Below are 57096 nucleotides of genomic sequence, written 5' to 3'. Positions count from 1 at the left end.
AGTCTGTGGATCGAAGCCGTCGCCGATTTTCAGGGCTTTGGTGGCCGCGACAAAGTGATCGACAAACGCTTGATAGGCGCCACGCTGAACGATGAACCGGGTCGACGAGATGCACACCTGGCCGGTACCGCGAAAGCGGTTTGCGACCCCCTCTACTGCGGCTTTCTCGACATCAGCGTCGGCGAATACCAACACCGGGCCATGACCTCCCAGCTCAAGGGTAATGGGCTTCACGCCCTCGGCGGCGCGGGCCGAGAGCAACCTTCCAATGGGCACGGAGCCTGTGAATGTCACTTTTCGAATGATCGGAGAAGCAATGAGCTGGCTGGACACCTGATCCGGTACGCCGAAGACCACTTGCAGCACGCCTTTGGGCAGGCCTGCGTCGTCCAGCGCCCGTGCCAGGGCCAGCGCGGTGGAGGGACTTTCTTCTCCGGGTTTGAGAATCACGCTGCAACCCGCCGCCAGGGCCGCCGACAGTTTGCGGGCAGGCGTGATGGCCGGAAAATTCCACGGCGTGAAAGCTGCGACCGGGCCAATGGCCTGGCGTTTGACCAGTTGCAGTACACCGGGGCGGTTGGCAGGTACAACACGGCCGTCGATGCGCCGAGCGCTTTCGGCGAACCATTCGAAATACTCTGCGGCTCGCACCACTTCATCCATGCTTTCGCTCAGTGGCTTGCCTTCTTCCAGGGTCATCTGCGCTGCAATGTGCGGGGCTCGTTCCAGGATCAGATCGGCGGCGCGCTTGAGGATTTTCGCGCGCTGGTCCGGCACCGTCTGCCGCCATTGTTCGAAGCCCACTCGGGACACTTCCAGGGCGCGGTCAAGGTCGCCGGCAGTGGCGAGGGGAACACGTCCGATTTCACGCCCGGTCGCAGGGTTGACGACGGCTGCCGTAGAGCGACCTTGCGCATCGATCCATTCACCACCGATGAAAAGATAAAGCTGATCGTAGGAGTTGTTCATGGTGTGGCCTTTGGTTGGTTGTCAGGGACGGGCAAGCGCTCCGTGAAACCAAGTCTATGGAAGGTGAGTCGCTTGATTTAGCCGGCCACGAGGGAATCATTGTTGTCCCCAGAGGTAATATCGGTTGCCGGGGGGGAGGGTGTAGCATCCGCACTTGTCTCGAGCGGATTGCAGGTCTGAAGGACGATCAGGATGGATAAACTTTCAAATATGTCGGTGTACATAAAAGTGGTCGAGATGGGCAGTTTCACGGCCGTTGCGAACCATCTGGACTCCACTGTCGGCAATGTCTCGCGCGCCGTCTCGGCACTTGAAAATGTGCTCGATGCGCGTCTGTTGCAACGATCTACCCGACGTCTTTCGGTGACCGACGCGGGTCGTCGGTTCTACGAGCGATGCATCAAAATCCTGGCTGACCTGGAAAGTGCAGAAGCCGAAGCGAGCAATGCAGCCTTGAAGCCAAGAGGAACCTTGCGCGTGCACTGCGTACCTGGACTCGCTCGGCACCTGGTGACCGGCGCAGTGCTGGCGTACCGCGATGAATTTCCGGACGTCACCGTGGATTTGATGCTCTCGCAACGCATGCCCAACCTGCTCGAGGACCAGCTGGATGTCTCGATCCTGATCGCTCGTACGCTGCCGGATTCCGCCTATGTCAGTCAGAAGATCGGCGTCAGTCATTGCGTTCTGGCAGCGTCGCCCGAATATCTGGAACGACACGGAACCCCGACCACGCCTGACGAACTCAGCGCTCATCAATGCTTGCTGCTCGGAACGGTGGACTATGTGCGGGATGAGTGGCAGCTCAAGAGCAAAGCAGGTGACGCGACCTTCGTTCCCACCGGACCGAGCTTCAGCGTGAATGACATGGACGCGATGGCGGTCGCCATTCGGCAAGGTGCCGGTATCGGCTTGCTGGCTGGATTTACCGCTATCGATGATTTTCGCTCTGGCCAACTGGTTCGGGTTCTGCCTGACTACCATACGTATGAGCGAAACGTGTATGCGGTCTACACGTCTCGACAGTTCGTCGATGCCAAGATCACACGCTTTATCGACAGTTTGAAGGACCGTGTGGGGAGTCAGCTGGCAGCAACGGCTCAGGCACTTATCGATTGAAAGCCCCAGGCCGCATCGGTGAGGCAGGGGACTGCAAGGGTTGAATGCCGCGCATCCTTGGTTGCGCGGCAAGATGTTGTTTCGAGACTCAGCAAACGATCAAGAGCACAACGGCGTGCTCACAATGCAAACGCAGTCCCGCGAGTATTCACAAAAAGCGAGTAGATCGAGTGACTGCTTGCCATGAACAGCCTGTTCCCTTCGCGCCCCCCGAAGCACAGGTTCGGGCAGCGCTCTGGCAGCGAAATATGGCCGATGGCCTTGCCCTGTGGATTGAAAACCCGCACGCCGTCGAGTTTTTCCAGGTCAGCCCTGGGATCTCCATTGCCGCCCCAGCCGCACCAGAGGTTGCCCGCTTCGTCGCACTTGATACCGTCGATTGCCGCGTAGTCCAGCCCCTCGATGTGCTTGCGGCGCTCGCCCAGTGTGCCGTCTTCCTTCACGGCAATGGCCCAGATCAGGCGATTGGGTTTGGCGCGACCTTCGACGACATACAGGGTTTTCTCGTCGGGAGAAAAGCACAGACCATTGGGGCCGTTAAGGTCGTCGATGACCCGGGTGACCTTTCTGCTCTCACCGTCGATGCGGTAAACGGCGTGGGGTTGGCTCGGGGTGATTTTGTGGCCTTCGTAATTGTTGCCGGTCTGGAATGGCGGGTCGGTGAACCAGATCGATCCGTCACTTTTGCAGACGATGTCGTTAGGCGAGTTGAAGGGCTTGCCCTCAAAGCTGTCGGCGAGCACGGTGGTCGTGCCGTTGTATTCGGTGCGCGTGATGCGGCGGCCTTCGCTGGTGGTGGTAGAGCCTTCGCAGACGATAAGCTGCCCTTGGCGATCCCGGCACATCCCGTTGGAAAAGTTCGAGTGTTCACGGTACACGGTGAAGGTCTCGGTGATTTCGTCCCAACGCATGATGCGATTATTAGGGATGTCGCTGACCAGCAAATAGCGGCCATCACCGACCCAGACCGGTCCTTCGGCCCAGCGCATGCCGGTGGCGAGTTTTTCCACACTGGCGTTGAAAATACGCAAGTCGAGGAAGCTGTCGTCGAGGATGTGAATCAGTGGATCCGGGTAGCGTTGACTCAACGGTTTGGTGGCTTCAGCGAGACTGGGCAGCAAGGCAGAGCCGGTAGCGAGCGTGGCGGAAACAGCGAGGGATTTTTTCAGGAAGCTGCGGCGGGTATTGCCCTTTACCTGTTCGAGGCTTTCAGGCTTGGCGGACAGGGATGAGTCCATGTAGCAATCTCCGTGGTTTTATTTTTGTAGGGAGGCGTACTAATAACCTGTGATATGACATCGTACAAGTTAATCGTTTGCTTGCCCCTACAGAGCTTGGAGTGGAGCGCGCTTTGCTTAAGGGTGAGGTCTGGAATCCATATAGCCCAAGCGCAGCTTTTTATTCCCAAAACGAAGTTCATATTAATTTTATAGTGCGTTTTAATCTAATCAGGTTTTTCCTGATTGGAGCATTCGCACTTGAAGATCCCGACACATTTGACACTTGGCCTGGCGCTCGCCGTCAGTTGCGCTGCAGCATTTGCGGGGCCAACCCTTGATCGCGTGACGCAAAAAGGTGAACTCACCGGTGTCCTGATGGAGAGTTACCCGCCGTTCTCTTTTCTCAATGACCAGAACCAGCTCGACGGCTTCGATGTGGATGTCGCTAAAGCTGTGGCCGAACGGCTTGGGGTCAAGCTGAAACTTGAAACGCCTTCCTGGGACGTGATTGCCGCCGGGCACTGGAACGGTCGATACGACATCTGCGTGTGCTCGATGACGCCGAGCAAGGCGCGGGCCGAAGTGTTCGACTTTCCCGTGGAGTATTACCAGTCACCGGCGGTGATCGTGGTCAATGCAAAGGACAAGGACATTGCCACTGGCAAGGACTTGTCCGGCAAAAAAGTCGGTGTGATCAGTGCGTCGACTTATGAGGCCTATCTGAACAAGGATCTGGTCATTGAAGGCGCCGAGGACAAACCGTTGAGCTATCCGTTCGACAATGTCCAGATCGCGCCTTACGACAATGAAACCGTCGCCTTCCAGGATCTCGCACTGGGTACCGGCGTGCGCCTGGACGCCATGGTCACCAACCTGATCACCGCGCGTGAACGCATTGCTCAGGATCCGCGCTTCAAGATTGCCGGAGATCCACTGTATGCCGAACCGAACGTCGTGGCGGTCGAAAAAGGCGATCCGCAATGGAATGCGAAAGTCACCGAGGTCATCGCACAACTCAAGACTGACGGCACGCTGAGCAAAATATCCCGCAAGTGGATCGGTTCTGATATCAGCCAATGACAGCCATTAACCCGCATCCGGCCAAAGCGGCTGTTACCCCGCAAAAGCAGCCGCCACTGACACGTCAGCTGTTCGGTTTTCGCACGCGTCTGTATCTGACGTGGGCGGCGCTGTCGGGTCTGGGCGTGTGGTTTTTCATGCGCTTCGATCTGAAGTTTTCGATCATTCTGGAAAAGTGGCCGAACCTGGTCGGCCTGCATCTGGGGCCGAACGGGTTCTTGCAGGGCGCCGCGCTGACGATATTCCTGTGTTTCTGCTCGATCTGGTTTTCGTTATTGCTGGGCTTTGTCACCGCGTTGGCCAGGCTGTCGAGCAGCGCCGTGGCGTTTGGTATCGCCAGCTTCTACGCCTCGTTCTTTCGCGGCACACCGCTGTTGATCCAGATCCTGTTGATCTATCTGGGGCTGCCGCAGTTGGGCGTGGTGCCGGGTGCAATCAGCGCCGGGATCATTGCGCTGTCGCTCAACTACGGGGCTTATCTGAGTGAGATTTTTCGTGCCGGCATCCTCGCAGTTGCCCCGGGTCAGCGCGAAGCAGCCGCCGCATTGGGCCTGAGGCCGGCCGCGACGTTCATCCATATCATCCTGCCGCAAGCCATGCGCACGATCATTCCGCCGACCACCAGCCAGTTTATTTCGATGCTCAAGGACTCGTCCCTGATTTCGGTCATGGGTGTTTGGGAAGTGATGTTTCTGGCGCAGTCGTACGGGCGTTCGTCCTACCGTTACATCGAAATGCTGACCACCGCAGCCGCCATCTATTGGCTGTTATCCATCGGTCTCGAACTGATCCAGCATCGCCTCGAACGCCATTACGGCAGAGGCTTCAAGCATCAGCGCTGAGCCATTCCGTTGAATGATTTCTTGCAGGAACCAAGATGTCCGATCCTAAACCTCTGCTGTTTGCACTCTATGAACAAGCCAGCGTCGGCTGCGGCGGTGCGCCGAGTCTGTGGACTCACCCGGCTGACGAACGCCTGGCGATCAACTCGCTGGGCTACTGGTCAAACCTGGCGCGGATTGCCGATCAGGCGCACCTCGATATGCTGTTCTTTGGTGATGTGCTGGGCTTTTACGATGTGCTGGGTGGCAACGCCGATGCGGCGGTGAAATGGGCGGTGGAAGCGCCGGCCAACGATCCGTTGATGATCATTCCGGCGTTGGCGGCCGTGACGGAAAACCTGGCATTTGGTGTCACGGTGACCACCAGTTATGAGCACCCGTTTACCCACGCCCGGCGCTTCAGCACGCTTGATCACCTCACCAATGGGCGAGTGGGCTGGAACATCGTCACCTCTTACCTGTCCAGCGCCGCCCGCAATTTCGGGCTGGAGCAAATGATCAAGCATGACGATCGCTATGAGCGCGCCGAAGAGTTTCTCGATGTGGTGTACAAACTCTGGGAAGGCAGTTGGGCCGACGACGCCGTGGTTGCCGACAAGTCCCGCCAGCTGTATGCCAGAGGCGAGCGGGTGCGACCGATCAATCACGAGGGTGCGCACTATCGTGTCGCCGGGCCGCACCTGACCGCTCCGTCGCCGCAGCGCACACCATTGCTGATTCAGGCGGGCTGGTCGGGACGCGGTCGAGAGTTCGCCGCCAAGCACGCGGAACTGATCTTCATCGCCAAATCCAACCCGCAGGAAATCCGGCAGGGCCTGGAAGACATCTGGGCCCAGGCGCAGGCGCTTGGGCGTCAACGTGAAGACGTGAAATCGTTGACGGTACTGCGCATCGTCACGGCCAAAACCGAAATCGAAGCCCAGCGCAAATACGACGAGTTGCAAAGCAACTATCACTTGCAGGCACAACTGGTCAGTTACGCCGGCGACACCGGCATCGACATCAGCCGCTACGCCGACAGCGATGCACTCTCGACGCACACCGAAGGCCTGACCTCTTATGTGATGCGCCCCGATGGCAGTGGCAAGCCGCTGACGGCGGGTGATGTGAAAAAGCGCTTCGCCAGCGTTACCCGTGGCAGCGACCTGATTCTCGTCGGTACACCGCAGCAAGTCGCCGAGCGCATCGAAGAGCACGCGCGAATTTCCGGCACCAGCGGCTACATGCTCAACCCGTTGATCAGCCCAGGCAGCCTTGAGGACTTTGTCGAACTGGTTATTCCCGAATTGCAAAAGCGTGGGCTGTACCGGACTCAACCGCAGAGTGGCACTTTCCGCTCGCGGTTGCGGGAAGACCGCTCCAGTCACCTGCCTGCGTCGGCCTATGGGGCTTCGTTCCGCTTCGACAAGGCGCTTCATGGCTGACGCTATTTGACCGCATACACTTTGCGTACATAGCGCGTGCTTTTCCACGCGCACGGTGCCCCGCGCGCAACAAACACGCTGTCGCCGGTATTGACGGTCACGCTCAAACCCTCAGGCGTCTGCAACGTTACGCTGCCTTCGATCAGGTACATCAACTCATTGAGCTTGTGCGGGCGACCGTGACGTTCATAGGGCGTCGAGTCCCACACGCCGACACGCAGATCGGTTGTGGCGTCTTCGAAGGCATTACGTGACCGGCATTGCGGTGTCGGACCGATCAGAATCTGTTGCTCCGGCGCGGCGGAGGGAGACAGGTGTGCCAGCGGGTCAAGCAACGTCAGGCCGGGTGTCGCGGCTCCGCTGGCCATGGCGCAAAACGCCCACCGGGTGCCGGTCTGTGCTTCGATCCGCACGTCCGTGCCACGGCCGATGACTGCGCTGGCGCCGACGGCCAGTTCCAGCGTCCGCTCGCGGGTTTTCAATGTCAGATGCCCCGCATGGACTACGATCACCTCGGTGTGCGGGAAGTCGTCGATATCAAGGCTTGCGCCTGCTTCGACGATGCCTGCAGATATGCCGTCGCTCCCTGACCAGGCGACCTGACGTCCGGTCGAGAAAGGGTCTGCGGCGTTCAAGGGTTGCTGTTTGAAAGCGGTGTCGACGCGACTGCCATCGGCACGAGCCAGCAGCATGATGCAAGGTTCGGACATACGGGTGACGCTCCAGGTCTTGAGGGGATTTCTTGGGGGGCGATCAGCGCCAGCCCGATAGTCAGCCGATGGCTTGAGTGACCAGGGCAAACTGCCGAACGCCATGGTGTGCTTGCGGTGCGGCGCCGCGGGACATTTGGGCCACGGTATCGACCTTCTTCAGGCCGGCTGCTTCCAGCCAGTCGGAAAGGCCACAATCCGCTGGAATATCAATGCGCACAAAGGCATCCGGTATCCCGGCCAGCAATGTGGCGATCAGGTGTTGGGCTTGCTCAAGGTTTTCGGCGATCAGCGGGCCGATGCAACGACCGCGACCGAATGGGCGCAGCAGGGCGAAGGCCTGCAACTGACCGTCACGCACAATGCCCACCGAATGCTCGACGACGGCGAACAGATCGGTAAGCACCGCTCGCCGATCCAGTCCGCTCCCGGCATTGGCCAGTTCCAGCACCCGCGCATGATCCGACTCGCGCAATGGGCGGCATTCTTCACCGTCTGCCAATGGCCCGGGCAAAGGGGCTTGCGCCTGGCCCTGGTGCTGCTGAATCCGGCCAAACTCGACAAAACCCTGACTGGCGTACAGCGGTGCGCCGGCCACGGTCGCATTCAATATCGCCGTGCTTGACTGGCAAGCCTGCAGCGCGTGTTCCATGAGCTTTCGCCCGATGCCCTGGCCCTGGTAATCGTCACTGACAATGACCAGGCCAATGGTCGTGAAATCACCTTGCGGGCAGGCAAACGCGGTGCCGATCAAACGCTCGCCATCAAGTACGACAAAACCCTTGCTGACCCGTTGCAGCATGGCCCAGTCGTCAAGTCGATGAGGCCACTTCAATTGCACGGACAGTGCATGAGCCTTGGGCACGTCGTCGGCAGTCATCGGCCGATAGACGTAGGAAGGGAGCGGGGTGGACATGGCGATTCTCCGATCAAGAGTGTGCGCTGGCGCCGGGTTTTGCGGCGAGGTGAAGCCTGTATCCCATCTGGATGAAAGCCTGACAAGGGGGCAGGGAATATTCGGCAGATTCCGCGAAGCACAGCCCCGAGCACCACACTTACTACTTAATCCGGGCCTTGTGTCGGCAGCAAATGCTTGGGCCTTTTTACCCTATAAAAGGCTTGTACCGAGTCTCGTCGCTCAGGCGCAGGATGTAGGTTCAATCGCCTCGATTCAGAACCGGGCTGACCTGCGCCGCAGCAACTGATGCCAAAGCTGCGATGGGGCGCAGTTTCTGCGGGCATAGTCGCTGTCGGAAATCAAAAGCGCCAGATAAAGGCCCATAAGTGCGCATAAACAGGGGCTTTGCCCAAGGCTGGAGCGCACCGCAAAGTCTGCTGAGTGGAATGACCAAAACGGTGATTTGTATCGAACGGAGGTCGCTTTTAACGCCATCTGCTGATTTCACGGTGTTGTAATGACGGTGTGCTGCAGCGTTGCATCGCTACTGCGCAAACCAGGCAAATGCTTGTAGCGCCATTGACCTCAACGAACTTCAGGAACGCACTCAATGAGCTTTCTTCGCCCCAAATTCATTACCTTCGACTGCTACGGAACGCTGACCAATTTCCACATGGGCACAATGACCCGCGAACTCTTCGCCGATCGCGTTCCCGCTGAGCAGATGGATCAGTTCGTCAAGGATTTCTCGGCCTATCGCCTGGACCAGGTCATGGGCGACTGGATGCCGTATGACGAGATTCTCAAGACCGCTCTGGCGCGTACCTGCAAGCGTTGGGGAATCGAATACCGCGACGAAGGCCAGCTGTATTACGACGCTGTTCCGACCTGGGGCCCGCACCCGGACGTACCGGCCGGCCTGTCGAAAATCGCCGACAAGATTCCTCTGGTGATTTTCTCCAACGCCAGCAACAGCCAGATCATGTCCAACGTCGAAAAACTCGGCGCACCTTTTCACAAAGTCTTCACGGCCGAACAGGCACAAGCCTACAAACCTCGTCTGGCGGCGTTCGAGTACATGCTCGACAACCTCAACTGCGGCCCGGAAGACATCTTGCATGTGTCCTCCAGCTTCCGTTACGACCTGATGCCGGCCCACGACATGAAGATCAAGAACAAGGCCTTCGTCGCCCGTGGTCACGAAGTACCGGGCAACGCCTTCTACAGCTACCACCAGATCCCGGACATCGGCGGTCTGGCCGCACTGGTCGGCCTGTAACGACATCCTCATTGGCAAAGGCGGGATTGAACATGGGCAGTGAATCCTACTGGCTCGACAGCGCACCGGCCTTCACCGGCGCACAGCTCGGCGGTTTGCCCGGGCAAGTCGATGTGGCCATCGTCGGTGGCGGTTTCACCGGGCTGGCGGCGGCCCGGGCCCTGGCGCTCAAGGGCGCCAGTGTGGTGGTGCTGGAAGCCGGGCGGGTGATCGGCGAGGCTTCGGGACGCAATGGCGGGCAGTGCAACACGGGGGTGGCGCAGGATTACGCCAGCCTCAGCGCCAGCCTCGGTTCCGACCGGGCCAAAGCCTATTACCAGGCTTACGAAAGTGCCGTGCAAAGCGTTGTGTCGCTGGTCGAGCAGGAGCAGATCGCCTGTGACCTGCTGCGCAACGGCAAGCTGAAACTGGCGGCAAAACCGCTGCACTACGAAGGCCTGGCCCGCACCTGCGAGCTGATTCGCAACGAAGTCGATGCCGATGTTGAATTGCTGTCTGCCGAACAGACCCGCACCGAAGTCAACTCTGCGCAGTTCCATGGCGGCCTGTTGCAGCGCAATGGCGTGCAGATGCACGTCGGGCGTTTCGGCATCGGTCTGGCAGAAGCGGCGGTGCGTCACGGTGCACTGATCCATGAGGGCACCTCGGTGCTCGACTGGAAAGCCCGGGCTGATGGTTATCAGGTCAACACCAGCAAGGGTTCGCTGCACGCCGGGCAGGTTCTGCTGGCGACCGGTGCCTGTCAGCACGGTGGTCTGGGCTGGTATCGGCGGCGAATCGTACCGGTGGGCAGTTTCGTGATTGCCACCGAGGTCCTGCCGCGGGCGTTGATCGATCAGTTGCTGCCGGGGCGCCGCGCTTATGTCACCAGTCGAATGATCGGTAACTACTTCCGCCTGACCCCGGATAACCGTTTGCTGTTTGGCGGGCGCGCGCGGTTTGCCATGTCCGACAGTGTCAACGATGCCAAGAGCGGCAAGGTGCTGCAGGCGGCGATGGTCCAGATGTTCCCGCAACTGGCCGGCGTCAGGATCGATTACTGCTGGGGCGGCCTGGTAGACATGACCTCCGACCGTTTGCCGCGAGCCGGCCAGCACGGCGGCGTGTTCCACTCGATGGGTTACAGCGGCCACGGCGTGCAGATGTCGGTGCACATGGGGCAGGTGATGGCCGATGTGATGGCCGGCAATGCCGAGGCCAACCCCTGGCGTGAACTCGACTGGCCGGCGATCCCCGGGCATTTCGGCAAGCCGTGGTTCCTGCCTTTCGTGGGCGCCTATTACCGCTTTCAGGACTATTTGCATTGAGCTGATGCTGTGGCTTTACCGTCGTTTGCGTTTCCAGGACGTTCCGGCCAACCGGAACACTTGAGCCTTCTTAATTTCGACAGGTAGCACTGAAATGACTGATCACAAGAACGACTCACCTCTGATCTCGGGCGAAGAAAGCCTGCGGGTGTTCGAAGGCCTCAATCGCGGCATGTCACGCCGTCACGCGTTGCAAATGCTCGGTGTGGCCGGCGTAGCGGCTGCCGGCGCCGGCAGCCTGTTCGGTGCCGCGGGCAAGCTGTTGGCCGATGACACGGCGACGCCGGGCAAAGGCAAGCAGGGTGGGCGGATACGTGTCGCTGGCATGTCCAGCTCCACCGCCGACACCCTCGACCCGGCCAAAGGTGCGCTGTCCACCGACTATGTGCGGCACTACATGTTCTACAACGGCCTGACCCGTTTCGACGCGCACCTGGTGCCGCAACTGGAGCTGGCCGAACGCATCGACAACACCGACGCGACCCTGTGGACGATCACCCTGCGCAAGGACGTGACGTTCCACAACGGCAAAACCCTCAGCGCGGCCGATGTGGTGTTCTCGCTGTCACGACACAAGGATCCGCTGACCGGCTCCAAAGTCATGCCACTGATGGAGCAATTCGCCGAAATCAAGGCCACGGGGGCCAACGAAGTACAGATTCGCCTGACTGCACCGAACGCCGAATTGCCGTCGATTCTGGCCGTCTCGCATCTGCTGATCGTTCCCGAAGGCACCACTGACTTCAACCAGGGCATTGGTACCGGACCGTTCAAGGTCAAGGAGTTCAAACCGGGCGTACGTTCGGTGGCCGCACGCAACACCGGCTACTGGAAGCCTGGCCTGCCGTACCTCGACGAAATCGAATTCATTGCCATCGGCGACGAGCCGTCGCGGGTCAACGCGCTGCTGTCCGGCGACGTGCACATGATCAATGAGGTCAACCCGCGCTCCACCGACCGGATCAAGGCCAGCGCCAGACACCGGGTCGTTGATGCGCCGTCGGGCAACTACACTGATTTGATCATCCGTCAGGATCAGTTGCCCGGTCAGAACGCCGATTTCACCCAGGCGATGAAGTACCTGCTCGATCGCGAACAGATCAAGTCGGCGGTGTTTCGCGGCTTTGCCGTGGTCGGCAACGATCATCCGATCGCGCCCGGCTCGCGCTACTACAACAGCGACCTGCCGCAAACGGTCTACGACCCGGAAAAAGCCAAATTCCTGCTGAAAAAAGCGGGCATGGAAAACATCAGCATGGAGCTGTTTGCGTCGCCTGCCGCAACGGGTTCCGTCGATATCGCAGTGCTGTTGCAGCAGTCGGCCAAACAGGCCGGGCTCAAACTCGACGTCAAGCGCCTGCCGAGCGACGGCTACTGGTCCAACCACTGGATGAAGCACCCGATCAGCTTCGGCAACATCAACCCACGTCCGAACGCCGACGTGATGTTCTCGCAGTTCTTCCAGTCGAAGGCGCCGTGGAACGAGTCCGGCTGGAAGAACGAGCAGTTCGACCAGTTGCTGATGCTCGCCCGCGGCGAAACCGACGATGCCAAGCGCGGCAAGATGTACGCGGACATGCAGACTCTGGTGCACGACCACTGTGGCATCGGCATACCGGTGTTCATCAGCAACATCGACGGCGTCGATCAACGGATCAAGGGCTACGGCAGCAACCCGCTCGGCGGCTTCATGGGTTACATGTTCGCCGAGCAGGTCTGGCTGGACGCTTGAACAGAGCCGTCGAAATGAACGGCAAGCCAGGTGCAGGAGGGTAGGCGATGAATAGCAACACACTGTGGTTGATCGGTCGACGGCTGGGCGCCGCGATCGTGACTTTGTTGATCGTATCGATGGTCGTGTTCGCGATCACGGCGGTACTGCCTGGAGACGCGGCACAACAATCCCTTGGCCAGTTTGCCACCCCGGAACAGGTGGCGGCGCTGCGCCTGAAACTGGGACTCGATCAACCCGGTGTGGTGCGTTACCTGCACTGGTTGATGAGCCTGCTCAGTGGCGATATGGGCGTGTCGGTATCGAACGCGATGCCGGTTGTCGAGCTGATGGCCGGGCGTGTGCCCAACACCCTGATGCTGGCGGCCGCCACGGCGCTGGTGTCGGTGCCGGTGGCGCTGGTTCTCGGCATCGGCTCGGCGATGGGCCGGGGCGGGCGGATCGACAGTGTCCTGAGTTTCACCACCCTGGCCATGGTCGCGGTGCCGGAGTTTCTGGTGGCGACCCTTGCGGTGCTGATCTTTGCGGTAAACCTGGGCTGGTTGTCGGCGCTGTCCTATGCCAGTGACATCACTTCACCGTGGCAATTCATGCGCACCTACGCCTTGCCGGTGATGACGCTGTGCTGCGTGATCGTTGCGCAAATGGCGCGGATGACACGCGCGGCAGTGATCGACCAGCTCGACAGCCCCTACGTGGAAATGGCCCGGCTCAAAGGCGTCAGTCCGATGCGCATCGTACTGCGCCACGCTTTGCCCAATGCCATCGGGCCGATTGCCAATGCGATTGCGCTGAGCCTGTCGTATCTGCTCGGCGGGGTGGTGATTGTTGAAACCATCTTCAACTATCCCGGCATCGCCAGCCTGATGGTCGATGCCGTGACCAACCGTGACATGGCACTGGTGCAGGCCTGCACCATGTTGTTCTGTACGGCTTATCTGGGTCTGGTGCTGATTGCCGACCTGTGCGCGATTCTGTCCAATCCGAGGCTGAGAAACCAATGAACAATCTCATTGTGAAATCGACGCCTGCGGCCCCCGATCTGTCAGCCGGCAAGGTGTCTCACGGTCCCGTGTGGCTGGGACTCATCGGCGCGGCCATCTGCGTTATCTGGTTGCTGGTTGCGTTATTCGGCCCGTGGCTGGCGCCGCATCCGGTCGGCGAGGTGGTCTCGGGCAACGTGTTCGACAACATCAGCGCGGTGTACCCGTTCGGCACTGATTATCTGGGCCGCGACATGCTCAGCCGGGTGCTCGTCGGCGCGCGCTTCACCGTGGGCCTGGCGTTGATTGCGGCGGTGCTGGCCAGTGCGCTGGGCACCGGTTGCGCGCTGCTGTCGGTGGTGTCGCCGAAATGGCTGGACGAAGTGATCAGCCGCTTGATGGACGCCTTTATCTCGATCCCGAGCAAGATGCTCGCGTTGATCATGGTTTCGGCGTTCGGCTCTTCAGTGACCCTGCTGATCAGCACGGCAGTGTTGAGCTTCGCCCCGGGCGCGTTCCGTATCGCGCGCAGCATGGCGGTGAACATCGAAGCGCTGGAGTACGTGCAGGTCGCCCGAACCCGTGGCGAGCGGCGTTTGTACATTGCTTGCGTGGAGATCCTGCCGAACATGCTCAACCCGGTGCTGACTGACTTGGGCTTGCGGTTCGGTTTCATCGTGCTGCTGCTCAGCGGCATGAGTTTTCTCGGGCTGGGCGTGCAACCGCCGGATGCCGACCTCGGCTCGCTGGTGCGGGAAAACATCGGCGGCCTCAATCAGGGCGCCCCGGCCATCGTCATCCCGGCGCTGGCCATCGGCACCCTGACCATCGGCGTGAATCTGTTTATCGACAGATTGTCGTCGCGACGTAGTCGCCGCACGGGAGGCCATTGAAATGACCCAATTGATTCGAGTTGAAGACCTGCGCGTGGTCGCTTGCGGCGAGCACGGGGAAACCGAAATCGTCAAAGGCGTGAGCTTTGCCCTGGAACAAGGTGAAGTGCTGGCGTTGATCGGCGAATCGGGCTCGGGCAAGACCACCATTGCCCTCGCTCTGTTGGGGTACGCCCGACGGGGCTGTCGGTTGTCCGGCGGCGTGGTACAGGTCGGCGAGCACGACATGCTCGCGCTCAGCGAGCAGCAATTGCAGGGCCTGCGCGGTAATCGGGTGTCGTATATCGCGCAGAGCGCTGCGGCGGCTTTCAACCCGGCGAAGAAGCTGATCGACCAAGTGGTGGAGGGCGCCTTGATTCACGGCCTCGGCACCCGCGCCACCCTTGAGGCCAAGGCCATTGAACTGTTCCGCGATCTGGCCCTGCCGGACCCGGATCACATCGGCCAGCGTTACCCGCACCAGGTGTCCGGGGGGCAACTGCAGCGGGTGATGGCGGCAATGGCGCTGATCAGTGATCCGTTGCTGGTTATCCTCGACGAACCGACCACGGCGCTCGATGTGACGACCCAGATCGACGTGTTGCGTGCGTTCAAGCGCGTGGTGCGTGACCGTGGCGCGACGGCGGTGTATGTGTCCCATGACCTGGCCGTGGTGGCGCAAATGGCCGATCAGATTGTCGTGCTCAATGGCGGCCAGATCTTCGAACAAAGCGCTACGGCGGCGCTCCTCAAAGGCCCGAGTCATGAATACACCCGCAGTCTGCTGGCGGCCGCGCGGCCGGACACGACGATCCGCCCACCTTGCGGAATTGCCGAAGAAACTCCGCTGCTGACCATTCGCGGCCTGACCGCTGGTTACGGCAACAAGAACACCCAGGGCATGCCGGCCATTCGTGTACTGGAAGACATTGATCTGACCGTGCGCCGGGGCCAGGCGATTGGCGTGATCGGCGAGTCGGGTTCGGGCAAGTCAACGCTGGCCCGCGTGGTCGCAGGCCTGCTCACGCCGGCATTGGGCGGGCTGACCTTTGACGGGCAACCGCTGGGCGGTTGTCTGTCCGAACGCACCGACGAGCAATTCCGGCGAATCCAGATGGTGTTCCAGAACGCCGACACGGCGCTCAATCCGATGCACAGCATCAGCACGATTCTGAGTCGGCCGCTGAAGATGTATTTCAACCTCAAAGGCGCGGCGTTGCGCGAGCGTATCGGCGAATTGCTGGATCTGGTGCGCCTGCCGCGAGCCTTGGCCGAGCGTCGTCCGAGCGAGTTGTCCGGCGGGCAGAAACAGCGGGTGAACCTGGCGCGGGCACTGGCGGCCAAACCCGATCTGATCCTTTGCGATGAAGTGACCTCGGCGCTGGACACCGTGGTCGGTGCCGCGATTCTTGAATTGCTCCGCGACTTGCGTGAGCAGCTCGGCGTGTCCTACCTGTTCATCAGTCATGACATCTCCACCGTGCGCGCGCTGTGCGATGACGTGGTGGTGATGTACAGCGGCCACAAGGTTCAGGCCGGCAGCCGCCAGTCGTTTGCGCAGGCGCCGTTCCATCCCTACACCGATCTGTTGATTCACTCGGTGCCGGAGCTGCGCCAGGGCTGGCTGGAAACCTGCGGGACGACTTGCGGCGAACTGCCGCCCATCGGGCCCAAAGCCAATGTCGCCGAGCTGTGCACCTTCCTCAATCGCTGCCCGGTGCGCGTCGATGGCCTGTGCAACCGTACGGCACCCAACCGCCGAATCATCGACGGTGGCAGTGAAATTCTTTGCCACCACGACAGCGTCGAACTGCTGAAAACCCAGCGGGACGTGACCACCTTCAATCAGGGAGCCTATGCATGAGCGCTCGTTTTGTGAGACTGGCCGAGCAGGGCCGGGTGACCGTCGGGTTGACCGTGGATGGCGTGCCCATCAAGGCGTTGCAGGACGACACACTGATGGTCGCATTGCTCACTCAGGGCGATGCGCTACGCCAGTCGGAATTCGATGCCGGTCGACGTGCCGGGTTCTGCCTGATGGGCGCCTGCCAGGATTGCTGGGTGTGGACGCGCAGCGGCGAACGTCTGCGTGCGTGCTCCAGTGAAGTCCGTGAAGGGCTGGATCTCGTCACCACACAACCGGAGGCGACATGGCCACTGCACGGGTAGTTATCGTCGGCGCCGGCCCTGCGGGGATTCGCTGCGCCGAGACGTTGGTGAAGGCCGGCATCAAACCGGTCCTGATCGATGAAAATCGCCGCGACGGCGGCCAGATCTATCGTCGCCAACCCGAAGGTTTCACCCGCGACTACCGCGCGCTGTACGGCACTGAAGCGGCCAAGGCGCGCAACCTGCACGAGAGTTTCGAGCGCTTGCGCCCACACATCGATTACCGGCCCGACACGCTGGTGTGGAATCTGGTGCCCAGGCAGTTGAGCTGCGTCAGTCAGGGTCACCATACGACGGTGGACTTCGACGCGTTGATCCTGTGCACCGGCGCCACGGACCGTTTGATGCCCATTGAAGGCTGGCAGCTGGCGGGCACCTACAGCCTCGGCGGGGCGCAGATCGCGCTCAAGTCGCAGGCGGTTTCCATCGGCCATCGCGTGGTGTTCATGGGCAGTGGTCCGCTGCTGTATCTGGTGGCCAGCCAGTACGTGAAGGCCGGCGCCAACGTCGCTGCGGTGCTTGATACATCGCCGATGAGCAAACGCATTGTCGCGCTGCCGAAGATGCTCGCGCGGCCTGGAGTGTTGCTCACCGGGATGAAACTGTTGGCGCAGTTGTATCAGGCGAAAATACCGGTGCATCTGGGGATCAAGCCGGAGCTCATATCGGGAGATGCCACTAGCGGCGTCAGTGGCGTGCGCGTGCGCTCAGCCAAAGGCGAAACCCTGGACATCGATTGCGATGCCGTGGCCCTGGGGTATCACTTGCGTCCGGAAACCCAGCTGGCCGATCTGGCCGGGTGTCGCATGCGTTTTGATGAAGCGTCCGGCCAGTGGTGGCTGGCGCTTGATGAAGAGGGCCGTACTTCGGTCAGCGGTGTGTACGCCGCCGGCGACGGCGCAAAGATTCGCGGTGCCGATGCAGCTGAACATGCCGGACGCCTGGTGGCGATGGCGCTGCTGGAGGATCAGCAACAACCGGTGGATGCCGGTTTTCGCGCAGAGCAACGGCGCGCACTGGCGGTAATGGATCAGTTCCGCCTCGGTCTGGCGCAGGCGTTTCCCTGGCCCGCCGAACAGGCCGGGGCGTTGCCGGATTCGGCGATCGTCTGTCGCTGCGAGATGATCAGCGCGGGCGAACTGCGCCGTACGGTCAGCGAAAAGGGTGCGTGCGAAGTCAATCGGGCCAAAGCTTTCAGTCGGGTCGGCATGGGCCGTTGCCAGGGCCGCTACTGCTCGCAGGCCGGCGCCGAAGTGATTGCCGCCGCGGCTGGCGTGAGTGTGCAACAGGTCGGTCGCCAACGCGGTCAGGCCCCCGTCAAACCGTTGCCGATGGTCATCATCGAGGAGCCGTCATGAACTCGCAGAAAAGTGATGTATTGATTATCGGCGGCGGCATCATGGGTGCGGCGTCAGCGTTTTTCCTGCGTCAGCGCGGGCACTCCGTGACCCTGCTCGAGCGCGACCTGATTGGCCAATACGCCAGCGGCGTCAACTTCGGCAACGTGCGGCGTCAGGGTCGTTATCTGGGGCAACTGGAGTTGGCCAACCGTTCCTTTGCGCTGTGGAAGCGCTTGCCGGAGCTGATTGACGACGATCTGGAATTCATCGCCAGCGGCCACATGCGTGTGTGTTACCGCGAAGACGAAATTGCCGAGCTCGAAGCGTATGCCGCTGCGCCGGAAGCAGCGCAACTGGATCTGCAGGTCTATCGCGGCGCTGAACTGCATCGGCGCTTTCCGTTTCTTGGGCCGGACGTGAAGGGGGGCTCCTACGCGCCGCACGACGGTCACGCCAACCCGCGTCTGGCGGCGCCGGCATTCGCTCGGGCGGCGCGGCGGATCGGTGCGCGTATCGAAGAACAGACCGAAGTGGCCGAAGTGCAGAAAATCGGAAGCGAGTTCAGCGTCACCACCACCGATGGCCGGCAATATCGCGCCGCACAACTGCTGATCACTGCCGGCGCCTGGGGCGAGAAACTGTCCGCGCAGTTCGGCGAACCGGTTCCGCTGGACACCCATGGCCCGCAGATGGCGGTGACGGAACCGGTGCCATACGCCTTGCCGACGGTGATTGGGGTGTTCACCAAAATACCTGAGGAAGTCATTTATTTCCGGCAGATTCCGCGCGGCAACATCATCATTGGCGGCGGCTATCGCAGCAAACCGGACATGGTCAATCGCCGCGCCTATGTCGAGCCACGCAGCATCCTCAACCAGATCCGGCAAATGCGCCGACTGCTGCCGGGTGTCGGCAATCTGAACATCATCCGGGTCTGGAGCGGCATCGAAAGCTATCTGCCGGACTCGCTGCCGATCATGGGGCCAAGCGGTACGGTCGATGGCCTGTATTACGCGTTCGGCTTCTGCGGTCATGGCTTCCAGTTGGGGCCGGGCGTCGGTGACGTCATGGCTGAATTGATCAGTACCGGCAGCACCTCCACGTTGATTGAACCCTTTTCCATACGCCGGTTCGCCCCCTTGGCCGAACAACGGAGCAAAGCCTCATGAAACCCCGTGTACTGGAGATTCTCAAACGATTGATTGCGTTCGATACCGTGTCGTCGGAATCGAACATGGCGTTGATCGAGTACGTTCGCGAGTTGCTGCTGAGCAAGGGCATCGAGTCGCTGATCGTCAAGGACGAAAGCGGCAAGAAGGCCAATCTGTTTGCCAGTACCGGTCCGAAAGACCAACCGGGCATTCTGCTGTCCGGACACACCGACGTGGTGCCAGCAGCGGGGCAGGCGTGGACGGTTCCACCGTTCCAGATGACGGAGCAGAACGGGCGGGTTTACGGGCGCGGCAGTTGCGACATGAAAGGCTTTATCGCGCTGGCCATCGACGCGATGCTTGACGCTGCTGAACATTCCCTCAGCCGTCCGCTGCAACTGGCGCTGTCACACGACGAGGAAATCGGCTGCGTTGGCGTGCGGCGTTTGCTCGATGTGCTGCATCTGGCGCCGGTGCGGCCGTTTCTGTGCCTGATCGGCGAACCGACCAATATGCAGTTTGTGCTGGGGCACAAGGGCAAGGGCTCATATCGCACCTATTGTCGGGGGCTGGAGGCGCATTCTTCGCTGGCGCCGCGGTCGGTCAACGCGATCCACGTGGCCTGCGATTTCATCGCAGCGTTGCGTGAATCCCAGCGCCAACTGCAGGAGCAAGGCGCCCGGGATGCCGATTACGACGTGCCTTACACCACCGTGCACGTCGGCCAGATCGGCGGTGGCCGGGCGCTGAATATCGTGCCGAATCTGTGCACGGTGGATTTTGAAGTGCGCAATTTGCCGGCCGATGATCTGGAACAGATTCTCGCGCAGATGCAGGAGCGTGCCGAGGTGATCGTGCGCGAGGCGAAGAAGCTCTCGAGCGTGGCGGCCATCGAGATTGAAACGGTCAACGTCTACCCCGGACTGGACACCCACCCGAGCGTCGAAGCGGTACGGTTCCTGAAAAATTTCGCGGCGCCGGATACCGCGACGTCCAAGGTTTCGTTCGGCACGGAAGGCGGGTTGTTCAAGCAGCGTCTGGATGTGCCAGTAGTTGTCTGCGGGCCAGGTTCGATCGAGCAGGCGCACAAGCCCGACGAGTTTATCGAGATCAGCCAGATGGAAGCGGGGGAGCGCTTTCTGGAGGGTTTGCTCGGTTCGCTGAAGCGATAGAAAACAGCAGTTCTGCTGTTCCACCGCCAATTTCAGCAGCCGACACTGTCCGCTACGCGCTTTCAGCATCCTTAGCCGTCGAGTCTCCCTAGACTGGAATCTGTCTCGGATCAGGACTCGACCATGCTCAAGAATCGTTTGAAAGACCCCGGTCTTCTCGCAGAACTCGCTTATGTGAACGGCCAGTGGATCGGCGCCGATGACCGCGCGACCCTGGATGTCGTCGACCCGGCCAGCGGCGAATTGATCGGCCGCGTGCCCGCCATGCAAGGCGTGGAAACCCGACGCGCCATCGATGCCGCCGAACAGGCGTGGCCCGCCTGGCGGGCACGACCGGCCGCCGAACGTGCGGCGCTGCTGGAGCGTTGGTATCAGGCGATGATCGACAACCTCGACGATCTGGCGCTGATCATGACCTGCGAACAAGGCAAGCCGCTGAACGAAGCCAAAGGTGAAATCCGCTACGGCGCGGGTTTCGTCAAATGGTTTGCCGAAGAGGCGTGGCGGATTTACGGCGAAACCATGCCGGCCCCCAGCGGCGACCGCCGACTGTTGACCCTCAAGCAACCGGTGGGGGTCTGCGCGGCGATCACACCGTGGAATTTCCCCAACGCAATGATTACCCGCAAGTGTGCACCGGCCCTGGCGGCGGGGTGCCCGATCATCGTCAAGCCGTCGGATCTGACGCCGCTGTCGGCGCTGGCGTTGGCCGTGTTGGCTGAGCGCGTCGGCATTCCGGCCGGGGTGTTCAATGTGCTGACCGGCATGCCCGCCGGGATTGGCGAAGAGCTGACCGGCAACCCGACGGTGCGCAAGATTTCCTTCACCGGTTCCACGGCGGTGGGTCGTTTGCTGATGCGCCAGAGTGCCGAGCACATCAAGCGATTGAGCCTGGAGCTCGGCGGCAACGCACCGTTCATTGTGTTTGACGACGCTGATCTCGAACAGGCGATTACCGGGATCATGCTGAGCAAGTTTCGCAACGCCGGGCAGACCTGCGTCTGCGCCAACCGGATTCTGGTACAGAACGGCATTTACCCGCGTTTTGCCCAGCGTCTGGTCGAGGAAGTCGGCAAGCTCAAGGTCGGCAATGGCCTGCAGGACAACGTGACCATCGGCCCGCTGATCAACAAGGCGGCCGTGAGCAAGGTGGCCCGCCACATCGATGATGCCTTGAGCCAGGGCGCGCAGCTGCTTTGCGGCGGCGTTCCGCAGGGCGACTGTCAATTTGTGCAACCGACGGTGCTTGGCGATGCCCACGCCGGCATGCTCCTGGCCAACGAAGAAACCTTCGGCCCGGTCGCGCCGCTGATGCGGTTCACCGACGAAGCCGAAGCCTTGGCGCTGGCCAACGCCACGCCGTTTGGCCTCGGCGCGTATTACTTCACTCAAGATTTGCGTCGCTCATGGCGTTTCGGCGAAGCGCTGGAATTCGGCATGGTTGGCCTCAACACCGGAATCATCTCCATGGAAGTCGCGCCGTTCGGCGGCATCAAGCAATCGGGGCTGGGCCGTGAAGGCAGCAAATACGGTCTTGATGAATACCTTGAAGTCAAAGCCTTCCACATCGGCGGCTTGTAACTTCACAACAACGGGGAGCCACAACTGATGAGCAAGGTCTTCAAGATCGCCGCGATTGCCGGCGACGGGATTGGCAAGGAAGTGCTGCCCGAGGGGCTGCGGGTGCTGGAGCAGGCCGCGAAAAAATGGCAGCTGGACTTGAGCATTGAAGTGCTCGACTGGGCGCATTGCGATTACTACCTGGAACACGGGCAGATGATGCCCGAGGACTGGTTCGAACAGCTCAAGGGCTTCGACGCGATTTACTTCGGCGCCGTGGGCTGGCCGGAGAAAGTGCCGGACCATATTTCCCTGTGGGGGTCGCTGCTGAAATTCCGTCGCGACTTCGACCAGTACGTGAATATCCGCCCGGTGCGCTTGTTCCCCGGGGTGCCATGCCCGTTGGCCGGGCGCGAACCGGGGGACATCGATTTCGTGGTGATTCGCGAGAACACCGAAGGTGAATATTCATCGGTCGGCGGCAAGATGTTCGAAGGCACCGAGCATGAGTTCGTGCTGCAGGAATCGGTGTTCACCCGCCGGGGTGTCGACCGGATTCTCAAGTTCGCCTTCGACCTGGCCCAGACCCGGCCACGCAAGCGCCTGACCGCAGCGACCAAGTCCAACGGCATTTCGATCAGCATGCCTTATTGGGACGAGCGCACCGTGCTGATGGCTGCGCAGTACCCGCAGGTGACGTGGGACAAGCAGCACATCGATATCTTGTGCGCGCGCTTCGTTCTGCAACCGGATCGGTTCGATGTGGTGGTGGCGTCGAACCTGTTCGGCGACATCCTCTCCGACCTCGGGCCGGCGTGTGCCGGAACCATCGGCATTGCGCCGTCGGCCAACCTTGATCCGCAGCGACGTTTTCCGTCGCTGTTCGAGCCGGTGCATGGTTCGGCGCCGGACATCTATGGGCAGAACATCGCCAACCCGATTGCGATGATTTGGTCCGGGGCGCTGATGCTCGATTTCCTGGGCAACGGTGACGAGCGTTATCGCGCAGCACACGACGGGATCCTGCAGGCGATCGAGCGGGTGATCGCCGAGGGCCCGATCACCCCGGACCTGGGCGGGAAGGGCTCGACCCAGGATGTCGGCAGGGCCATCGCCGAGTTCCTCTGAAGCATCGTCATCCTCTGCACGAGTGAGCCTGCTCGCTCGTGCAGAGGGTCTGAATCAGTAACCTTTGCTGCGGTCGATCTGACCGCTCATGGACTCGCCGCGCTCGAAGCGGCGGATGTTTTCCAGCAGGACAGCAAATGCGCTTTCCGGCTGGGTCATCGCCGCGATATGCGGCGTCAGCAGAATCTGCGGATGGCCCCAGAAGGGATGATCCGCCGGCGCCGGTTCGTTCTGCACCACATCCAGCACCGCGCCGCTCAGTTGCCCGCTGTCCAGCGCCTGGAGCAAGTCTTCTTCCACCAGATGCCCACCGCGCCCCATGTTGATCAGGGCCGCGCCACGCGGTAATTGCCGAAACAACTCACGATTGAGAATGCCACGGGTCTGCTCGGTCAGCGGCAATACGCAAATCAAAATGTCGCACTGGCTCAGAAACGCCGGCAGTTGCTCGCGACCGGCAAAGCACTCGACGCCGGCAATCCGATGCGCACTGCGCGCCCAGCCCTTGAGGGCAAAGCCCAGTGGCTGCAAGGTGGCGAGAATCTGCTGCGCCTGAGTACCGAGGCCCATCACCCCCACCCGACGTTGATGCGCCGGCTGCAACAGGTGCGCCTGCCAACACCGCGCCATCTGCTGCTGGCGATAGCGCAACATGTCCCGGTGCAAAGCGAGCACGGCAAAACTGGCGTACTCGCACATGCCTTGGGTGATCCCGGGATCGAGCAGGCGCACCACCGGAAGACTTGGCGGGATACGGCTCAGGTCCAGTTGATCGACGCCGGCCGACAACGCAAACAACACCTGCAGATTCGGCAGCACCGTCTGCAGATCTTCTGGCGCCTGCCACGCCGCCAGGTATTTGATGTCTGCGGGATCGCCGATGTCCGGCCAGGCGCGCCATTCGATGTCCGGGGCATGTTCGGCGAACAGTGCTTTCCACCGTTCGCCGCGCACGGGGTCAGCTTTGTAGAGCAGGGCCATGGTCAATTCCTGAGGAGGTTGAAGGTGCTCCCATCATCGCCCAACCCCAGAGCAGGATCTGTCGAAAGCAGCGCTGCGAACACTGCGCGTCACCTCATATACGCACGCGCCCGGCAGATTCGGCGGCCTGAAGGAATCTGCCGTTTGGCAGGGTGAAAACAGTCGATCCGGATTTCTCAGGGGCCAAGTTCGGCGTAGTTCGTTACGCACAAGTCTTAATCTTAAGACCCTGTGTAACCACCTCCTGCATTCACTCCGGGCTGCCGGACTCACGAAGGGAAATGCCATGAACAGCCAAGTCGACCAAACGCCTCATTTACTCCGTCAGCGTGATCAGTTCGTGCCACGCGGACTGGTCACCGCTCACCCACTGGTGATTGATCGCGCCCAAGGGGCTGAATTGTGGGACGTGGACGGCCAGCGTTATCTGGACTTCGTCGGCGGCATCGGCGTGCTGAACATCGGCCATAACCATCCCAAAGTGGTTGCAGCGGTGCAGGCCCAATTGCAAAAAGTCTCGCACGCCTGCTTTCAGGTGGTGGCCTACAAGCCGTATCTGGATCTGGCCCAGCGTTTGTGCGAAATGATAGGTGGCGAGGAACATTACAAAGCGGCGTTCTTCACCTCTGGCGCCGAAGCCGTGGAGAACGCGGTGAAAATCGCCCGCGCTCACACCAACCGCTCTGCGGTGATCTCCTTCCGCGGCGGTTTCCATGGACGCACCTTGCTCGGCACCACGCTGACCGGCATGAGCCAGCCCTACAAACAGAACTTCGGCCCATTCGCGCCGGAGGTGTTTCACACCCCATATCCCAATGCCTATCGCGGCGTCACCAGTGAGATGGCGCTCAAGGCGCTGGACGAGTTGCTCGCCACCCAGGTTGCGCCGGAGCGGGTTGCGGCGATCATCATTGAACCCGTGCAGGGCGACGGTGGTTTCCTTGCGGCGCCGGCACCATTCCTCCAGGCATTGCGCGAGTTGACCCACAAGCACGGCATCGTGCTGATCCTCGATGAAATCCAGACCGGATTCGGCCGCACCGGCAAGTGGTTCGGTTTCCAGCACGCCGGCATCCAGCCTGACCTGGTCACCGTCGCCAAGAGTCTGGCCGGCGGGCTGCCGTTGTCGGGCGTGGTCGGCAAAGCTGAAATCATGGATTCGCCGCTGCCCGGAGGCCTCGGCGGCACCTACGGCGGCAATGCACTGTCCTGCGCAGCGGCCCTGGCAGTGATCGACGCTTATGAAGAAGAGAAACTGCTCGAACGTGGCGATGTATTGGGCAAGCGCCTGCGTGAAGGTTTGCTGCAGTTGCAGCGCCGTCATCCGCAGATCGGTGACGTACGCGGCACCGGTTTCATGCTAGCCATCGAGCTGGTCAAGAACGATGAAGCGCGCTCCCCGGACGCTGATCTGAACCAGCGTGTGATCGATGAAGCGCGCAAAGGTGGCTTGCTGGTGATCAAGTGCGGCGTCTATCGCAACGTCTTGCGCTTCCTCGCGCCACTGGTGACGACCGAAGCGCAGATCGATGAAGCGTTGCAGATTCTGCAGGCAGCATTGGCACGGGTATTGAACTGATGTCCGCCGGGTTCAGCGGCGCGGTCGCTGGCCAGCGTCGCTGAACCTTTTTGGCGCACGGATTGATGAAACGCATCATCGGAGGCTGTGTACACCATGGGGCTGACTGATTATCGAGCACTGCTCATCGATTGCGACGAAGTCCTGGTTGACCGTGATTCGGGTGTCTGGACAGCGCTGCAGCCGTTGCTCGACAGCCGGGGCGGGCGCCCGGACAAGGAACAGGTGCTGGGCGAGTTTCGCGAGGTGGTGCAGGCGCTCTATCCGCGCTTTGCCGAACTGGGCTTCAGTGGATTGCTGTGTTTTGCCCATCGCCAATTGGCCGAGCGCTGGAGCCTGAAAGCCAGTTGGGAGGAGGGCATGAGTTTCGCGCGCTCTGCTGCCAACTGGTCATTGTTCGAAGACGCGCCGGGAGCGATGCTGTACTTGCGCAAGTTTTATCGCCTGTTGGTGGTGGGCGACCGGGATGCCGAGGACCGCGCCGTGTTGTGCGAGCATCTGGGGATTGTGGCCGATGACTTTATTTCGCTGGCCAGCGATCCGCTGCGGGACGAGGATTGGTTGAATGCCAACGAGCTGAAGCCGGAGCACATTCTGCGGGTGACCCGACCCGCCGCCCGTGGCTCGGCGCTGACCGATGTGTGTCTGATCGGGCGCGAACGGGGCCAACAGCCGACCCCGTGTGCTGCGGATTATTGCATCAACAGCATGGCTGATCTGGTCGCACAGCATCAGCAGTGTTTACGGCGCTGATTTTGCTAGTAGATTGTCCTACAAATGGCAGTCAAGAGGTTCGCAATGGAAGGTTTAGTCAAACTGGACCGCATCGACATCAGTATCCTGGTTGAGTTGCAGAAGGACGGGCGCATGACCAATGTGAGTCTGGCCGATGCCGTGGGATTGTCGGCCAGCCCCTGCCTGCAACGGGTCAAACGGCTGGAATCGGCCGGGTACATTTCCAGCTACAAGGCACACCTGAACCTGGCGAAGATCACCGAATCGGTAACGGTCTTCACCGAAATCACCCTGAGTGACCACAAGCGCGAAGACTTCGCCAAGTTCGAGTCGAACATTCGGTTGGTGGATGAGGTGCTCGAGTGCCATTTGATCAGTGGTGGCTACGATTATCTGGTGCGCTTCATGACGCGCAGTATTCAGCACTATCAGGAAGTGATTGAAAGCCTGCTGGATAAAAACATCGGCATTTCCAAGTACTTCAGCTACATCGTCATCAAATCCCCGGTGCTCAAGGACGGCGTGCCGTTGCGCAAGTTGTTGCGGCACTGAGGTTCCAAACGTCCATCAGGCGCAAACAGGGGGACAGCTGACTGTCCCCCATTATGTGCTAGCCATCAAAGCCCACGATGGCTTTGGTTTCCAGATATTCCTCAAAGCCGTAGACACCGAATTCACGACCATTGCCGGATCGTTTGTAGCCACCGAATGGTGCCATGGGATTCCAGGCCGGGTGGTTCAGCAGTACTTGTCCTGCGCGGATGCGCGAGGCAACGGCGCGTGCATGATCAAGGTCGCGGGATTGAACGTGGGCGCTCAGTCCATACACCGTGTCGTTGGCGATCGCGACAGCCTCATCGAGCGTTTCATAGGCAATGATGCACAGCACAGGCCCGAAGATTTCCTCCTGGGCAATGCGCATGCTTGATTCGACCTCGGAAAAGACAGTGGGTCGGGCATAGAAGCCTGTTTCATGACCAGGCACGCGGCCTGGTCCGCCGCAGACGAGTTTGGCCCCTTCACTCAGGCCCGATTCGATCATGGCTTGCACACGCTTGAACTGGGCCTCATTGGCTATCGGACCGAGTACCGTCTCTTCCGATTGCGGATCCCCCACAATGATCGCGTTGGCGGTTGCAGCGGCCAGCGCCTCGACTTCCGCGAGCCGGTCCCTGGGTACGATCATTCTGGTCGGGGCGCTGCAGGATTGCCCGACGTTGCGAAACGCCGTCATCACGCCCAGTGGCACGACGTTGGCGAAGTCGGCATCGGGCAGCAGCACGTTGGGTGACTTGCCGCCCAGTTCCTGGGTGACGCGTTTCACTGTAGGGGCGGCCGCCTGTGCGACCAGCGCGCCTGCGCGGTTTGATCCGGTGATCGAAATCATATCGATATCCGGGTGCGCAGCCATGGCGCCGCCGACCTCGGGGCCCGTGCCATTGACCAGATTGAAGACACCCGGTGGCAGGCCGGCGTCATGCACGAGTTGGGCGAAAAGAAGGGCGCTCAACGGTGACAGTTCGCTGGGTTTCAGCACCACAGTGCATCCGGCCGCAATCGCTGGAGCCACCTTGGCGGTGATTTGATACAGCGGCCAATTCCAAGGGGTGATGAGACCGCAAACACCGATGGGTTCGCGTTCAATCGCGGTGCCGCCTTCAACCGTCTGGAAGCGATAGGTGGACAGCAGGTCACGGGCAATCCGAACGTGTTCGGCCGCCAAGGGCACTTGCATCGCTCGGGCAAAACCGATGGCAGCACCCATTTCCAGAGAAAGGGCCTGCGCAAGCGGCTCTTTTCGCTCAAGGATCAGGTCGTAAATCTTGCCAAGAAAACCCGCACGCGCTTCGGCGGAAATCGCAGACCAGTGAGGAAACGCCGCACGCGCTGCAGCGACGGCCCGATCAACGTCTGCGGCCGACCCGCTGGCGACCTCTGCAACTACGCTTTCAGTCGCCGGATTGACCACGGGCAAACTGCCAGGCGTTGCCGGCGAACACCAGCCTCCATTGATATAAAACTGTTGAGACGTATGCGAATCCACGGCGTAGGTATTCGAAGATTGTGTTGTCATCCAACTAGCTCCTTAAAGGACTGATGGGGGCTGTTAACAGCAGGGGGAGGGAGGTAAGAGCGGCGCCAGGGCACCGGTACATGCGGTGCCCTGTGGTTTGAATAAGCTAACAAAAGGGCTCAGTCGAAATATGCCGTTCTTGAAGTCGACAAGGGATAATCTGCTGTATCTCAAGGGCGGACGTTGTCTCTGTTTTATCTTTCCAACCTGACAGGTCGCACGCATTCATGCTCACCAATCTCTGGTACGTCGTTCTTCCATCGTCGCAGTTGACTGACGGACTGATGCCGGTTCGTTTGCTCGGACAGCCTTTTGTTGCGTTCCGTGATGACGCTGGCGTCGCTCACGTGCTTTCGGATGTTTGCGTGCATCGCGGCGGATCGTTGTCGGGCGGCAGAAGGGTGGGCAACAGTGTGCAATGCCCCTATCACGGCTGGCGATTTGGTGCGGATGGAGTGTGCACACATATACCTGCGCAGCCGGACCTGCGAATTCCTGCCAAGGCCCGCGTCGACGCCTATCCGACGCTGGAGCGTTACGGCTGGATCTGGGCATTTCTAGGAGACCTGCCTGAGCCTGAGCGTCCGCCGCTACCCACACTCGACTGGATCGACGATCCTGCCGTGCGGGTGGTATCAGGCCATTTTGACTGGGAGGCCAGTTGGGACCGGATTATTGAAAACGGCCTCGATTTTGCGCATGCACCGTTTGTTCATGGCTCAACCTTCGGCGATCCGGATCATCCCGAGATTGAATCGTTTGAAGTCGAAAGCGATGCGTGGAGCGGCAGCGCACAGATGCTCATGCGCAGGCCCGCGCGCAAAGGGTTGTTACGGCGAAAATCATCCACCGAATTTGTCAGTGTGGTCACTGTGCCGGGGTTTCATTTTTCTGGCCCGTGCACGACGCTGGAGCTTGAATTACCCAATGGATGGCGGATCTACATCGTCTCGGCGCATGTCCCGATTGACGCCAATCGCACGCGAACCTGGTGGATGATGGGCAGAACATTCCTGCGTTCCCGACTGCTTGATCGCAGGTTCATTGCCAGCAATATCCGTATTTTCGAGCAAGATCACGCGGTGCTGAAAAACGTTCGGCCCGAGCGCGTGCCGGACTCGTTTCAGCAGGAGGTTTCATTGAAATCCGATGCACTGCAAATTGCCTTTCGCAGAGGCGTGCAGGCACTGGAACTGCGTCGCTGGCGAATCGATGAAGAACGTCTCGCGCGCACGTTTACGGGGCGTATGGCGTGCGCAGTTCCCAGCCCCGAACGTCGTCATGTTCGCGCTTGGGCGATTGAGCCCATTCCCTTGGTGGACGTTACCCACGAACGAGAATAGAGGGGTGTCGATCTGGCACTCAGACACATGCCAGATACAAATGCCTTGCAGAATGGGACGGCACATCTGCAACGCCAGTCCAGAAGGAAACGCGCAAATGAAGTTCAAGCTGAAGCTGTTCAACAACTGGGCACGCCAGATGGCACGATTGATGGTGGGCATGCCTGATTACGATAACTATGTGGCACTCCGAACCGCCAGTCATCCAGGCGAGCCGGTAATGACCTACAAAGAATTTTTCGAGGAGCGGCAAAAAGCCCGTTACGGCGGACGGCAATGCACGACGCGTTGCTGCTGATTTGGTCCTCAGCGCGCTCGTCGTCCATCGCCTTCAGATCTCCTCCTCTATGACTTTCTGGGCCGCGGCCTTGATTTGCTGCGGGTCATTGATGTCCAGCTGGACGGTGTCGATTCCCGGATTGGCCCGAGCAATCTCATCCAGCAGGGCCTGGCGACGGCCCGCGATGATGACCTGATTGCCGCGCTGGACATGGCGTTGGGCATGGTGGAAAAGGATCTGGGCACGGACATGGCCAGGTCGGTGGCGCACAAACTGGTCATGCATCAACGGCGTTCGGGTGGGCAATCCCAGCATTCGGAACTGCTTGCGCTTGCTCCAAAGTCGGACCGTATTCAAAGCGCGCTGGAGTATGCGCGCACGCACCTGGATCGCCCGCTCAGCGTGGAGGAACTTGCCGACGTCGTGCACTTGAGTCCCAGACAATTCACCCGGGTATTTACTGCCGAGACAGGCCAGTCACCGGCCAAGGCTGTTGAAAGCCTGCGTCTGGAGGCCGCTCGCGTGATGATCGAGCAAAGTCGTCACAGCCTGGATCGCGTGGCGAAGGAAACGGGGTTTCGAGACCGTCGCCACATGCGCGAAGTGTTCATGCGAGGGTTTGGCGTTCCGCCGCAGGCAGTTCGACGGGATGCCAGGCGGATCGGCCAGGAAAAGCCATCTGATCGGGCCGCTCATCCGTAAGCGCCCCGATCAGCAGCAGTCAAAGCCAGGACTTGATTTGCGCGCAGACGGCGTCGGTGGAAATGCCATAGCGATCATGCAGTGTCGGCAGTGCGCCGGCGTCGAGGAAGGCGTCGGGCAACGCGATCTGCCTGAACGTCGGCGTCACTCCGTTGCGCAGCAGTACCCCGGCAACCGCTTCACCCAGCCCGCCAATAATCGAGCTGTTTTCTGCGGTAACCACCAGCCGGCCAGACTTGCGGGCCTCGGCGAGAATGGTCTGTTCATCCAGCGGTTTGATCGTCGGCACATGTAGCACGGCGACATCGACGCCATCAGTCTGCAGCGCCTTGGCGGCCTCCAATGCGCGCATGGTCATCAATCCGGTCGAGATGATCAGGACATCGTTGCCGGTGCGCAGGGTCTTGGCCTTGCCGATCTCGAATTGATACCCGTACTCATCCAGCACCAGCGGCACGTTGCCGCGCAGCAGCCGCATGTAGACCGGCCCCTGATGCGCGGCGATGGCGGGCACGGCCTGTTCGATTTCCAATGCGTCACAAGGGTCGACGATCATCAGGTTGGGCATCGCCCGGAAGATCGCCAGGTCATCGGTGGCCTGGTGGCTGGGGCCGTAACCGGTAGTGAGGCCGGGCAATCCGCAAACGATTTTGACGTTGAGGTTTTCCTCGGCAATCGCCATGCAGATGAAGTCATAGGCGCGGCGCGAGGCGAACACCGCATACGTGGTGGCGAACGGTACGAAGCCTTCGCGGGCCATGCCTGCGGCCGCACTCATGAGCAACTGTTCGGCCATGCCCATCTGATAGAAGCGCTCGGGATGGGCCTTGGCGAAAATGTGCAGGTCGGTGTACTTGGACAGGTCAGCGGAAAGGCCGACGATGTCCGGACGCTGATCCGCCAGTGCAGCCAATGCATGGCCAAAAGGTGCTGAGCGGGTGGCTTGGCCTTCAGAGGCAATCGAGGCAATCATCGCCGAGGTGGTCAGACGCTTCTTGATCGGTTCGCCAGTCGAGGTCGGTGTGTTGGCGGCGTTGCTCATTGGTTTTTTCCTTCTTCAAGCGTGGTCAGTGCCAGATCCCATTCGTGTTCGTCCACACGGATGAAATGGGTCTTTTCGCGGTTTTCGAGGAAGGGCACACCTTTGCCCATGGTGGTGTCGCAGATGATCACCCGTGGCTGAGCGCCGGGGTGGTGGCGGGCGGCATCGAAGGCTTCGACCAGTGCGTCCAGATCGTTGCCGTCGACGCGCTGGGTGAACCATCCGAACGCTTTCCAGCGATCCACGATGGGTTCGAACGACAGGATCTCGCTGGAGTGGCCGTCTGCTTGCTGATTGTTGACGTCTACGATGGCGATCAGGTTGTCGAGCTTCCAGTGCGAGGCCGACATTACGGCTTCCCAGGTCGAGCCTTCGTTCAGCTCGCCGTCCGACAGCAGGTTGTAGACGAACGAGGTCGAGCCCTTGCGTTTGAGACCCAGGCAAGCCCCGACGGCGATGCCCAGCCCCTGACCCAGCGAACCACCGGTGATTTCCATGCCTGGCGTGTAGGCGGCCATGCCCGACATCGGCAATCGGCTGTCATCCGAGCCGTAGGTTTCAAGCTCATCGAGCGGAATGATCTCGGCTTCGATCAGCGCCGCGTACAGCGCAATCGCGTAGTGACCGATCGACAGATAGAAACGATCACGCGGCTCCCACGCCGGGTCTTCGGGGCGATAGCTCAGCGCATGGAAGTAGGCGACCGCGAGCAGGTCGGCGGCACCGAGGGCCTGACCGACGTAGCCCTGGCCTTGCACCTGGCCCATGCGCAAGGCATGGCGGCGAATGTTGTGGGCGCGCTCGGCCAGCGTCTGGGGTGTTGTGAATGAAAGGTTGGCAGTCATGGTGAATTCTCCTGTAAATCAACGATTGACCAGAGCGGCGGGAATGCGCAGGACCAGCGAGGCGCCGATCAGCAATACGCCGGTGATCAGATACATGCCGATAGCGCTGGAGCCGGTGAGTGTGGTTATCCAGCCAATCAGGTAGGGCGAGCAGAAGCCGGCAAGGTTGGCGAAACTGTTGACGGCGGCGATGCCTGCCGCAGCGGAGACACCGCCGAGCAGCGTGGTCGGGAGCATCCAGAACAGCGAGGTCGCTGACAGGATGCCGGAAGCCGCCAGGCACAGACTGAGAATGGACAGCATCACATTGCCTCCCATCAGCGCCGCGAGGGTCAGGCCGATGGCCCCGGCGATCATCGGCACGATCAGGTGCCAGCGGCGTTCGCGATGTTTGTCGCCACTGCGTCCGACCAGCAACATGGCGGCGATGGCACAGAGGTACGGCAGGCTGGTCAGCAAGCCGATCTTCATCGGATCGGAGACCCCGGCATTACGCACAAGGGTCGGCAGCCAGAAGGTGATTGCGTACTGCCCCATCACCACACAGAAATAGATCCCCGCGAGCAGCCAGAGGCGACGGTCACGAATGAATTCGCCCACGGACGCATGCGTCACTTTCTGCTGGTCGTCCTCCGCCAGCTCACGAGCGATCAAGGCTTTTTCATCGTCGTTGAGCCAACTGGCCTGATGCACGCCATCCTTGAGGTAGCTGAGCACCAGCAGGCCGACAACCACGGTAGGCACAGCCTCCAGCACAAACATCCATTGCCAGCCGGCCCAGCCGTGCATACCGGCGAAGTGGTTCATGATCCACCCGGAGAGCGGACCGCCGACCATGCCCGACAACGGGATGGCGATGAACCACAACACCGTCATGCGCGCGCGCCGGTAGGACGGAAACCAGTAGGTGAGGTACAGCAGCAGACCCGGCGCCAGGCCGGCTTCGGCAATGCCCAGCAGAAAGCGCAGGGCGTAGAACTGCCAGGCGGTCTCGACGAAGGCGAAGAGGGCGGAGAGGATGCCCCAGGTGATCATGATGCGCGCAATCCAGACTCGCGCGCCGACCTTGTGCAGGATGATGTTGCTGGGCACTTCGCAGAGAAAGTAGCCGATGAAGAACATGCCGGCGCCCAGTCCGTAGACTGTTTCGCTGAGCGCCAGATCGTTCATCATTTGCAGTTTGGCAAAGCCGACGTTGACGCGATCGAGGTAGGCGCACAGGTAGCACAGCATCAGGAACGGCATCAGGCGCCAGGCGGTTTTACGGTAGGCGTTGGAACGCACCGCCGAAACGGCTTCGAGCGACAGGGTAGTCATGATGGTCTGATCTCTTGTTTTTATTGACCGCCGGGCAAGTCTGCCCGGCCGTATCATCGATCCAGAACCGCACGGGCCGCGAGGCCCGCCACGTGTGTCAGTGAATCAGCATGCCGCCGTTCACATCCAGGGTGATGCCGGTCAGATAGGAGGACAAGTCGCTGGCCAGGAACAGCGCCGCATTGGCCACATCCTGGGCCTCGCCCAGGCGACCCAACGGAATGCCGTCGATGATCGCGTGGCGGCGCTCGTCCTGCATCAGGCCGCCAGTAATGTCAGTGTGAATCAGGCCGGGAGCAATGGAGTTGACGCGTACGTTGTCCGGCCCCAGTTCACGCGCCATGGCCTTGGCCAGACCCAGCACACCGGCCTTGGCGGCGCTGTAATGAGGCCCGCCAAAAATGCCGCCGCCGCGCTGCGCGGAAACCGAAGACATGCACACGATGCTGCCGCTGGCTTGCTGGCGCATGAGCGGAATCACCGCCTGGGACATCAGCAACGTACCGCGCAGGCTGACGTCCAGCACCTTGTCGTAATCACCGGGGCGGATATCGAGGGTCTTGAGGGGTTGGGTGATGCCGGCATTGTTGACCAGTATGTCGATCCGGCCGAAGTGTTCGATGATGGTGGCGACAGCCTGCTGCACCTGAGACTCGTCGGCGACGTTGGCAGCCAGGCCGAGATGACCCTCGCCCAAAGAGGCAGCGGCATCGCGGGCAGCGGATGCGTCCAGATCCAGAATCACCACCCGGGCGCCATGTTGAGCGAAGGTCGTAGCTGTCGCGCGGCCGATACCACGTGCGGAGGCAGCACCTGTGATGATCGCGACTTTGCCTTGAAGAAGCATGGGAGAAAACCTCTGATTGTTGTTATTGAGTCGGTCCGTGCAGAACCGATGACTCAGCTTGTCTCCCGTAACGACCCTGAGCAATAACGCAAACTTCACTGGATGCTGAAAAAAATTCAGCACTCGCCAACATGCGGTTGCGGTGTTTGAATAGCCGAACGCCCGGCCTCAGCCACTTGCAGCGGAATAACCATCATCATGAGTTCATCTGGCGAAGCACCGCCAATCCTGCCACCCCTGAAAGCCATTCAGGCCTTTGAGCAAACTGCGCGCTTTGGCAACGTCGCACGTGCGGCCGAAGTGCTGGACCTGACGCCCTCGGCAGTCAGTCACCAACTGGCCAAACTCGAGGCGATGATCGGGCGCCAACTGTTCCTCAGAACGGCCAGGGGAGTGACGTTGACGCCCGTGGGCGAGCAATACCTGGCCGAGATATCCGGCATCCTGCACAGCCTGGCGGTGGCAACAGAGCGTGCGACCAGTGATGTCAGCCTCGACTGTCTGCGATTGCATTCGTCACCCAGCTTCGGCCTGTTGTGGCTGATGCCGCGCCTGGAACAGTTTCGCGAGAGCCATCCCGACATTCAGCTCAATCTCTCATGCTCCTATGAATCGCTGCACTTCAGTCGGGACAAGATCGACGTGGACATCCGCCACGGCATGCCGAACTGGCCAAGTTTCGAAGTGCGCACGTTGCGCAACGAAAAAATCGCAGTCCTCGCATCACCCAAGCTTCTGGAAAAACGCCCGATCCGCGCCGTCGCCGACTTGCTGGACTGCAACCTGATCCTGTCGGAAGCGACGCTGATCAAGTGGCCGCAACTGTTTGCTCAACACGGGCTGTCGCGCCCTGAAAGCCCCTATACCTTGAGCTTTGACCGCTCCTACATGACCCTCGAGGCCGCCAGCCACGGTCTTGGTTTTGCACTGGAAAGCACGCTGCTGGCGCAGGACTACCTGGCGCGCGGCGAGTTGGTCGAAGTCATTCCCGGGCTGAGTGCCCCGATTACCGCGCATCACCTGGTTTTCCCGAGGGCGCATGCGGGGTTTCCCCGGGTGAGGCGTTTTCTGGAATGGATGCAGCGTGAGTTGGGGCATGACTTCAGTTACTGATGCTGGCGCGATCGGCGAGGTATTGGGTGTCATGTGCAAACCTCAAAGCGTGGTGGTCTGCCCGTTGCGATCCAGTTCATACACCTTGTTGCCCTGCAATTTCTCCTTCAACCACCGCTCCGCCTTACCCAGCGGCCGCTGCCGCGCCCAAAGCAAATCCACACCAATCTGCCAGTCCGTATGCGGGTACGCCGAGAGCAGCAATTCCACCAGCTCACCCTTGGCCAGTTCACGCTGTATGAGTTGGCGGGGCAGGGTGGCCCAGCCGAGTCCGGCGCGGACCATTTCCAATAACGCCAGATAGCTTTCAGCCTGCCACAACTGGGTCGAACGCAGGTATTCGCTGCTCGGAAGTTTGCTCGCGTGGGCGCTGAAGGCCAGGCGGCGATGGACGTGCAGATCCTCGAATGTGACGTTTTCGAGTTGCGCCAATGGGTGCCGGGGATGGCAGACGTGCAGCATGATCAGTTTACCCAGTTGCTGGAACGCCAGCTCCTTGGGGTAGCCGGGCTGTGAGAACGCCACACCGAGCACCGCTTCGCCGCTGCTGACCAGTTCACTGACGTCGCCATGGACCGGATGACGAATGATCAGGTCGACAAAGGGGAACGCTGCTTCGAAAGCTTTGAGCACCGGCATGATCGGGCCGTACGGCGTTTCAATGGCCAATGTCAGGCTGGGTTCTACGTTGTCCGAGAGGCAGTCGGCGTGGGCTTCAAAGGTCATGCAGCGTTCGAGCACGGCTTCGGCCTGCACCAGTAATTTGTGGCCGCTGGCGGTGAGGGCAGGGCTGCGGTTGCTGCGATCGAACAGGTCGACGCCAAGGTCGGTTTCGAGGTTGGCAATCGCTGCGCTAATGGTCGATTGGGTCTTGCCCAGTTTGCGCCCGGCGGCGGAAAACGATCCGCTTTTGACCACTTGGACGAACATCTGCAGTTGATCGAGTGAGAAGCGCAAGCGTTGAACTCCCGGTTCGAAATGAAGATTTGGAGTGGCTAGCAGATGCCAGATTCATGCCATCGGAAAAAGCGATGGTTGCTAATTTGTTTCATCGCAATAAACGTTCAAATATGGCCCCGCGTCAAAACGATCTCCGGGGCGGATCCTCCTTTCAAACGCCCCGAGCATGCCCGCTATCTCAACAGATGCCGCACTTTCAGGAGCGTGTGAAATGACCACACAACGCATTCATCCGGTGGACGAGGTTTTGCCACTGCGCCAGTTGTTCACGTTTGGCTTGCAGCATGTTCTGGTGATGTACGCGGGAGCGGTGGCGGTGCCGCTGATTCTTGGCAGTGCGATGGGGCTGACCTCGGCACAGGTGGTGTTGCTGATCAACGCGAACCTGTTGACCTCTGGTGTGGCGACGCTGATTCAAACCCTCGGTTTCTGGAAGTTCGGCGCCCGCCTGCCGCTGATTCAGGGCTGTTCGTTCATTGCCCTGGCGCCGATGATCATGATCGGCAAGGAGTTTGGCCTCAGTCAGATTTTCGGCGCGGTGATCGCGGCGGGTTTTCTCACCATTGCGCTGGCACCGGTGTTCAGCCGCTTGCTGCGGTTTTTTCCGCCGGTGGTGATTGGCAGCCTGATCACCATTATCGGCATCTCGCTGATGCCGGCGGCGGCGATCTGGCTGGGCGGCGGCAATCCCGATGCGGCAGATTTTGGCAATCCCGCCAACCTGTTACTCGGTTTGGCCACGGTCAGTGTGACGCTGGTGATCTACGCCAAATTCAAAGGCTTCATCGGCAACCTCAGCGTGCTGATTGGCCTGTTTGTCGGCAGCCTGATCGCAGCGGCTTGCGGCATGACTCACTTCAATCGGGTCAGCGAAGCGGCGTGGTTTGAGCTGAGTGCGCCGATGGCGTTCGGCGCGCCGGAGTTCGCGCCGGTGCCGATTCTGATCATGACCCTGGCGATGCTGGTCATCATGGCCGAGACCACCGGCAACTGCCTGGCGATCGGCAAATTGACCGGAAAACCGACCACGCAACACACCCTCGGCAACGCATTTCGCGCCGACGGCTTGTCGACCATGCTCGGTGGCTTGTTCAACAGCTTTCCTTACAACGCCTTCACCCAGAACACCGGTTTGATTGCGCTTTCCAACGTGAAAAGCCGCTTCGTCGTGGCCGCTGCCGGGGCAATCATGGTGCTGATGGGCCTGTTCCCGAAACTCGGCGCGTTGATCGCCGCGGTGCCGACGCCGGTGCTCGGTGGCTGCGCGATTGTGATGTTCGGCATGACCACGGTGGCGGGGATTCAAGAACTGTCACGGGTGCAATTCGAGGGTACGCGCAACGGCATTATCGTCGCCGTGTCAGTGAGTGTCGGGGTGCTGCCGATGTCCTTTCCGGCGCTGTTCGAACACGTCGGCCCGACCCTGAAACTGGTGCTCGACAGTGGAATTTTCCTCGGAGCGATCACCGCCATCGTCCTCAACGTCCTGCTCAACGATGAAAAAAAATCGACCGAAACCATCGGCGCTACATCGGCTGAACTGGCCGACTGACTTTTGTTTTCCACTGCCCTGGAGTTACCCATGAATCAATTGACTGAACTCATCCCGGCTGGCATCAGCGCGCTTGATCTGACGTTACTGCGCCAGACCATTGCCTTGTCCGAGGCATCGAAACAACGCGGTCGCCATCCGTTCGCGGCATTGGTGGCCGACCGCAACGGCAAGGTGATTGTCGAAGCGGGGAACAACTCGATGCCCCCGGAAGGTGATCCGACGCAGCACGCCGAGTTGGTGGCAGCGGCGGCAGCGGCAAAACTGCTGTCGCCGCAGGAGTTGGAACTGTGCACGCTGTACACCAGTGCCGAACCTTGCTGCATGTGCGCCGGCGCCGTGTATTGGACGGGGATCGGGCGGGTGGTCTATGCCTTGTCGGAGCATGCCTTGCTGGGTTTGACGGGGGACCACCCGGAGAACCCGACGTTCTCGCTGCCGTGCCGCGAAGTGTTCGCCAAGGGGCAACGCAAGGTCAGCGTGCTGGGGCCGATGTTGGAGGGGGAGGCCGCTGAACCGCACAGAGGGTTTTGGTCCTGACAGGTTTGAAACGAAGCTTGAGCGGTGTGAGGTCGCGCACTCGCCTGCAACGTCTGCGATAATGACGCCCCACTGAGGCGCGAAGGCATCGAGTGCTCGTCTCGGCATCCGGAATCAGGCTTTGGAGGACTTTATGCGTGACATTATTGATGGCTTTCTGCGGTTTCAGCGCGAGGTGTATCCACAACGCGTCGAGCTTTTCAGGCAGCTCGCGACAGAGCAAAACCCAAAGGCGTTGTTCGTAACATGCTCGGACAGTCGTGTAGTGCCTGAACTGCTCACACAGCGTGAGCCGGGTGAGCTGTTCGTGATCCGCAACGCCGGCAACATTGTGCCGTCATATGGTCCTGAACCGGGTGGTGTTTCGGCTACCGTCGAATATGCGGTTGCAGTGCTCGGGGTACGGGACATTGTGATCTGCGGCCACTCGGATTGCGGAGCGATGGGCGCGATTTCACGCTGCACGTGTCTGGATCATCTTCCGGCAGTTGCCAACTGGCTTCGGCACTCGGACGCCGCGAAAGCGATCAACGCGGCGCATGAGTTCGATACGCCACGCGACAAGCTCGATGGCCTCGTTCGTGAAAACGTGATCGCACAACTGGCGAACCTGCGCACCCATCCATCGGTGGCGCTTGCGCTTGAGCAAGGACGCTTGAATTTGCATGGCTGGGTCTATGACATCGAGGCGGGCTGCATCGATGCGCTGGATGGTGCAACTCGGCGCTTCGTCAAGCTTTCCGATTCACCGACCACCGTTGCCGTTGCTGCGCGCGATGCTGGTCAGTTGTAACTCGCGGAAGGACTGCACGTCGCTGATGACGAGAATTCTCTAAGCATGCGTTGAGTCAAGGGCTGGGCACCTTATGCCAAGCCTGCGCTCGCGCTATGCGTTTTGCCCGAAGCAGAGGACTGCCGAGGCCGTCGCGGCAGTCCTCTGCCTCTTTGTCTCAACTTACTCCTGGAGTGAGATCCAACCGTTCGCCTGTGCAAGAGTGGCACTGCCGGCGCCAGTGGAGCCTGGCCAGGCTTGTAAGCGCTTTCCCTGTCCACCGCAGCGTTAACTTGGCTACGTCGTACAAATGCCAGAGGGCCAGCGGTTGTATTGGGTGCATCCAATGCCTCGGTTCGTCGATCATGAGCAACACTGGAACATCATCCGAATCGCACCTTAGGCCGAGAGTTAATCAGGCTCTTGGAGCGAGCTGAACCATTCGGCATAAGGGGTGTTGACGACCAGCCGCCGGTTGAAGTCAGCGCTTCCATCAGCCCACCAGACAGGCCCCCGTTCCCCGAGGGCCACTTTGGCCATTTGTACCTTTTCCCGAGCGCGCTTGAGTTGCGACCCGTCTTGCGCACTCTTAGCGTTCTTGACCTCTCGTCGAGCGGCCATAAGCGCATCGACAAGACGCTGGCGCACATCTTCATCCAAAGACGGGTTGGAACATCGCCATAGCTGGCCTTTGACAACAAAGTAGCGACCGTCTGGTGTCACTGGATGCATTCCTGTCTCCGACCGTTCAAAGAGCACTTCTCCAAAAATTCAGCAAGGACGGCTATCTAGGTTTTCGGGCAGGAAGGCGATTGGCTTGTTTGACTCCAAGCAGTATTCCCAGCATTAACGCAGCGCCTGCCGCCAGGAGGATTGGATACGGATGTTTACCTGACATCCGGACGCCCTCGACTCCGAGTTGATCGCTTGCCGGAGCAGGTCGATGTCGTGATGACGATGGAGTAAGACTGCTTGGACTGGCAGGGGAGTCGACATCTGCCCTGTACGGCATTTCGTTCAAGGGCAAACGCGCACCGTCCGCGAGAGTCAGGGTGAGGTCCTCGACAGTGCCGGCGAGTCGATCGGGAAACACCGGCTCACCCGTGGGATCAAGTTCATCGTAATAAAACTGCTTTCCTTCCAGCCAACCTATGGCCGTCATCAATTCCGGGCCAAGATAATATTTTCCGTCGAGGAAGAAACCCGGGAAATGTCGCGTGCGTTCGAGACTGTCTATGGTGTAGCGCTCGCCTGCCTTCATACCGGTTGCTGGGTCGATCATGATGAAATCCTCAGATTCGCTGGTGTTGCGATAGAGGACGGGGCCTGGCGCAACGTTCCATCGAGATTACCGAAAGGCTGTGCTTCGTCAGACCTTTTGAACCTAATTCGAAAACTGTTGCTCAACCGGGAAATGTACGGGGTGGGTGAAATGAATGCTTTCAAGAATCAACTGACGCTTGAGCAGGAATCCAGATTGAAAGCCCTGGATGCCTGGCATCGTGCGTTGGAGAACCGAGCGTTACGCATGGAGTGTCCCGATGCCTATCACGAGGAACTATTGCGCCAGTCTGATGAGATGCATCGGTTGGGTATGTTGACCGATTCCGAATGGCGTGACCTGAGAAGGGAGGCAGATGCGGCCTATCTGCGTGCGGTCGCCGGTGAGGATTATCACTGAGGTCATTCAGCTCATGTCTATTGCCGACGAAGCCAGGGCGATGTCCGACCCAGACAGCAATCCGATCACGGGTGCGGACCTGGGGGCGGGTGTGAAAGGCGAACCACAACCTTAACGACGTGACCGCACGCCAAAGGGCGTGCGGTTTTTTCATCTCAAGACAACAGGAGGGTGCGATGTCCGAGCCGTTGACCTCATCTGGCGCAACACTTCGCTCACGGTTTGTTCGGTTCTCAAAATCCGGATGGGGCGGGCTAGCCTTCTGGTCAATTCTGATTGGCGTGACGCTTTACTTGCTGATCAGCGGGTATGGTGCCTTCGTCGGCGCCAACAAACAAAATCTGCACTTTGCATTTCTCGGCGGCATGTCAGGCTTCGCTGCGACGGCCATAGGTGCGGTGGCAGCGATCGCGTTACGTGATATCGCCGCCAGAACGCAGGACATCATGCTGGGCTTCGCTGCCGGGATGATGCTGGCCGCCAGTTCGTTTTCGCTCATTCTTCCGGGTATCGAAGCCGCCCAGGAGCTCTGCGGTAACCAGCTGCTCGCAGCCTGTGTCGTCGTTGCAGGATTGGGATTGGGGGTAGCGCTGATGATCGGTCTGGATCGCTTCGTGCCTCACGAACATGAGAAAAGCGGTCGCCGTGGGCCCGAGGTGCAGCGCATCAATCGCGTATGGCTGTTTGTTCTGGCAATCACGCTGCATAACCTGCCGGAGGGGATGGCCATTGGAGTGAGCTTTGCCAATGGCGACATGAAGGTGGGATTGCCGCTAACCACTGCCATCGCCATTCAAGACATTCCCGAAGGCCTGGCTGTGGCCCTTGCGTTACGCGTGACCGGGATTTCAGCGCTTCGCGCTGCGCTTATTGCGGTGGGCTCAGGGTTGATGGAGCCCATAGGCGCGATCGTCGGCTTGGGGATTTCGAGCAGCTTCGCATTGGGATATCCCATAGCGCTCGGTCTGGCGGCGGGCGCGATGATTTTTGTGGTGTCCCATGAGGTCATTCCCGAGACCCATCGCAACGGTCATGAGACACCTGCAACCTTGGGGTTGATGCTCGGTTTCGGGGTCATGATGTTTCTCGACACGGCTTTGGGTTGACCCCTTACCTCCCATCCCGCACAAGCAAGAAAGATCCGGCCATTCAGTTCAGACGCTGCTGCGGTTCGGTGTGATGAAAGGCATGCTCTCTGTTAATCCGCAAACCTACTATTTCCAGCTCGCAGCCTTGATCGGATGGACAAGCCTGCTTCGCTTGTCCCGGATGCTTCAACGCACGCTGATTCTTGCCGGCGACCGCGATCCGTTAATACAGGCGTACAACGGCCATATCCTGCGCCGCACAATCCGACATTCAGAACTTCGCCTTCTGGAGGGCGAGGGACATTTCTTTGTGGTGACCAGCGCTGGACGAACTGCCGTCCTGGTCCGCGAATTTCTTCGCCGCCACTATGACGATGAAGAGAAGGCGCCGAGGATCGCGAACTGAAACACCAAGGCTGGCCTGGAGCGCACACAGGTCAGTTAATCCGCTCGTCTCATCAATAGTCGCTCTGCACCTGATAAAGAAAAGGGTAGTCCCGCTATCGTGCTGCTGCTAAAGCAGCGCCTCACGCGTGCTCTTCAAGCCTGCGCACATCACCCAACGAATCACGTTGCATCGACTGCAAGTTCTTTTCAATGGTTTCGCACAGTGCTTCCATTTGAATCTGGTGTTCGCTGTGGCGAAACGGGCTTTGCAGATCGGTGCCGATGCGTTCGATGGCCAGCAGCATGAATCCCACCACGGTCGACGCCAGCGGCGTAAACCAGCCCAGGGATTCGACCAGTCCCACCGGCACGATCAGGCAGAACAGCGAAATAAACAGCCGCGGAAAATAGACGTAAGGGTAGGGCAGCGGGGTATTGGCGATCCGCTCCATGCCGCCCTGACTGTTGGACAGGTCGACCAGCGTCGACTCAAGCCGCGCCAGGCGAATACTGTCCAGATGCCCGGCCTTGTATTCCTTGGCGAGCAAAGTCGCGGAGCCGGTGAGAATATCGTTGGCAAAGTTATTGGTCGTGCCACTGCGGGCGAACTCTTCGGCGGGAATAAACGCCCGCACCTCGTCAGGACAAGGCTGGCCTTGCAGATGCGCGGCGAGGCAGTTCACATACGCGACGTGGCGGCGCAGCAGAGTGGATTTGACCGGATTCACCTCGCCGCCGGCGTCGTCCAGCAGCGTCAGCACCTGCCGGGCGAAGCTGCGGGAGTTGTTGATCATCGCCCCCCACAACGTCCGCGCTTCCCACCAGCGGTTGTAGGCGCTGCTGTTGCGAAAACTGATCAATACGATCAACGCCGAACCCAGCAAGGTCAGCGGCATCAGCGGCAGGTTCAGCTTGGCGTTGAGGAACAGCATGAAGTCGACGGTGACGGCGATGTCCCACAGCAGCAACCAGAACAGAGACCAGCCCACGTAGCCCAGGGTCTTGATGATCAGGCGGTATTTTTTGACGATGGCAGCTTTCAAACGGAAACCTCGTGGCGAGCAGTTTGCTTAAACGCTTAAGCTCGGACGATGCCTGGCACCGGCAGTTCCCTGAAGCAGCCAACCGTCAGTCAATCTGCGAAGCCCGGCCATCCGAATGGCCAATGCTTGCGAGAAAAATCCTCGTATCCCGATTGAACCGCAGATGAACCACGCGGGACCTGCGATACAGGATCGTTGTCGCTGTGCAGCACGTCCGGCGGTCGGCACGCAACAAACCACATCGCTTTGAAAAGCACCTCCGGAAACCGGGCGGGAAAGCCTAAGCTCATTCCAAAAAGATATTTATTTAATCTTTTTAAGATCGTTTAGCTTTTAGCAAAGAAAACGTGCAGCGCCTCGCTTGCGGCGTTTTTTGCCTCAGGCCAACCCTGTCCGCGGTTATTGCCTGAGGCTCCTGTCCATTTTTTCTACCCTGAACGGCCATATATCTGGCCGTCAGCGGTTCGTTGCCGGGAGCCCTCGTGACACTTATTCAAACCTCTTTGGCAACGGTACAGATCGACTTGCCTGAACGATTGGCCCCACCCATCGACGATAGCGCCGAGGAGGGCGATGTTGTCCTCGAACTGCGAGGCGTCACTAAAGCTTATCTGCGCAAGGGCGGATCGCCGTTGCCGGCTGTCAACCACGTCAGCTTGAAGGTCCGGCGCGGCGAAGTGCTGTGCCTGATGGGCACCTCCGGCAGCGGCAAATCGACCTTGCTTCGCCATATCAATCGTTTGATCGAACCCACCAGCGGTGAGGTCTTGATTGAAGGTCAGGCTATCAGCGGCCTGAGCCACAAAGCGTTGCGGGATTTGCGCTCGCGGCGAATCGGCATGGTGTTCCAGCATTTTGGTCTTTTGCCCCATCGCACGGTGCTGGACAACGTTGCGCTGCCTCTGGAGTTGCGCGGCGAATCCGAGGCCGTCCGGCACGCAGCGGCCACCCGACAGTTACAGGCGATGGGCCTTGAGGGATGGGGCGAGCATTATCCCCACGAGTTGTCCGGCGGTATGCAGCAAAGGGTCGGTCTTGCGCGGGCATTGGTGACTGATCCGGATATTCTCCTGATGGACGAGCCTTTCAGCGCACTGGATCCGACCATCCGGCGAGACCTGCAAAGGCATTTTCTGGCCTTGGACCTTGAGCCTCACGTCGAAGGTGGTTTCTTTCGCAGAACCTACCAGGCCGATCATCGGGACATGCTCGAAACCGCCGGTGGGCCGCGTTATCTGATGACGTCGATTTACTACCTGTTGACCGAAGATTCACCGGTCGGCCAGTTTCATTTCAACCATTCGGACATCCTGCATTATTTCCATCTGGGCGATGCCATTGAGTACAGCTTGATCCTTGAAGACGGTTCACTGCAGACGTTGGTGATGGGCAGCGATGTTCTAGCCGGACAACATTTGCAATTGCACGTACCGGGCGGAATCTGGAAAGCCTCCAGATTGCTGAATGGTTCGAACGGATTTGGTTTGATCAGCGAAGCGGTTTCACCAGGGTTTGATTTCGCGGATATGGAAATGGGGAATCGGCAGAAACTCACAGCGCAGTATCCGCAGCATCGAGTGCTGATTGAAAAGCTGACGCGTGACGAGGATTGAGCTCAGCACATTTCAAATGGAGAGATCTGCAGGCAACAAGGATCAGGTCCTTTGAGAGCGATGCTGGAGATTGAAATGGTGTGCGCAACCGGGCTGACTTCGTAATACTTTGTTACGTGTAATGTATATTATGTTAAATGATGTGTCTGGGCGGATCTTTATGAACTCCCGCCTAAAACCATCTGATCCACCTCGGCAATCAGTTGAACAATTCATAGATCTCAGAAACCACCTGCATCGTCGCATCCTCGACCGTTCCTTCATTACGGCACAAAACCCAACCATGATCGGCAGCTGCTTGCTCGAACATCTCCGTACACGCGACATGCTCTGCGTGCTTTTGAATCACAGTACCGCCCAGTCCTCTGGATCGTGCCGTTGCCCTGGCCCATGAAATATCCGGCGTGGTGACGACGCCGACATGCAGGTCAGGCACCTGCACGTTTTGCTCGATATTCAACTGGAGAATCTCTGCAAACGGGACGGTATGGCGAAACGCGGCGTCAGACGGATACCAGCGATCGATCAAGACAATGCTGCCCAGCGGCTGCTTAGTCAGCACGTGCCGGGAGATCCAGCTGCGGCTATCAGCAAAGCGCTGACACACAGCCCACTCCAGATCCCGGGAGGGATTTCTGGCAAGTTCGTTAACGAGGGCCATCGTGGCACCCCGGTACGGATCGCTTTTTCTCTCGCAAAGCCGGATGACTTTCTTGTTGTCGGCCCTCAGTACTGCCGTAACCGCTTCCAATAATGTGGTCTTGCCGGTTCCTTTTGGCCCATCCAGAGAAATAAACAGCGGACGATTCATTTTTCACACAACGATTGAGGCATTGATGAGCACTCTATCCTCATTTACTGAAATTGAATCAGCTCATCCCTGCCCTTTGCCTAGACTTGCTTCCCAATGATGTTCGCCAGACCTTTTGACTGCCAGGGAATCACATAAGGAGCCACCCCATGTCAAAGCTATACCCCGGAATCGATCCCGAAGGGCTTATCGAGTACTCCGTGGTTTACACCGACCGCTCGCTGAACCACATGTCGCAGTCGTTTCAGGCCGTGATGAAGAACATTTCCCAGACCCTGAAACAGGTCTACAACGCCGAGGCCGTTGCGGTGGTTCCGGGCAGCGGCACATTCGGCATGGAAGCGGTGGCACGCCAGTTCGCCACCGGCCAGCAATGTCTGGTGATACGCAACGGCTGGTTCAGTTATCGCTGGAGCCAGATCCTTGACACCGGCAACATCCCGGCAGCCACGACGGTGCTGAAAGCCCGACCGGTCGAAACCGGGCGCCAGGCTGCCTACGCCCCGCCACCTCTGGACGAAGTGCTGGCAGCCATTGCGGCTTCGAGGCCGCAGATTGTCTTCGCCCCCCACGTTGAAACCTCATCAGGGATTATCCTGCCCGACGAGTACCTGCGGGCCGTCGGCGACGCCGTGCATGCGGTGGGTGGGCTGTTCGTGCTGGACTGCATCGCTTCCGGCACGCTTTGGGTTGATATGCACAAATGCGCCGTCGACCTGCTGATCAGCGCACCGCAAAAAGGCTGGAGCGCCTCCCCTTGCTGCGCTCTGGTGATGCTCAGTTCTTTGGCTCTCGAACGCATCGAGCAAACTCAAAGCAGCAGCTTCGCCTGCGACCTGAAAAAGTGGCTGCAGATCATGCAGGCCTACGAACAGGGCGGACATGCCTACCACGCGACGATGCCCAGTGATTCCCTCGCGCGGTTCAACGACGTGATGAAAGAGACGCAAGCCTACGGTTTCGACAGGATCCGCGACGACCAGCAGGCTCTGGGCGATCGGGTGCGCGCCATGTTGACCGGCAAAGGCTTCAAAAGCGTGGCCGCAGTCGGCTTTCAGGCGCCAGGTGTCGTGGTGAGCTACACCGATGATGCCGATATCAAAAACGGTAAGAAATTTGCCAGCCACGGCCTGCAGATCGCCGCCGGAGTACCGTTGCAGTGCGACGAACCGGCCGACTTCCAGACCTTCCGCATCGGTCTGTTCGGACTCGAAAAGCTTCACAACATCGAGCGTACGGTCAGCACCCTCGAGCGGGCACTGGATGAGCTGATGGTTAGCTAAGCTTTCATCTCGGCCGCAGCCAATACCGTTCCCGCAGATCCTGTCTGGCGGGAACCACCAGGCCGTGATCAACCTGTCATAAATTCCATATCTGCTGGCAAATAGAGGACTTTCCTACCGTTTCAATAGCACCTGAGGGGCCGCGAAGACAAGGCCAGCGTCGATCCGTCGCACCATTGAGCGCCAAAACCCCTTTCATTCTGATTTAGTGATTTAACTAGGTAGTTACCTAACTATATAATGCCCTCCTCATTTCAACGGGACATTCAACGTGAAGCAGAGTCAACGCCTCTCGGGCATATCAACATTCATTCTGGTCGGGCTGGGCGTGATCATCGCCCTGCTCGGCTTGGCACTGGCCGCTGGCGGTGTGAAATTGGTCAGCCTGGGAGGCTCCTGGTACTTCCTGGTGGGTGGTCTGGCGATGACCATTTCCGGTCTGCTGATCGCACGCCGCAAGCCTGCCGGCGCCTGGCTGTTCGCAGCGTTTCTGCTGGGGACGGCGATCTGGGCAGTGATCGACGCAGGGCTGGTGTTCTGGCCGGTGTTCTCGCGTTTGTTCATGTTCAGTGCAGTTGGCCTGGTGGTCGCGCTGGTCTATCCGCTGCTCAAGCGCGCCAATGGCGGCGTTGCGGGTCGTGGTGCCTACGGTGTCGCCGCTGTTCTGGCGGTCGGACTGGCCGTGGCCGCCGGCAACATGTTCGTCGCGCATCCGACCGTTGCCCCTACTGGCACCGGCCCGGGCCTGACGCCGGTCGAGCCGGAAAAAGCGCAGAAAGACTGGGCGCACTACGGTAATACCGAGGGTGGCAGCCGCTTCGCCGCGCTGGACCAGATCAATCGCAGCAACGTCGACAAGTTGAAAGTCGCGTGGACCTACCACACCGGCGACATCGCCGAGAGCGACGGCAACGGCGCCGAAGACCAGCTGACTCCGCTGCAGATCGGCAACAAAGTCTTCATCTGCACCCCGCACAACAACCTGATCGCACTCGATGCCGACACCGGTAAAGAAATCTGGAAAAACGCGATCAATGCTCAATCCAAAGTCTGGCAGCGTTGCCGTGGCATGGCCTATTTCGACGCCAGCGCCGCCGTCGCCAAACCGGCCAGCTCGCCAGTGAGCGAAACCCCGGTCGCACCCGCCGCCAACTGCACGCGCCGTCTGCTGACCAACACCATCGACGCCCGCCTGATCGCGGTCGATGCCGACACCGGCGAGTTCTGCCAGGGTTTCGGCACCAACGGCCAGGTCGATCTGAAGGCCGGTCTGGGTGATGTCCCGGACAGCTACTATCAACTGTCCTCCGCGCCGCTGATGGCCGGCACCACCGTGGTGGTTGGCGGTCGCGTTGCCGACAACGTGCAGACCGACATGCCGGGCGGCGTGATCCGTGGTTTCGACGTGATGACCGGTGCCATGCGCTGGGCGTTCGACCCGGGCAACCCGCAGGATAAAAACGCACCGGCAGACGGCAGCAACTACGTGCGCAGCACGCCGAACAGCTGGGCGCCGATGTCCTATGACCCGGCGACCAACACGATCTTCCTGCCGATGGGCAGCTCGTCCACCGATATCTATGGTGTCGAGCGCAGCAAACTGGATCACACCTACGGCGCCTCGATCCTGGCGCTGGACGCCAACAGCGGCGAAGAAAAGTGGGTCTACCAGACCGTACACAACGACCTCTGGGACTTCGACCTGCCGATGCAGCCAAGCCTGATCGACTTCACCAAGGACGGTAAAACCGTGCCGGCGGTGGTGATCGGCACCAAGGCCGGGCAGATTTACGTGCTCGACCGCGCCACCGGCAAACCACTGACCGACGTTAAAGAAGTACCGGTCAAGGCGGCCAACATTCCGAACGAACCCTACTCGCCAACCCAGCCGAAATCGGTGGGCATGCCGCAGATCGGTGCTCAACACCTGACCGAATCGGACATGTGGGGCGCCACGCCGTACGACCAGCTGCTGTGCCGCATCGATTTCAAATCGATGCGCTACGACGGGCTGTACACCGCGCCGGGCACTGACAAATCCCTGAGTTTCCCGGGTTCGCTGGGCGGCATGAACTGGGGCAGCATTTCCACTGACCCGGTGCACGGTTTCATCTTCGTCAACGACATGCGTCTGGGCCTGTGGATTCAGATGATCCCGTCGCAGAACAAGGCTCAGGCCTCTTCCGGTGGCGAAGCGCTGAACACCGGCATGGGTGCCGTGCCGCTCAAGGGCACGCCTTACGCCGTGAACAAAAACCGCTTCCTGTCGGTTGCCGGCATTCCGTGCCAGGCCCCGCCGTTCGGGACGCTGACCGCCATCGACATGAAAACCCAGAAAGTCGCCTGGCAAGTTCCGGTCGGCACTGTTGAAGACACCGGCCCGCTGGGCATCCGCATGCACCTGCCGATCAAGATCGGTCTGCCAACCCTCGGCGGCACCCTGTCGACCCAGGGCGGCCTGATCTTCATCGCCGGCACCCAGGACTTCTACCTGCGCGCCTTCAACAGCGCCAATGGTGAAGAAATCTGGAAAGCGCGTCTGCCGGTTGGCAGCCAGGGCGGCCCGATGACGTATGTGTCGCCGAAAACCGGCAAGCAATACGTGGTCATCACTGCCGGTGGTGCTCGCCAGTCGACCGACCGTGGCGACTACGTGATGGCGTACGCCCTGCCGTAAACCGCAGCGCCCTCCTTCACTTCACTTGTGCGCGGCACCTTCGGGTGCCGCGTTGTTTCATGTCCTTCGCTCTGGATTTGCGCAATGTCATTGGCTGTTCGCTTTTCTCACGCCGGCGTATTCACCGGCATGCTGTTCGGTCTCACCTGCGGCGCTGCCCTGCCCGCCCTCGCCGATACCGATTCGAACGTGTTCACCCGCAGCACCCTGACCGGCGACTGGGGCGGCCTGCGCCACCAGCTCGATAAAGACGGCATCAAGTTCACCGGCGATTACACCGGCGAAACCGCCTACAACGCCGACGGCGGCCTGCATCGCTCGGCGCGCTATTCGCAGAACATCAAGCTCGGCGCGCAGTTCGACCTGAGCAAACTGTACGGCGTCGACAACGCCGGCAAGATCCAGCTGAGCATCAACGACCGTCGCGGCAACAGTGCCTCCGAAGATCTGGTCGGCAACCGTCTGCCCATCCAGGAAAACTACGGCGGCCTCTACACGCGCCTGACCGAGCTGAGCTACGAGCGCAGCCTGTTTACCCCGGCGCTGAACGTCAAACTTGGCTACATGGCCATGGGCAACGACCTCGGCGGGCTGGACAGCGGCATTCTCTGCAACTTCATGAACGCCGGTTTCTGCGGTCACCCGCTGAACATGTCCGGTGGCAGCGGCTGGACCAACTACCCCAACGCCCACCTGGGTGTGCGGGTGAAATACGACCTCTCCCCTGCCTGGCAACTGCGCGTGGCCGCGTTCAACGTCGACCCGGAAAGCAACGGCAATTCCAGCCGCGCCTGGCACCTGGGCCCGAAACACACCACCGGCACGGTGGTGCCGATCGAGCTGGTCTACAAGCAGGCAGGCAAACTGCCCGGCGAGTACAAGGTCGGTTATTACTACGACAGCTCCGACGTCAAACGCATCGGCAGTGACAAGGAAGTGTCCGGTCGCGGCGGTCATTACGTTCTGATCGACCAGGCCGTCTGGGCTTCGGACGTCTCTGAAGGTCGCAGCCTGCACGCCTTCGGCCAATATTCGGCGGCCAGCGAAGCAGCTTCGCCGTTCAGCAAGTGGTACGGCACCGGCCTCGTTCTGTACAAGCCTTTTGAGGGCCGTCCGCGTGACACCGTAGCGCTTGGCTACGGCCGCGCAGTGCCGAACCCGCGCAGCCGTGATGTGCAGCAAGACGCGGCGCTGGACAATGGCGCAGCGTTTCCAAACCTGGACAGCGCCGAGCAATTGATCGAACTCGGCTACGGCTACCAAGCCACTCCATGGCTGACGCTGCGCCCGAATATGCAGTACATCATCGAGCCGGGCGCGTTTTCCGGGAAGGACATCGACAATGCATTGGTGTTTGGATTGCAGGTGAAAGCTGCGCTCTGACGCCAAAGTTTGTCGACCACAAAAAAAGCACCCGAAGGTGCTTTTTTTGTGCGTGCCGCCAACGGAATCAACCCGCGAAGCTGGCCCGCGCTGCGTGCAGTTTCTTGTAGCTCTCGATCAGACGCAGATGGCGATCCAGCCCTTCCAGCTTCATGCTGGTCGGCGTCAGGCCGTAGAAGCGCACGCTGCCGTTGACCGAGCCGATCGCCGCATCCATGCGCTCGTCGCCGAACATGCGGCGGAAGTTGGCTTCGTAGTCTTCCAGCTCCAGATCCTCGTCCAGCTCCATTTCCAGCACCACGTTGACCGCTTGATAGAACAAGCCACGCTCGACGGTGTTGTCGTTGTATTGCAGGAACGCTTCGACCAGATCCTTGGCCTGCTCGTACTTCTGCAAGGCGAGATAGATCAGCAGGCGCAGTTCGAGAATGGTCAACTTGCCCCATGGCGTGTTGTCGTCGAACTCGATGCCGATCAGCGTGGTGATGTCGGTGTAATCGTCCAGCTCGCTGTGTTCCAGGCCTTTGGCGAGGTTGCGCAGACCGACCTTGCTCAGGTTGTGCAGGTTGAGGATGTCGGCACGGAATTGCAGCGCTTTGTTGGTGTTGTCCCAGATCAGGTCTTCTACCGGATAGATCTCCGAATAGTCCGGTACCAGAATGCGGCAAGCCTTGGCGCCGATGTGCTCGTAGACCGCCATGTAGACTTCCTTGCCCATGTCTTCGAGGATGCCGAACAGCGTCGCGGCCTCTTCGGCGTTGGAGTTTTCGCCGTTGCCGGAGAAATCCCACTCGACGAATTCGAAGTCGGCCTTGGCGCTGAAGAAACGCCACGACACCACGCCGCTGGAATCGATGAAGTGCTCGACGAAGTTGTTTGGCTCGGTCACGGCCTGGCCCGAAAAGGTCGGCTGCGGCAGATCGTTGAGGCCTTCAAAGCTGCGGCCCTGCAGCAACTCGGTAAGGCTGCGTTCCAGCGCCACTTCGAAGCTCGGGTGCGCGCCGAACGATGCGAACACGCCGCCGGTGCGCGGGTTCATCAGCGTCACGCACATGACCGGGAACTCACCGCCCAGCGACGCGTCTTTGACCAGCACCGGGAAACCCTGCTCTTCCAGCGCCTTGATCCCGGCGAGAATGCCCGGGTACTTCGCCAGCACCTCTTGCGGCACATCCGGCAGGGCCATTTCGCCTTCGAGGATTTCGCGTTTGACCGCCCGCTCGAAGATTTCCGACAGGCACTGCACCTGGGCTTCAGCCAGGGTGTTGCCGGCGCTCATGCCGTTGCTGAGAAACAGGTTTTCGATCAGGTTGGACGGGAAGTACACCACCTTGTTGTCCGACTGACGTACGAACGGCAGCGAGCAGATGCCGCGCTGGGTGTTGCCGGAATTGGTGTCGTACAGGTGCGAGCCGCGCAGTTCGCCGTCACGGTTGTAGATGCCCAGGCAGTATTCGTCGAGGATTTCTGCAGGCAACTCATCTTTGGCGCCAGGCTTGAACCAGCGCTCGTCCGGGTAATGCACGAACTCGGCATTGGCGATCTCTTCGCCCCAGAACTGATCGTTGTAGAAGAAGTTGCAGTTCAGCCGCTCGATGAACTCGCCCAGCGCCGAGGCCAGCGCGCTCTCTTTGGTCGCGCCCTTGCCGTTGGTGAAGCACATCGGCGACTGCGCATCGCGGATGTGCAGCGACCAGACGTTGGGCACGATGTTGCGCCACGAAGCGATTTCAATCTTCATGCCCAGGTCGGCCAGAATCCCCGACATATTGGCGATGGTCTGTTCCAGCGGCAGGTCCTTGCCGGCAATGCAGGTGCCCGCGCCGGACGTGGACGCCGGCATCAGCAAGGCCTGGGCATCGGCGTCGAGGTTCTCGACTTCCTCGATCACGAACTCCGGCCCGGCCTGCACCACCTTCTTCACCGTGCAACGGTCGATCGAGCGCAGGATGCCCTGGCGATCCTTCTCGGAAATGTCCGCCGGCAGCTCGACCTGGATCTTGAAGATCTGGTTGTAGCGGTTTTCCGGATCGACAATGTTGTTCTGCGACAGACGAATGTTTTCGGTCGGGATATTGCGGGTGCTGCAGTACAACTTTACGAAGTAAGCCGCGCACAAGGCCGACGACGCCAGGAAATAGTCGAACGGACCCGGTGCAGAGCCATCGCCCTTGTAACGGATCGGTTGGTCGGCCACCACCGTGAAGTCATCGAACTTGGCTTCAAGTCGGAGGTTGTCGAGAAAATTGACCTTGATTTCCATGCGGGTTACCAGAATAGCGGGCTAAACAAATTGGCCGCCATTATCCGGCTTTTGAGCGTGAAGTCTTGTGCTTTTGCTTAGCGGGGCCTGAGCGGTCAGACACCTTTGACGAACTTCCGAACATCTCGAAGCTGAAGATGTTCTAGATTGAAGAAGTACCGGATCAAGGACGAGCAAATGGACATTTCCAGCCGTGCGACGTCGTTACCCACCCTGCAGGGCTCTGTCACCCGGCGTCTGGCCGTCGCGGTGGGTGCGCTGTTCATTGCCGGAGTGATGGCGGCGACCGCTGCGTTGCTCGGCATTGCCACTCAACTGGATGAGGATGACGTCAATGACGTGCGGTTCTATTCCGGCCGAGCGCTGGAAAACCGCATCACGGCATCGAAGAACTACATCACCAGTTACGCCTACTGGACGACAGCGTATGAACGTTTGAGCGGCACGGTCGACACGAACTGGGCGTATACCGAGCAGAACATGGGCAAGACCCTGTTTACCAGCGACGGCTATGACGGTCTGTTCGTGCTGGATCGAGAACGCACCAAATACGCCGTGGTTCGCGGGCAATTGCTCGATGCGCAACTGCCCCAGTTCCTGCAGCTTTCGGCGAACAGTCTGGTGGAGCAAGTGCAAAGTCAGCCCGACCTGACCAAGCCCGTCAGTAGTTATTCATTGTTCGAAGGCTGGCCGGCGCTGGTCACCGCGGCGGCGATCCTTCCCAACGATGAGCGCCCAGTGGGCGATCCCCAAAAGACTTCGGTACTGGTATTCGTCGACAAACTGACACCCACCAAGTTGCGCAAGATCGGCAGCGGGTACGGGCTGAACAATCTGTCGCTGGCACCGGACGACAGCATCGACCAGGGCCAGCCCCGCGTCCCGCTGGACAGCACCGGATACAGCCTCGTTGCGGATCTGGAGCGACCGGGCCTGCATCTGCTGTGGTCATTGTTGCCCACCCTCGGCTCCGCCTTGATTGTGTTGATGGCGCTGACGGCCTGGTTCTTTCGCCATGCATTGCGTTCCTCGCGCTATGTCGACAACAGTTTTGAAGCGATGCAGGCCTCGAATCAGGCACTGCTGGCGTCCAACCGCGCACTGGAAGCCAGCGAAGAGCGCTTCCGGGCGGTGGCCGAAGCCGCGTCCGACTGGATCTGGGAAGTGGATGAAGCGTTGTCCATCACCTATCTGTCGACCCGGTTCAGTGCGGTCACCGGCTATCCGCAGGCCCAATGGATCGGGAAACACATCGGGCACTTGCTGGTCTGCGACACCACTCCGCTGGATCTGTGGCTGAAAAAACTCGATGAGGAAAGCAACGCCAGCGACCTGCGCTGCACCTACCGTGACCGCGACGGGCAACAGCGCCACTGCCGCCTCTCGGCCAGGCCCATCGTGGAAAGAGCGGCAGTCGTCGGCTATCGCGGCACGGCCAGCGACATCACCGATGAGGTCGCCGCCCATGCGCAGATCCAGCACCTGTCCTTGCATGACGCGCTGACGGGACTGCCCAACCGCAACAAGCTGTCGCGCTATCTGGACGACGCTCTGCTGCTCAAGGAGCACGCCCCGCCTTTATCGGTGCTGATGATTGACCTGGACAATTTCAAGCCGATCAACGATTCGCTCGGGCACCCCGCCGGCGATGCTGTTTTGCAAGAGGTTGCCGGCCGACTGCGCGAATGCACGCGCGACCACGATATCGTTGCCCGCCTGGGCGGTGACGAGTTCGTCGTGGTGCTCTGCGGCATGGACACGCATCAGGAGATCGACAGATTCTGCACACGCCTGATCGGCAGCCTGCATCAGCCCATCCTCTTCGAACAGCAACCGTTGCACATCGGCGCCAGTGTCGGCATCGCCCTGAGCCGGCGTCATGGGTACGTGGCCAGCGAGCTGATCCGCTGCGCAGACATTGCGCTGTACCAGGCCAAATCCGAAGGCAAGAACACCTGGTGCTATTTCGAAGCGCACATGAGCGATCAGATCCAGACCCGTCGGCAGATGGAGGACGACCTTCGAAGGGCCCTGACGAACAATGAGTTCGTGCTGCACTATCAACCCCGATACAAGGTCGATGGCAAGGAAATCGTCTCGGTCGAGGCACTGGTGCGCTGGCAGCATCCTGCCAAAGGCTTGCTCGGGCCGGATTTGTTCATTCCGCTGGCCGAACAGACCGACCTGATTGTTCCCCTCGGTCGCTGGGTCCTGCGTGAGGCTTGTGAAACGGCACTGACCTGGCCGGCGGACATTCTCCTGTCGGTCAACCTGTCACCTGCGCAGTTTGCGATTAGCGATGTGGTCGAAGATGTACGCGAAGTTCTGGTCGGCACTCGCTTCCCGGCCAGCCGGCTGGAGCTGGAAATCACCGAGAACGTAATGCTCAACGACACGGACGGCGCGCTGACCACCATGACCGCGCTCAAGGAACTGGGCGTGCGCCTGAACATGGATGACTTCGGCACCGGTTATTCTTCCCTTGGCTATCTGCGGGCCTACCCGTTCGATGGCATCAAGATCGACAAACGTTTCATTGCCTCAATCAGCACCGGCGCCAATGATCGGGCGGTGGTGCAGGCCATCATCGGACTGGGTAAAGCGATGGGGCTGACCGTGACCGCCGAAGGCGTCGAAACCGAGGAACAACTGGACATCCTGGGCAAGGATCAATGCAACGAAGTTCAGGGTTATTACATGAGTCGCCCGATCGACAAGGCGGCCTTCGCCAGTCTTCTGCAGGCATCAAGAGCCGCCGCTGTCGATTCTTCCAGGCAACGAAAAGGCCGGGTGACCTGAGGACGCTGACTCAGCACATCCGCTCAATCGCGGCACGACGGTTTGCTTCAGTATCCGGCGACTTCCATCACGGCCGGTCACTGACACATGAAAGGTTTCATGCAACCGCGTTTCGCCCTGGCACTGTTGTATTGCGCAATGACCGACTCGGCATTTGCCAGCGGATTTCTCGACGACGCCAAAACCGAAGTGCTCAGCCGCAACTTCTACCTGAGCAACGACTATCGCTCGCCCTCTCCGTCCGGTAAAAACTACAAACAGGAATGGGCTCAAGGGTTTATCGGCACTTTCGCATCCGGTTTCACGCAAGGAACCGTCGGGTTTGGCCTTGATGCCCACGCCTTTTATGGTCTGAAACTCGATGGTGGCAAAGGGCACTCCGGCACGGGACTGTTGCCGGTGGACAGTGATGGCCGTAGCGAAAGCGAATA

General features: G+C 60.0%; 50 protein-coding genes and 3 pseudogenes (2 of these 53 cut by a window edge). 36 read left to right on the top strand and 17 right to left on the bottom strand.

From position 1 onward, the window contains the following. Nucleotides 1–969 carry the 5' portion of an NAD-dependent succinate-semialdehyde dehydrogenase gene (locus AC07XZ_RS06345; RefSeq protein WP_102686131.1) on the bottom strand. 468 nt of this gene lie to the left of the window's left edge, so only the first 969 of its 1437 coding nucleotides appear in the window; the start codon lies at nucleotides 967–969; its stop codon lies beyond the left edge, outside the window. A 192-nt stretch (nucleotides 970–1161) separates the two neighbouring features. Here AC07XZ_RS06345 and AC07XZ_RS06340 point away from each other — a divergent pair, with 192 nt between their 5' ends. Beyond that, complete coding sequence (locus AC07XZ_RS06340) at nucleotides 1162–2088, top strand: LysR family transcriptional regulator (RefSeq protein ID WP_102686132.1); 927 nt, start codon at nucleotides 1162–1164, stop codon at nucleotides 2086–2088. Between the two features lie 119 nt (nucleotides 2089–2207). Here the strand turns inward: AC07XZ_RS06340 and AC07XZ_RS06335 are convergent, their stop codons facing one another. Further along, entirely contained in the window at nucleotides 2208–3326 is a 1119-nt protein-coding gene (locus tag AC07XZ_RS06335) for an SMP-30/gluconolactonase/LRE family protein (protein WP_102686133.1), read from the bottom strand. A gap of 240 nt (nucleotides 3327–3566) precedes the next feature. Here AC07XZ_RS06335 and AC07XZ_RS06330 point away from each other — a divergent pair, with 240 nt between their 5' ends. The 3 genes from AC07XZ_RS06330 to AC07XZ_RS06320 are packed head-to-tail and all read left to right on the top strand — an operon-like array spanning nucleotide 3567 to nucleotide 6654. After that, nucleotides 3567–4388: an ABC transporter substrate-binding protein gene (locus AC07XZ_RS06330; RefSeq protein WP_102686134.1), complete on the top strand. Its 822-nt coding sequence runs from the start codon at nucleotides 3567–3569 to the stop codon at nucleotides 4386–4388. Next, a complete protein-coding gene (locus AC07XZ_RS06325; RefSeq protein ID WP_011334213.1) occupies nucleotides 4385–5230 on the top strand; it encodes an amino acid ABC transporter permease in 846 nt (281 codons plus the stop codon). Before AC07XZ_RS06330 ends, AC07XZ_RS06325 begins: the two co-directional genes overlap by 4 nt. Before the next feature lie 35 nt (nucleotides 5231–5265). After that, the gene (locus tag AC07XZ_RS06320) at nucleotides 5266–6654 is read left to right on the top strand and encodes an LLM class flavin-dependent oxidoreductase (RefSeq protein ID WP_102686135.1); all 1389 of its coding nucleotides are present in this window, start codon (nucleotides 5266–5268) and stop codon (nucleotides 6652–6654) included. A 2-nt stretch (nucleotides 6655–6656) separates the two neighbouring features. Here the strand turns inward: AC07XZ_RS06320 and AC07XZ_RS06315 are convergent, their stop codons facing one another. Both AC07XZ_RS06315 and AC07XZ_RS06310 read right to left on the bottom strand, forming a co-directional pair. After that, the gene (locus AC07XZ_RS06315; protein WP_102686136.1) at nucleotides 6657–7364 is read right to left on the bottom strand and encodes a cupin domain-containing protein; all 708 of its coding nucleotides are present in this window, start codon (nucleotides 7362–7364) and stop codon (nucleotides 6657–6659) included. A gap of 61 nt (nucleotides 7365–7425) precedes the next feature. After that, nucleotides 7426–8280 (bottom strand): GNAT family N-acetyltransferase, encoded by an 855-nt coding sequence (locus AC07XZ_RS06310; protein WP_102686137.1) that lies wholly within the window; start codon nucleotides 8278–8280, stop codon nucleotides 7426–7428. Between the two features lie 592 nt (nucleotides 8281–8872). On the opposite strand from AC07XZ_RS06310, the gene AC07XZ_RS06305 reads away from it, so the two are divergent. From AC07XZ_RS06305 to AC07XZ_RS06250, 12 genes are all read left to right on the top strand, one after another. Continuing rightward, nucleotides 8873–9541: a haloacid dehalogenase type II gene (locus tag AC07XZ_RS06305; protein ID WP_102686138.1), complete on the top strand. Its 669-nt coding sequence runs from the start codon at nucleotides 8873–8875 to the stop codon at nucleotides 9539–9541. 32 nt (nucleotides 9542–9573) lie between these two features. Beyond that, the gene (locus tag AC07XZ_RS06300) at nucleotides 9574–10848 is read left to right on the top strand and encodes an NAD(P)/FAD-dependent oxidoreductase (RefSeq protein ID WP_102686139.1); all 1275 of its coding nucleotides are present in this window, start codon (nucleotides 9574–9576) and stop codon (nucleotides 10846–10848) included. A gap of 94 nt (nucleotides 10849–10942) precedes the next feature. After that, nucleotides 10943–12580 carry an ABC transporter substrate-binding protein gene (locus AC07XZ_RS06295; protein WP_039768550.1) on the top strand — a complete coding sequence of 546 codons (1638 nt, stop codon included), beginning with the start codon at nucleotides 10943–10945 and terminating at the stop codon, nucleotides 12578–12580. 47 nt (nucleotides 12581–12627) lie between these two features. After that, nucleotides 12628–13584 carry an ABC transporter permease gene (locus AC07XZ_RS06290; protein WP_085603594.1) on the top strand — a complete coding sequence of 319 codons (957 nt, stop codon included), beginning with the start codon at nucleotides 12628–12630 and terminating at the stop codon, nucleotides 13582–13584. Next, nucleotides 13581–14456 carry an ABC transporter permease gene (locus tag AC07XZ_RS06285; RefSeq protein ID WP_085603597.1) on the top strand — a complete coding sequence of 292 codons (876 nt, stop codon included), beginning with the start codon at nucleotides 13581–13583 and terminating at the stop codon, nucleotides 14454–14456. The genes AC07XZ_RS06290 and AC07XZ_RS06285 overlap by 4 nt, the downstream gene beginning before the upstream one ends. Nucleotide 14457: 1 nt before the next feature. Then, nucleotides 14458–16299 (top strand): ABC transporter ATP-binding protein, encoded by a 1842-nt coding sequence (locus tag AC07XZ_RS06280; RefSeq protein WP_102686140.1) that lies wholly within the window; start codon nucleotides 14458–14460, stop codon nucleotides 16297–16299. After that, the gene (locus AC07XZ_RS06275) at nucleotides 16296–16604 is read left to right on the top strand and encodes a (2Fe-2S)-binding protein (protein ID WP_102686141.1); all 309 of its coding nucleotides are present in this window, start codon (nucleotides 16296–16298) and stop codon (nucleotides 16602–16604) included. Before AC07XZ_RS06280 ends, AC07XZ_RS06275 begins: the two co-directional genes overlap by 4 nt. Then, entirely contained in the window at nucleotides 16586–17962 is a 1377-nt protein-coding gene (locus AC07XZ_RS06270) for an FAD/NAD(P)-dependent oxidoreductase (RefSeq protein ID WP_102686142.1), read from the top strand. Before AC07XZ_RS06275 ends, AC07XZ_RS06270 begins: the two co-directional genes overlap by 19 nt. Next, the gene (locus tag AC07XZ_RS06265) at nucleotides 17959–19113 is read left to right on the top strand and encodes an NAD(P)/FAD-dependent oxidoreductase (protein WP_102686143.1); all 1155 of its coding nucleotides are present in this window, start codon (nucleotides 17959–17961) and stop codon (nucleotides 19111–19113) included. Before AC07XZ_RS06270 ends, AC07XZ_RS06265 begins: the two co-directional genes overlap by 4 nt. Beyond that, nucleotides 19110–20267, top strand: a complete 1158-nt coding sequence (gene argE / locus AC07XZ_RS06260) for an acetylornithine deacetylase (protein WP_102686144.1) — start codon at nucleotides 19110–19112, stop codon at nucleotides 20265–20267. Before AC07XZ_RS06265 ends, argE begins: the two co-directional genes overlap by 4 nt. Nucleotides 20268–20390: 123 nt before the next feature. Then, a complete protein-coding gene (locus AC07XZ_RS06255; RefSeq protein ID WP_102686145.1) occupies nucleotides 20391–21848 on the top strand; it encodes an NAD-dependent succinate-semialdehyde dehydrogenase in 1458 nt (485 codons plus the stop codon). A 27-nt stretch (nucleotides 21849–21875) separates the two neighbouring features. Continuing rightward, nucleotides 21876–22955 carry a tartrate dehydrogenase gene (locus AC07XZ_RS06250; protein WP_102686146.1) on the top strand — a complete coding sequence of 360 codons (1080 nt, stop codon included), beginning with the start codon at nucleotides 21876–21878 and terminating at the stop codon, nucleotides 22953–22955. Nucleotides 22956–23009: 54 nt separating this feature from the next. Here the strand turns inward: AC07XZ_RS06250 and AC07XZ_RS06245 are convergent, their stop codons facing one another. After that, nucleotides 23010–23936: a 2-hydroxyacid dehydrogenase gene (locus AC07XZ_RS06245; protein ID WP_102686147.1), complete on the bottom strand. Its 927-nt coding sequence runs from the start codon at nucleotides 23934–23936 to the stop codon at nucleotides 23010–23012. 286 nt (nucleotides 23937–24222) lie between these two features. Between AC07XZ_RS06245 and gabT the strand changes: the two genes are divergently transcribed. The 3 genes from gabT (at nucleotide 24223) to AC07XZ_RS06230 (ending at nucleotide 26802) form a co-directional block, all read left to right on the top strand. Then, nucleotides 24223–25515: a 4-aminobutyrate--2-oxoglutarate transaminase gene (gabT, locus tag AC07XZ_RS06240; RefSeq protein ID WP_102686148.1), complete on the top strand. Its 1293-nt coding sequence runs from the start codon at nucleotides 24223–24225 to the stop codon at nucleotides 25513–25515. Nucleotides 25516–25611: 96 nt separating this feature from the next. After that, complete coding sequence (locus AC07XZ_RS06235; protein ID WP_102686149.1) at nucleotides 25612–26268, top strand: HAD family hydrolase; 657 nt, start codon at nucleotides 25612–25614, stop codon at nucleotides 26266–26268. 45 nt (nucleotides 26269–26313) lie between these two features. Next, nucleotides 26314–26802 carry an Lrp/AsnC family transcriptional regulator gene (locus AC07XZ_RS06230; protein ID WP_027616181.1) on the top strand — a complete coding sequence of 163 codons (489 nt, stop codon included), beginning with the start codon at nucleotides 26314–26316 and terminating at the stop codon, nucleotides 26800–26802. 58 nt (nucleotides 26803–26860) lie between these two features. Here AC07XZ_RS06230 and AC07XZ_RS06225 read toward each other — a convergent pair whose 3' ends face one another. Continuing rightward, the gene (locus tag AC07XZ_RS06225) at nucleotides 26861–28324 is read right to left on the bottom strand and encodes an aldehyde dehydrogenase family protein (RefSeq protein ID WP_102686150.1); all 1464 of its coding nucleotides are present in this window, start codon (nucleotides 28322–28324) and stop codon (nucleotides 26861–26863) included. Between the two features lie 227 nt (nucleotides 28325–28551). On the opposite strand from AC07XZ_RS06225, the gene AC07XZ_RS06220 reads away from it, so the two are divergent. Together AC07XZ_RS06220 and AC07XZ_RS06215 are read left to right on the top strand one after the other, a co-directional pair. Next, nucleotides 28552–29667 (top strand): aromatic ring-hydroxylating dioxygenase subunit alpha, encoded by a 1116-nt coding sequence (locus AC07XZ_RS06220; RefSeq protein WP_102686151.1) that lies wholly within the window; start codon nucleotides 28552–28554, stop codon nucleotides 29665–29667. 97 nt (nucleotides 29668–29764) lie between these two features. Further along, on the top strand, nucleotides 29765–29965 hold the full coding sequence (locus AC07XZ_RS06215) for a YbdD/YjiX family protein (RefSeq protein WP_102686152.1): 201 nt from the start codon (nucleotides 29765–29767) through the stop codon (nucleotides 29963–29965). 48 nt (nucleotides 29966–30013) lie between these two features. Here AC07XZ_RS06215 and AC07XZ_RS06210 read toward each other — a convergent pair. Then, a pseudogene (locus AC07XZ_RS06210) lies at nucleotides 30014–30169 on the bottom strand (short-chain dehydrogenase); the annotation flags it as partial. Here AC07XZ_RS06210 and AC07XZ_RS06205 point away from each other — a divergent pair. Beyond that, nucleotides 30140–30649, top strand: a pseudogene (locus AC07XZ_RS06205) (GlxA family transcriptional regulator); the annotation flags it as partial. The pseudogenes AC07XZ_RS06210 and AC07XZ_RS06205 overlap by 30 nt on opposite strands. A gap of 19 nt (nucleotides 30650–30668) precedes the next feature. Here AC07XZ_RS06205 and AC07XZ_RS06200 read toward each other — a convergent pair. The 4 genes from AC07XZ_RS06200 to AC07XZ_RS06185 form a co-directional block, all read right to left on the bottom strand. Continuing rightward, nucleotides 30669–31691, bottom strand: coding sequence for a transketolase family protein (locus AC07XZ_RS06200; protein ID WP_085745651.1), 1023 nt, complete (start codon nucleotides 31689–31691; stop codon nucleotides 30669–30671). Then, nucleotides 31688–32536 (bottom strand): transketolase, encoded by an 849-nt coding sequence (locus tag AC07XZ_RS06195; RefSeq protein ID WP_085646564.1) that lies wholly within the window; start codon nucleotides 32534–32536, stop codon nucleotides 31688–31690. Before AC07XZ_RS06195 ends, AC07XZ_RS06200 begins: the two co-directional genes overlap by 4 nt. 18 nt (nucleotides 32537–32554) lie before the next feature. Next, the gene (locus tag AC07XZ_RS06190) at nucleotides 32555–33853 is read right to left on the bottom strand and encodes an MFS transporter (RefSeq protein WP_102686153.1); all 1299 of its coding nucleotides are present in this window, start codon (nucleotides 33851–33853) and stop codon (nucleotides 32555–32557) included. Nucleotides 33854–33950: 97 nt separating this feature from the next. Beyond that, on the bottom strand, nucleotides 33951–34700 hold the full coding sequence (locus AC07XZ_RS06185) for an SDR family NAD(P)-dependent oxidoreductase (protein WP_085745652.1): 750 nt from the start codon (nucleotides 34698–34700) through the stop codon (nucleotides 33951–33953). A gap of 198 nt (nucleotides 34701–34898) precedes the next feature. Here AC07XZ_RS06185 and AC07XZ_RS06180 point away from each other — a divergent pair, with 198 nt between their 5' ends. Continuing rightward, nucleotides 34899–35813, top strand: a complete 915-nt coding sequence (locus AC07XZ_RS06180) for a LysR substrate-binding domain-containing protein (protein WP_102686154.1) — start codon at nucleotides 34899–34901, stop codon at nucleotides 35811–35813. A 42-nt stretch (nucleotides 35814–35855) separates the two neighbouring features. Here the strand turns inward: AC07XZ_RS06180 and AC07XZ_RS06175 are convergent, their stop codons facing one another. Continuing rightward, on the bottom strand, nucleotides 35856–36770 hold the full coding sequence (locus AC07XZ_RS06175; RefSeq protein ID WP_085745654.1) for a LysR family transcriptional regulator: 915 nt from the start codon (nucleotides 36768–36770) through the stop codon (nucleotides 35856–35858). Nucleotides 36771–36984: 214 nt separating this feature from the next. Between AC07XZ_RS06175 and AC07XZ_RS06170 the strand changes: the two genes are divergently transcribed. From AC07XZ_RS06170 to AC07XZ_RS06160, 3 genes are all read left to right on the top strand, one after another. Next, a complete protein-coding gene (locus AC07XZ_RS06170) occupies nucleotides 36985–38325 on the top strand; it encodes a nucleobase:cation symporter-2 family protein (RefSeq protein WP_102686155.1) in 1341 nt (446 codons plus the stop codon). Between the two features lie 30 nt (nucleotides 38326–38355). Continuing rightward, the gene (locus AC07XZ_RS06165; RefSeq protein ID WP_011334143.1) at nucleotides 38356–38865 is read left to right on the top strand and encodes a nucleoside deaminase; all 510 of its coding nucleotides are present in this window, start codon (nucleotides 38356–38358) and stop codon (nucleotides 38863–38865) included. Between the two features lie 133 nt (nucleotides 38866–38998). Then, on the top strand, nucleotides 38999–39658 hold the full coding sequence (locus AC07XZ_RS06160; RefSeq protein WP_085745657.1) for a carbonic anhydrase: 660 nt from the start codon (nucleotides 38999–39001) through the stop codon (nucleotides 39656–39658). A 390-nt stretch (nucleotides 39659–40048) separates the two neighbouring features. Here AC07XZ_RS06160 and AC07XZ_RS06155 read toward each other — a convergent pair whose 3' ends face one another. After that, entirely contained in the window at nucleotides 40049–40369 is a 321-nt protein-coding gene (locus AC07XZ_RS06155) for a hypothetical protein (protein ID WP_102686156.1), read from the bottom strand. A 52-nt stretch (nucleotides 40370–40421) separates the two neighbouring features. Then, nucleotides 40422–40919 (bottom strand): short chain dehydrogenase, encoded by a 498-nt coding sequence (locus tag AC07XZ_RS06150; RefSeq protein WP_102686157.1) that lies wholly within the window; start codon nucleotides 40917–40919, stop codon nucleotides 40422–40424. 150 nt (nucleotides 40920–41069) lie between these two features. Between AC07XZ_RS06150 and AC07XZ_RS06145 the strand changes: the two genes are divergently transcribed. The 3 genes from AC07XZ_RS06145 to AC07XZ_RS06135 all read left to right on the top strand — a co-directional run bounded on the left by AC07XZ_RS06145 (nucleotide 41070) and on the right by AC07XZ_RS06135 (nucleotide 42812). Continuing rightward, entirely contained in the window at nucleotides 41070–41318 is a 249-nt protein-coding gene (locus AC07XZ_RS06145; RefSeq protein WP_129974203.1) for a hypothetical protein, read from the top strand. A 176-nt stretch (nucleotides 41319–41494) separates the two neighbouring features. Continuing rightward, nucleotides 41495–42424: a ZIP family metal transporter gene (locus AC07XZ_RS06140; RefSeq protein WP_102686159.1), complete on the top strand. Its 930-nt coding sequence runs from the start codon at nucleotides 41495–41497 to the stop codon at nucleotides 42422–42424. Nucleotides 42425–42497: 73 nt separating this feature from the next. Then, nucleotides 42498–42812, top strand: coding sequence for an alpha/beta fold hydrolase (locus AC07XZ_RS06135; RefSeq protein WP_236188531.1), 315 nt, complete (start codon nucleotides 42498–42500; stop codon nucleotides 42810–42812). A 121-nt stretch (nucleotides 42813–42933) separates the two neighbouring features. On the opposite strand, the gene AC07XZ_RS06130 is transcribed toward AC07XZ_RS06135, so the two are convergent. Next, nucleotides 42934–43836 (bottom strand): bestrophin family protein, encoded by a 903-nt coding sequence (locus AC07XZ_RS06130; RefSeq protein ID WP_039768508.1) that lies wholly within the window; start codon nucleotides 43834–43836, stop codon nucleotides 42934–42936. Nucleotides 43837–44354: 518 nt separating this feature from the next. On the opposite strand from AC07XZ_RS06130, the pseudogene AC07XZ_RS06125 reads away from it, so the two are divergent. Together AC07XZ_RS06125 and AC07XZ_RS06120 are read left to right on the top strand one after the other, a co-directional pair. Further along, nucleotides 44355–44978, top strand: a pseudogene (locus AC07XZ_RS06125) (ATP-binding cassette domain-containing protein); the annotation flags it as partial. After that, a complete protein-coding gene (locus AC07XZ_RS06120) occupies nucleotides 44976–45449 on the top strand; it encodes a cupin domain-containing protein (RefSeq protein ID WP_256590506.1) in 474 nt (157 codons plus the stop codon). The pseudogene AC07XZ_RS06125 and the gene AC07XZ_RS06120, both read left to right, overlap by 3 nt. Before the next feature lie 199 nt (nucleotides 45450–45648). On the opposite strand, the gene AC07XZ_RS06115 is transcribed toward AC07XZ_RS06120, so the two are convergent. Beyond that, a complete protein-coding gene (locus AC07XZ_RS06115; protein ID WP_102686161.1) occupies nucleotides 45649–46260 on the bottom strand; it encodes a dTMP kinase in 612 nt (203 codons plus the stop codon). Between the two features lie 149 nt (nucleotides 46261–46409). Between AC07XZ_RS06115 and AC07XZ_RS06110 the strand changes: the two genes are divergently transcribed. From AC07XZ_RS06110 to AC07XZ_RS06100, 3 genes are all read left to right on the top strand, one after another. Next, nucleotides 46410–47543, top strand: a complete 1134-nt coding sequence (locus tag AC07XZ_RS06110) for an aminotransferase class V-fold PLP-dependent enzyme (protein ID WP_102686162.1) — start codon at nucleotides 46410–46412, stop codon at nucleotides 47541–47543. Between the two features lie 271 nt (nucleotides 47544–47814). Beyond that, nucleotides 47815–50220 carry a glucose/quinate/shikimate family membrane-bound PQQ-dependent dehydrogenase gene (locus AC07XZ_RS06105; protein WP_102686163.1) on the top strand — a complete coding sequence of 802 codons (2406 nt, stop codon included), beginning with the start codon at nucleotides 47815–47817 and terminating at the stop codon, nucleotides 50218–50220. Nucleotides 50221–50304: 84 nt separating this feature from the next. Continuing rightward, nucleotides 50305–51603, top strand: coding sequence for a carbohydrate porin (locus AC07XZ_RS06100; protein ID WP_102686164.1), 1299 nt, complete (start codon nucleotides 50305–50307; stop codon nucleotides 51601–51603). A 67-nt stretch (nucleotides 51604–51670) separates the two neighbouring features. Here the strand turns inward: AC07XZ_RS06100 and AC07XZ_RS06095 are convergent, their stop codons facing one another. Further along, the gene (locus AC07XZ_RS06095; RefSeq protein WP_102686165.1) at nucleotides 51671–53866 is read right to left on the bottom strand and encodes an OsmC domain/YcaO domain-containing protein; all 2196 of its coding nucleotides are present in this window, start codon (nucleotides 53864–53866) and stop codon (nucleotides 51671–51673) included. A 177-nt stretch (nucleotides 53867–54043) separates the two neighbouring features. Between AC07XZ_RS06095 and AC07XZ_RS06090 the strand changes: the two genes are divergently transcribed. Both AC07XZ_RS06090 and AC07XZ_RS06085 read left to right on the top strand, forming a co-directional pair. Further along, complete coding sequence (locus AC07XZ_RS06090; protein ID WP_102686166.1) at nucleotides 54044–56665, top strand: bifunctional diguanylate cyclase/phosphodiesterase; 2622 nt, start codon at nucleotides 54044–54046, stop codon at nucleotides 56663–56665. Between the two features lie 99 nt (nucleotides 56666–56764). Beyond that, nucleotides 56765–57096: the start of an OprD family porin gene (locus AC07XZ_RS06085; protein WP_256590504.1), read on the top strand. It continues 952 nt past the right edge of the window; 332 of the gene's 1284 nt are visible here — the first part of the coding sequence; it begins with the start codon at nucleotides 56765–56767; its stop codon lies off the right edge, out of view.

The organism is Pseudomonas sp. GW458-11-26-14-LB4, from assembly GCF_059423925.1.
This window is presented reverse-complemented; position numbering and strand designations above follow the sequence as displayed.

Coding starts and splice junctions, on each gene's coding strand:
- AC07XZ_RS06340 (WP_102686132.1), top strand. CDS start 1,162: ATGGATAAACTTTCAAATATGTCGGTGTACATAAAAGTGGTCGAGATG.
- AC07XZ_RS06335 (WP_102686133.1), bottom strand. CDS start 3,326: ATGGACTCATCCCTGTCCGCCAAGCCTGAAAGCCTCGAACAGGTAAAG.
- AC07XZ_RS06325 (WP_011334213.1), top strand. CDS start 4,385: ATGACAGCCATTAACCCGCATCCGGCCAAAGCGGCTGTTACCCCGCAA.
- AC07XZ_RS06320 (WP_102686135.1), top strand. CDS start 5,266: ATGTCCGATCCTAAACCTCTGCTGTTTGCACTCTATGAACAAGCCAGC.
- AC07XZ_RS06315 (WP_102686136.1), bottom strand. CDS start 7,364: ATGTCCGAACCTTGCATCATGCTGCTGGCTCGTGCCGATGGCAGTCGC.
- AC07XZ_RS06310 (WP_102686137.1), bottom strand. CDS start 8,280: ATGTCCACCCCGCTCCCTTCCTACGTCTATCGGCCGATGACTGCCGAC.
- AC07XZ_RS06305 (WP_102686138.1), top strand. CDS start 8,873: ATGAGCTTTCTTCGCCCCAAATTCATTACCTTCGACTGCTACGGAACG.
- AC07XZ_RS06300 (WP_102686139.1), top strand. CDS start 9,574: ATGGGCAGTGAATCCTACTGGCTCGACAGCGCACCGGCCTTCACCGGC.
- AC07XZ_RS06295 (WP_039768550.1), top strand. CDS start 10,943: ATGACTGATCACAAGAACGACTCACCTCTGATCTCGGGCGAAGAAAGC.
- AC07XZ_RS06290 (WP_085603594.1), top strand. CDS start 12,628: ATGAATAGCAACACACTGTGGTTGATCGGTCGACGGCTGGGCGCCGCG.
- AC07XZ_RS06285 (WP_085603597.1), top strand. CDS start 13,581: ATGAACAATCTCATTGTGAAATCGACGCCTGCGGCCCCCGATCTGTCA.
- AC07XZ_RS06280 (WP_102686140.1), top strand. CDS start 14,458: ATGACCCAATTGATTCGAGTTGAAGACCTGCGCGTGGTCGCTTGCGGC.
- AC07XZ_RS06275 (WP_102686141.1), top strand. CDS start 16,296: ATGAGCGCTCGTTTTGTGAGACTGGCCGAGCAGGGCCGGGTGACCGTC.
- AC07XZ_RS06270 (WP_102686142.1), top strand. CDS start 16,586: ATGGCCACTGCACGGGTAGTTATCGTCGGCGCCGGCCCTGCGGGGATT.
- AC07XZ_RS06265 (WP_102686143.1), top strand. CDS start 17,959: ATGAACTCGCAGAAAAGTGATGTATTGATTATCGGCGGCGGCATCATG.
- argE (WP_102686144.1), top strand. CDS start 19,110: ATGAAACCCCGTGTACTGGAGATTCTCAAACGATTGATTGCGTTCGAT.
- AC07XZ_RS06255 (WP_102686145.1), top strand. CDS start 20,391: ATGCTCAAGAATCGTTTGAAAGACCCCGGTCTTCTCGCAGAACTCGCT.
- AC07XZ_RS06250 (WP_102686146.1), top strand. CDS start 21,876: ATGAGCAAGGTCTTCAAGATCGCCGCGATTGCCGGCGACGGGATTGGC.
- AC07XZ_RS06245 (WP_102686147.1), bottom strand. CDS start 23,936: ATGGCCCTGCTCTACAAAGCTGACCCCGTGCGCGGCGAACGGTGGAAA.
- gabT (WP_102686148.1), top strand. CDS start 24,223: ATGAACAGCCAAGTCGACCAAACGCCTCATTTACTCCGTCAGCGTGAT.
- AC07XZ_RS06235 (WP_102686149.1), top strand. CDS start 25,612: ATGGGGCTGACTGATTATCGAGCACTGCTCATCGATTGCGACGAAGTC.
- AC07XZ_RS06230 (WP_027616181.1), top strand. CDS start 26,314: ATGGAAGGTTTAGTCAAACTGGACCGCATCGACATCAGTATCCTGGTT.
- AC07XZ_RS06225 (WP_102686150.1), bottom strand. CDS start 28,324: ATGACAACACAATCTTCGAATACCTACGCCGTGGATTCGCATACGTCT.
- AC07XZ_RS06220 (WP_102686151.1), top strand. CDS start 28,552: ATGCTCACCAATCTCTGGTACGTCGTTCTTCCATCGTCGCAGTTGACT.
- AC07XZ_RS06215 (WP_102686152.1), top strand. CDS start 29,765: ATGAAGTTCAAGCTGAAGCTGTTCAACAACTGGGCACGCCAGATGGCA.
- AC07XZ_RS06200 (WP_085745651.1), bottom strand. CDS start 31,691: ATGAGCAACGCCGCCAACACACCGACCTCGACTGGCGAACCGATCAAG.
- AC07XZ_RS06195 (WP_085646564.1), bottom strand. CDS start 32,536: ATGACTGCCAACCTTTCATTCACAACACCCCAGACGCTGGCCGAGCGC.
- AC07XZ_RS06190 (WP_102686153.1), bottom strand. CDS start 33,853: ATGACTACCCTGTCGCTCGAAGCCGTTTCGGCGGTGCGTTCCAACGCC.
- AC07XZ_RS06185 (WP_085745652.1), bottom strand. CDS start 34,700: ATGCTTCTTCAAGGCAAAGTCGCGATCATCACAGGTGCTGCCTCCGCA.
- AC07XZ_RS06180 (WP_102686154.1), top strand. CDS start 34,899: ATGAGTTCATCTGGCGAAGCACCGCCAATCCTGCCACCCCTGAAAGCC.
- AC07XZ_RS06170 (WP_102686155.1), top strand. CDS start 36,985: ATGACCACACAACGCATTCATCCGGTGGACGAGGTTTTGCCACTGCGC.
- AC07XZ_RS06165 (WP_011334143.1), top strand. CDS start 38,356: ATGAATCAATTGACTGAACTCATCCCGGCTGGCATCAGCGCGCTTGAT.
- AC07XZ_RS06160 (WP_085745657.1), top strand. CDS start 38,999: ATGCGTGACATTATTGATGGCTTTCTGCGGTTTCAGCGCGAGGTGTAT.
- AC07XZ_RS06155 (WP_102686156.1), bottom strand. CDS start 40,369: ATGCATCCAGTGACACCAGACGGTCGCTACTTTGTTGTCAAAGGCCAG.
- AC07XZ_RS06150 (WP_102686157.1), bottom strand. CDS start 40,919: ATGATCGACCCAGCAACCGGTATGAAGGCAGGCGAGCGCTACACCATA.
- AC07XZ_RS06145 (WP_129974203.1), top strand. CDS start 41,070: ATGAATGCTTTCAAGAATCAACTGACGCTTGAGCAGGAATCCAGATTG.
- AC07XZ_RS06140 (WP_102686159.1), top strand. CDS start 41,495: ATGTCCGAGCCGTTGACCTCATCTGGCGCAACACTTCGCTCACGGTTT.
- AC07XZ_RS06135 (WP_236188531.1), top strand. CDS start 42,498: ATGAAAGGCATGCTCTCTGTTAATCCGCAAACCTACTATTTCCAGCTC.
- AC07XZ_RS06115 (WP_102686161.1), bottom strand. CDS start 46,260: ATGAATCGTCCGCTGTTTATTTCTCTGGATGGGCCAAAAGGAACCGGC.
- AC07XZ_RS06110 (WP_102686162.1), top strand. CDS start 46,410: ATGTCAAAGCTATACCCCGGAATCGATCCCGAAGGGCTTATCGAGTAC.
- AC07XZ_RS06100 (WP_102686164.1), top strand. CDS start 50,305: ATGTCATTGGCTGTTCGCTTTTCTCACGCCGGCGTATTCACCGGCATG.
- AC07XZ_RS06095 (WP_102686165.1), bottom strand. CDS start 53,866: ATGGAAATCAAGGTCAATTTTCTCGACAACCTCCGACTTGAAGCCAAG.
- AC07XZ_RS06090 (WP_102686166.1), top strand. CDS start 54,044: ATGGACATTTCCAGCCGTGCGACGTCGTTACCCACCCTGCAGGGCTCT.